The organism is Gammaproteobacteria bacterium, assembly GCA_022450155.1.
Taxonomy (GTDB): Bacteria; Pseudomonadota; Gammaproteobacteria; order Arenicellales; family UBA868; genus REDSEA-S09-B13.
In genome coordinates, this window is sequence record JAKUQR010000024.1 from 1 (window position 1) to 44,669 (window position 44,669).

The window sequence follows — 44,669 nt, forward strand, 5'->3', positions numbered from 1 at the left end:
TCAGGGGGAAGAATAGGATTTAATAGTAGTGAGTATAGAAAACTACTACTCACAAGTAGAAGGCAGATTAAAGAAGCCGAGAAGAATATGGATGAAAATACAACTTCTTTTATACCGGGAAACTGGACTAGGACTTATCTAACTCGATTGTCTTTACATTACTTCATCATATTGATGGCTTCCTGTGGGGCAAGGACAGAGGAGATTGTAGGAAGTAAAGGCATCGCACACGGAAGAATAACGGTAGTTGAAAAAGACCCATCGGGAAAGAAACTACCGACAAATGAAAGATACTTGATGCTTGCCGTTAAAGGGAAAACAGGATTGAGAGATGTGTATTGTCGTAATAGTGGCTATCACGCCTACAAGAAGTTTGTAGAAAGATGTTGTCCTAACCATAAGAAGCACGATTTACTATTTCCACATAGCCCAATAGTCGGGTTGAAAAATCTGTTGAATAAAGCCGATTTAAGATATGACAGATGGAATAGAAAACGGGATAGTAAATCCCTACGTCATTATTTTATCGCCTGCCAACTTGCCCGAGGAGATGATGTATGGAGTGTTTCAGTCCAATGTGGAACAAGCCCAGAAGTAATACAGAAACATTATGTCCCAGAAGCAAAAGTCCAACAATACAAAGAAGTAATACTTAATCCCAAGAAAGTAGAGTTGTTATAGAAGTATCTTGGCTATGGATTTCCGTTAGGCCATATATCGTCATAAAGATTAGAAGGTATTAAGATTTAATATATTCAGTAATGCAGATTTCCGAAGATAAATCTTCTCCAATCTGCTCTCCTTCATACCCTCCTATCGTCGGGTATTCAGTCAATCAGGAGTTACACCTCTTTACCCGACTCGGAGAATAGGAGATACTCCTTGAGGAATATTCCTCGTTTATCTGAGTTTCGATATGAAAAATGAAATACCTGTAAAACTCAAATACTCAAAAGTCATTCGTCCTCAGACAAGAAAGACATTTGATACTTATGTGGGTAAACAGACAGGACAAATAACTAGTGTAGAGACTGGGACAGAAAGTAGGGAGTATCGTGTCTTCAGGGAGACGAGAAGTAACATCAAAGGTGTAATCACACAGAGGAAGATACAGATGTATCGGTGGTGGTTTCGGTATCTACAACTTTCGTTGGAGTTAGACAAACTCGATTACACATTTACTGAAAACAGACGGATAAAAGGAACAGATAAAAAGAAGGGATACGATAAGGAGTATCGACACAAGGTTGTCGTCAATCGAAGTCGATATGAAGGGTGGGATCTGGATGAGGTTCTAACATCAAACTTCGACAAATGGTGGAGGGGTCATAGTCATCTATTTGTCGAGACACCGACCAAAACAACAGAAATACTAAAACCAGAAAATATGGTGTTAGAGGATTACTATCGTTATTTCAGGATAGATAGTCGTATGTCGAACACCGACACTATTCAGTCGATGAGACAACATCTGAAATCTAATCGTCGTAGGTCGAGGTGGTCATCCAAATGGACACCGTTGGGTGAGATAAGACAAGAGAAACTATTCAACATCTACAACACGATGATAATGTGGTTACAGGGAATGTCGACAAAGGAAATACTAACAAGTGGATTGTTTAGGACAAGTCGGGGTAGGGAAGTACGATATGAAGTGGATGTGGGTAGTGGTGGTAGGTCTACATTGTTCCGTCGTGGTAGTAAGGTGAACCGAGAACCAATGGAGAAAAGGTCATCAAAAGTAAACTCAGACAGGATGAGAAAAGATTTACTAGAACCAGGTCGACGATTGGTTCTCATCGTATGTGATGGGTATTTTTCTAAACATCCCCGAGGTAAGAGGTATTTTGGAAAGTGAGTTATGAAGTGTCTTTGTATTCACCTTAGAATGACTTTTAGAAGAGATTAGAGACAGGTTAGACAATGGTTAGTGTGTTTGTATCAGTAGGGGGATAAAATACGATACAGACGAATACAGACGATCCAGTAAATACCCCGAAAATAGAAAAACACCTAAAATCAGGGACTTACAGACCTCATATTAGTAAACAAATTAGTAAACATTAGAAAATAGATACATCCAATAATTTCTAAAAAACTAATAGAAACAATGACTTGGAGAGGTGGCAGAGTGGTCGAATGCGGCGGTCTTGAAAACCGTTGACGGGCAACCGTCCGGGGGTTCGAATCCCTCCCTCTCCGCCATGTCTACTTGAGAAGATTCTAATTTTGGATTTCGTCAAATGTTGATTTCTGCCCAATCACTTATGGAAATATACGGGGAAGAGCAGACCCGTATCCTGGACTGTCGATATGTGCTCAGCGACCCCACAGCCGGTATCGGTTCATATCGACAAGGCCATATTCCAGGGTCTATTTACTTGGATCTCAGTGAAAATCTGTCGAGTCCCATCAGAGCTGGAACAGGTCGTCACCCACTACCCGCCGCGGACTCTTTTGCGGAGGCGATAGGCAAGTGGGGGGTGGCAGACGATTCGACGGTGATCGCCTACGACGATGGGCCAGGTGCGATGGCAGCTCGATGCTGGTGGTTGCTGCGCTGGTTCGGTCATCAATCCGTCTATGTACTTGATGGCGGTCTAGACGCTTGGGTCGAGCAAGGAGGACCACTTTTCGATGAGGTTGGGGCGTATCCACCTGCGCAGTTTACCGGTCGGCCGCAACAGAACCACTGGATTGACGCTGATACACTGATGCGGGCTATCGATGATCCAGACCAGTTGATCATTGATGCAAGGGAAAACAAACGATTCCTCGGTTTGGAGGAGCCAATCGACCGCATTGCAGGCCACATGCCCAGCGCTATTAATCGACCATTCCAGCACAATCTTTGGGGTGGTTGCTTCAAATCGGCCAAATCACTCAGGCAGGAATTTGTTGAACTGATCGGTGACGCTCCCCCTAGTCAGGTTATACACAGTTGCGGATCAGGTGTGACTGCCTGTCATAATCTTTTAGCTATGGAGGTAGCTGGGTTATCTGGATCGCGCTTGTACCCGGGATCGTGGAGTGAGTGGATTACAGATCCTTCCCGTCCCATCATCTCGATGATGTGATGCCGGTGTCTATCTGGCGAGAAGCCCGGCCCAGATTGGCAGCACCATGAAGCAGGCGCTGATGCGGTAGGTAGTCGCAGTTAGTTGTCAGTCTATTTCAAGGCAGAAAGAACCTTTTCCATGCTGTCCTTGGCATCGCCGAATAACATCTTGGTTTTATCCCGGTAGAACAAGGGATTATCGACACCCGCGTACCCGGTCGCCATGCTGCGTTTCAATACGATAGTTGTTTTTGACTTCCACACCTCGAGCACAGGCATTCCTGCTATCGGTCCTTCCAGGTCTTCTTGAGCCGATGGGTTAACGATGTCGTTTGCACCAATCACGAGGACCACATCCGTATCCGGAAGATCATCGTTGATTTCATCCATTTCCAGTACGATATCGTAAGGTACTTTTGCCTCCGCAAGGAGAACGTTCATGTGCCCCGGCATCCTGCCAGCAACTGGATGTATGGCAAATCTCACATCGGTATTGTTGCCGCGCAGCACCTTGGTCAGTTCAGATACGGGATGCTGTGCGTGGGCAACCGCCATACCATATCCAGGAACAATAACCACGCTGTTGGCTTCTCGCAGCAAATGAGCGGATTCATTGTGGTTGATCGAAATGACCTGTTGATCGCTAACCGGCGATGAGCTCGCACTGCTTGATGCGCCAAATCCTCCGAGAATAACAGCAAGAAAACGTCGGTTCATGGCGCGACACATGATGTAGCTCAGTATTGCACCACTGCTTCCCACCAGTGCGCCGGTCACAATCAGCAGGTCATTTTCGAGCATAAAGCCGGTTGCTGCGGCGGCCCAACCCGAATAGCTGTTGAGCATCGATATCACAACCGGCATGTCCGCACCGCCGATTGCCATAACCATATGCGCTCCGAATATAAGTGCCAGTACTGTGGCAATAATGAGTGGACTGAGTCCAGTCTCTAGGCCGCTCGCCGAAATAAACTGCCAGCCGAACCACAGACAGGCGAGTCCTATAGCAAGGTTGATTAGGTGCCGGCCGGGGATGGTAAGGGGGTGGCTGTTAATGAGACCCTGAAGTTTTCCGAAAGCAATAACCGACCCGGTAAAGGTCACCGCTCCTATCAATACCCCCAGATAGATTTCAATTTCGTGAATCGTCTTTTCTACACCCGAATATCCAACAGTAGGATCAAGGTAGGTCCCGATGCCGACTAAAACAGCCGCCAGTCCAACAAAGCTGTGCAGCAGCGCGACCAGTTGCGGCATAGCGGTCATTTGAACGCGGGTAGCGACTAGTGTCCCGATCCCGCCCCCAGCCACCATCAGAACGATGATCAGTGTGTAGTTACCCACCGCTGGGTTGCTGACCGTGGCTACGATGGCAATCGTCATCCCCAGGATTCCGAAGAGATTGCCTCGCCGAGCACTTTCCTGGTGGCTCAGCCCGCCAAGGCTGAGGATAAACAATACGCTGGCGGCAATATAGGCTGAGGTGATAATTCCGGCGGACACGGTTAGATATCCCTCCGGAACATTCGCAGCATTCTGTGGGTGACCAGAAACCCGCCACTGATATTGATACTTGCGATCAGTAGGGAAACTGCTGCTAACAGAACGACCATTGATGATCCAGCGTCAATCTTAAGCAGAGCACCGATCACAATAATTCCGCTGATGGCGTTTGTTACGCTCATCAGAGGAGTGTGTAGTGCAGGAGTAACATTCCAGATCACTTGCCACCCGATAAAGATGGCAAGAATAAACACTGTAAAGTGATTCATGAACGAACTGGGCGCAACAGCACCGACACCCAGGATAATCGCCATAACTACACCGAGACTGATCAGGGTGGTGACGGAGTTTTGTTTCTTGGGCGACTCAGCCGAGCCTGTGGTAACACTAGGAGGCGGAGAGGTGGGTTGTTCTACCGGGATCGCAGGTTCGATCTTCGGTGGTGGCCAGGTGATCTCGCCAGAGCGTGTAACCGTCATGGACCGTATAACATCGTCATCCATGTCAAGTTCGATCTGGCCATTTTTTTCTGGACAGATGTCAGTCAGAAGGTGTCGGATGTTGGTTCCGTAAAGCTGACTTGACTGTGCTGGCATTCTGCTGGGAAGGTCGGTATATCCGATCACGCGTACCCCGTTGGCGCTGGTCACCCGGCCAGGCTGGGTGAGTTCACAGTTGCCACCTTGCTCAGCGGCCAGGTCAACAATAACACTACCGTCCTTCATGGAATCTACCATCTCAGCCGTGATTAAACGTGGTGCGGGTTTACCGGGCACAAGGGCTGTAGTGATTATGATGTCCACTTCTTTGGCCTGTTCTGTAAATAGCGCCATCTCCGCAGCAATGAATTCTTCACTCATTGTTTTGGCATAGCCCCCGACCCCGATGCCGTCCTCAGCAAAATTCAGCATTAGAAACTCGGCACCCATGCTCTCAACCTGTTCTTTCACTTCGGGACGGGTATCAAAAGCACGAACGCTCGCACCCATGCTTCCAGCAGCAGCTATGGCAGCGAGTCCTGCTACACCGGCGCCTATCACCAGTATCCGAGCTGGCGGCACCTTGCCGGCGGCGCTGATCTGACCAGCGAAGAATCTGCCAAACTCACCGGCCGATTCTATGATTGCGCGATATCCCGCCACGTTAGCCATAGAACTCAGGGCGTCGAGTTTCTGCGCTCGTGAGATCCTTGGTACGGCGTCCATAGCCAGAACACTTGCTCCGGTATCCGACAGGCGAGACACAAGCTCTGAATTCTGCCCTGGCCATACAAAACAGATTAGGGTCTGTTCTTGGTTGAGAAGTGACGCCTCGTGAAGTCCGAGATCGGGGTGATCGGATGGGGCCCTTACCTTGAGTAGAATATCACTGGATTCCCAAATCTCCTCTGGACTGGTGAGAATCACGGCCCCGCTTTGGGCATACGCAGCATCTGAGAAACTCGCAGCTCTGCCGGCATTGGTTTCGAGTTTAACGTTGAAGCCCAACTGAATCAGGTGGGTGACGACCTCAGGTGTTACTGCTACACGACATTCTTCGGGATAAATTTCTCTGGGTATTCCTATTTGCATGCAGCTAAGTCGCACCTTCTATGTTGTTGCATCTTCTGTAAGATGCCCGCCCGGACACCGAGCACGAATCCGTTGCATTGTGGTGCCAGTGTATAGCCACAATCGATCGACAGGGACGGATCAATAGACACCCGGATACGCAGACAGCGCTAACCATATCGAATCACCAGAAAATCCGGTATCCTTCCCCTTCCGTAATTATAATTCATTCGAACCAGATTTATGGTGGCAGGGTCAGGAGAAATATTTCAGGATCTGAGTGATTGCGCCCGTCGAATTGAAGGGCTCAGGGGGTATCTTTGACTATGACAGTCGAAAAGAGCGTCTCGAGGAAATTCTGCTTCGGTTAGAGGACCCTACACTGTGGGATGATCCCGAAGAGGCGCAGCGCCTCGGGCAGGAAAGAGCCAGACTCGAAGAAACAGTGGGGCAGCTGGACGATCTGTCTCGCATGGCCGGTGATTTGCTTGATTTGCTAGAGCTAGCACGACTTGAAGATGATGAGGAAACGATAGAGGAGGTAGCAAAAGAATCTGAGGAGGTCAAACAGAAACTGGAGAAGCTTGAGTTTCGGAGAATGTTTTCCGGCGAGGCGGATGAAGCCAGCGCGTTTGTAGATATCCAGGCGGGTTCTGGAGGAACCGAGGCGCAAGACTGGGCAGAAATGCTTCTTCGAATGTATTTGCGCTGGTCAGAATCAGGTCGATACTCGGTAGAATTGGTTGAAAAGTCAGAGGGCGAGGTTGCCGGTATCAAAAGCGCGACCATCCATGTCAGTGGCGAGTATGCTTATGGTTATCTCAGAACCGAAACCGGTGTTCACAGGTTGGTCAGAAAATCCCCTTTTGATTCCGGAAACCGGCGGCATACGTCATTTGCCTCTGTGTTTGTCTATCCAGAGGTGGATGACCGATTTGAGATCGAAATCAATTCTGCAGACCTTCGAATCGATACTTATAGGGCAAGCGGTGCGGGTGGACAACATGTGAATAGGACTGATTCTGCGGTCCGGATTACTCATCTTCCCAGTGGGATTGTTGTGCAATGTCAGAATGATCGCTCTCAGCATCGTAATAGGGCAGAAGCCATGTCAATGCTGAAATCACGGCTTTACGAGGCCGAGATGCGTGCGCGGCAGGTGGAGCAGCAGAAACTGGAGGATTCTAAAGCGGATATAGGGTGGGGCAGTCAGATAAGGTCCTATGTTCTGGATCAATCTAGAATCAAAGACCTGCGTACGGGCGTGGAAACCGGTAATACGCAGGCGGTGTTAGACGGTGAGATTGGGCAATTTATCGAAGCGAGTTTAAAGGCTGGTCTATAAAGGTATTGAAGAGATAGAAACATGGTAAACGACATACATGACCAGACCGTACAGAGGAAGGAGAAGCTGTCCAGGTTGCGCCAGCAGGGAAATCCGTACCCTAATGATTTCCGTCGAGACAGCTGTGCAAAGGATGTACTTGAGCAGTGCGAAAAACTCAGCTCTGAACAACCCGAAACAAGAGGTGGCGAGGTTAAGTTGGCTGGACGGCTTATCTCCAAGCGTATTATGGGCAAGGCCAGTTTCGCTCATATTCAGGATGAGTCGGGCAGAATCCAATTGTATGCGCAGCGTGACCGGTTGCCTGATGGACAATACAACGATTCGTTCAAGAAGCTTGATATTGGAGATATCATTGGCGTCGTCGGTAAACCATTTATAACAAAGACGGGTGAGTTGACGATAGAGTTGTCTCAGTTTCAACTGTTGGTTAAATCGTTACATCCGCTGCCCGAAAAATATCATGGGCTGACGAACGTAGAAATTCGCTATCGTCAGAGGTATGTGGATTTACTGGTCAGCGAAGCTTCACGTGAAGTATTCCGTAAGCGGACAGCGACCGTCAGGTCGCTTCGCAAATTTTTAGATGATCGGGGCTACATCGAAATCGAATCGCCGATCATGCAGGCTATCCCAGGTGGTGCAAATGCGAAACCCTTCGTCACCCATCACAATGCGCTCGATCGGGATCTTTACCTGAGGGTCGCCCAGGAACTCTACATTAAGCGCTGCCTGGTTGGGGGCTTTGAACGAGTTTACGAATTGAACCGGAATTTCCGTAACGAGGGGTTGAGTACTCAGCACAATCCAGAGTTCACGATGCTTGAATACAACGAAGCCTATCTTGATTACATCGACTACATGGATTTGACCGAGGAAATGCTCAGAATGGTTGCCCAGAACGTCAACGGCACCACAAAGCTTGAATATGAAGGGCACAGTATCGACCTCGCTCAGCCTTTTGAAAGGCTGAGCATGTGTGAGGCTATCCTGCGGTATAACCCGAAATTATCCAGCGCTGATCTTACAGATCAAAATTCGTTGGCAAGCATACTGGCAACGCATGATCTTGAGGTCGATTCCGATTTGTCAGTGGGCAAGATGTTGATGCTGCTGTTCGAGGAGACCGTAGAGGATCACCTCATACAGCCTACCTATATAACTGGCTACCCGGAGGTAGTGTCACCGCTGTCCCGCCGCAATGACCATGATTCTTCCCTGACTGACCGGTTTGAGCTGTTTGTAGTGGGGCGGGAACTGGCTAACGGTTTTTCAGAGTTAAATGACGCGGAAGATCAAGCAACACGGTTTGAGCGGCAAGCCGCAGCAAAGTCGTCTGGGGATGAAGAAGCCATGTTTTTTGACCAGGACTACATCACAGCGCTGGAGTATGGTTTGCCACCCAACGCAGGCGGCGGACTCGGTGTTGACCGTTTTGTAATGCTGTTGACGGGGTGTTCATCGATCAGGGATGTGCTGTTGTTCCCTCACTTGCGATCTGACAGCAACAATTAGTGCGCTTTGATCTGTCCTTCTGATGCTGCTCTGATTGCCTGCGAGTCGCCATGATCCGGCCACTAGAACTGTTGATTGGGTTACGCTATACCCGGGCTAAAAGGCGCAATCATTTTATCTCCTTTATCTCGCTGACCTCGATTATCGGAATTGCGATCGGAGTATGGGCATTGATCACTGTTCTATCAATCATGAACGGCTTCGAAAGAGAACTAAGAGAAAGGATACTCTCCGTCGCATCACATGTGACTGTGAGTGGGCAGAACGGATGGCTTAATGAACAGGAAACAGTCAACCGCGAAATCAACAAACAAACGGAGATCCTGGCTTCGGCACCTTTTATTCTCGGTCAGGGCCTTTTGATGGGAGGTCGAATGGTCAAAGGTGCTTTGATTCGGGGCGTGCTGCCTGCACAGGAGGCTGGCGTTTCCAATTTGTCCGAGAACCTAAAACAAGGAAACTGGAATGCCCTCGAGTCTGGAAAATGGCAGATTGTTCTCGGATCCGAACTCGCCCGACAGCTTGGTGTTTCGGTGGGGCAGAAAGTAACTCTGGTTGCTCCGAAGGGTCAGATTACTCCAGCGGGGCTTTTACCCAGGCTTAAACGATTTACCGTTGCGGGAATCTTTGAACTCGGTATGTACGAGCACGATAGCGGTCTGGCGATTCTGCATCTAGATGACGCGAGTCGGCTATTCAAGACGGGGGCCTCAGTTAGCGGTTTGCGGTTGAAACTTCCGGACCTATACGACGCGCCCCGAATAAGAGATCAGCTTTCCAGAGCTCTGGGAGAGACGTACCGCGTAACTGACTGGACAATCCAGCACATCAATCTTTTCCGGGCGATAAAAATAGAGCGGCGGGTGATGTTCATCATTTTGCTGCTGATCGTTGCTGTAGCTGCATTCAATATCGTGTCTACTCTGGTCATGCTGGTGACTGATAAGCGCTCGGATATGGCTATTTTGCGAACCCTGGGATTGGGACCTCCTAGGGTGATGGCTATATTTATGATTCAGGGCACATTGATCGGCCTTGTCGGGACACTTATCGGCGGTGTCTCGGGCGTAATAACAGCTTTAAATGTAGAAACGCTGGTTCCCTGGCTGGAAAGTATGTTTGGTGTCGAGTTCTTTCCGTCAAGCGTATACGTGATCACCGATTTTCCTGCCCAGCTGAAGTGGGAAGATGTCTATCAGATAATTTCTATTTCGTTTGTCTTGAGTGTGGTCGCAACGTTGTACCCTGCGTGGAGGGCTGCGAAAACTGATCCGGCTGAGGTATTGCGATATGAGTAACCTCACTAGCCCGATCCTGGAGTGTGTCGGGTTGTACAAATCGTTTACAGAGGCAGGCGCCCTGGTTCAAGTGCTTAGCGGCGTCAACCTGACTGTAGCGGCAGGTGAAACTGTTGCGATTGTCGGCACGTCGGGCAGCGGGAAGAGTACCTTTATGCACTTACTGGGTGGGCTGGACAAACCAACACAGGGCAGCGTTGAATTATGTGGCCAGTCACTGACTGGTCTGAGTGAAAAGGCTATCGGGTTGCTTCGGAACCGGTCGCTTGGATTTGTCTATCAGTTTCATCATCTCTTACCGGAGTTTTCCGCTCTGGAAAACGTTGCAATGCCGTTATTGATTCGTGGTGAAACTCACACTTCAGCGTTGTCTCATGCGTCACTGTTATTGGGAAAGGTGGGTTTAAAGGCACGAGAACATCATAAACCAAGCGAACTCTCTGGCGGAGAACGGCAGCGAACCGCTGTAGCCCGCGCGCTCGTTGGCCAACCCGACTGCGTCCTGGCCGACGAGCCAACAGGGAATCTTGATTACGAGACAGCAAAGTCAGTTCAAGAGCTTTTTCTCACTCTCAATAATGAGTTTGGTACGAGTCTTGTCATGGCTACCCATGACCTTGGGTTAGCGCAGAAACTCGATCATACCTACAAATTGGCGAACGGAATCCTGCAGAAAATTTCTAGTTAGGCGACAGCTTGATTGCTTACCGATATTCACTAGAATGTAAACAGCAAAGATCAAGGACGATATCAGCAGGCAAGGATGCCTCGAATTTTTACCATTGCATTGGGCTATACAGCCGGCGCGCTGCTTATTCACCTGTGCGCTACAGTGACAGACCTCTTGTGGGCTTGTTGTGTAGTCTGTTTATTCCTAGTTGTAACAAGACGATGGTCTCGTTATCTGATTTGTATTGGTTTCGGTATTTTGTGGGCCACAGCCTATGTGCAATACCAACTCGATAAACGTCCCGATGCTCAATTCTTAAACCAGCCAGTTACAGCTGTCGGAGTAATAGACAGTATCCCGATTGTTAGAGCGAATCACACACAATTCGACTTTAATCTCGACCGCCTGACTGTTGGGACAGTCACAGGAGCCAGTCGGAGTAAGGTTCGCCTGCGATGGTATGGCGATCGACCGTTACTCGAGCCAGGGCAGAGGTGGCAGCTACAGATTAAGCTAAAGCCTGTTCGTGGGTATCGTAACGCAGGTACCCATGATCGGGAGTTGTTCTATTTCAGAAATCACATTCAGGCAACAGGTTATGTGTATAAAACAACCCCACTCCTGTTGGGAAAAGATGACTCATGGGACATTGTCCTGTTTCTCCGTCATCGTCTCCGGCTAAAGATTCAAGAAGCATTGGGAGGACAGCCCAGTCTAGGCATTATCTCGGCACTTGCTATTGGCGAGCGTTCAGGGATTTCCGCGGAACAATGGGAGATATTTCGAATGTCCGGCATAGGGCATTTGATGGCGATTTCTGGTTTGCACGTCGGTCTTGCGAGTCTTTTTGGTTGCCTCTTTATTAGATTACTATGGTGTGTAGGTCTGTTGTCGAGCGTAAAGACTCCACGCTCGCACCTGGTATCAGCGGGAGGCTTTCTGTTCGGGTTGGCTTATGCAGCTTTATCAGGTTTCCCACTCCCCACGGTAAGGGCGTTGACGATGTTATCGACGTATACAATTGTAGGTGCCTTGGCTAACCGGCTCCATCGACCTGAAGTATTCCTTGGGCTTGCTATGCTAGCGGTGGGCATACTGAATCCAATAGACGTGAGTTCCGCTGGGTTCTGGTTGTCCTTTGTGGCGGTATGGATAATCTTCCGTACGCATAAAGTTTATCGCGATAAATATCCGACATTGGGTCGCCCATCAACGGGTAGCGGGTCTATTAGGTGGGCGGTTCGCGATTACGTATTCACCTTATGTGTTATCCAACTTGCTTTGTTTATTGGTTTGCTGCCCCTGCAGGCTCTGTTTTTTGGAAATATCTCTTTCGTCTCACCTTTTGTAAATCTGTTTTATGTCCCACTGTTTGGGCTGTTGGTTGTACCACTGGTTCTGAGTGGCTGCTTTGCCTTGGTCTTTATTGATGAGTCGATTGGTGGAGGACTGTTAGTCGCCAGTGGCTGGCTGGTAACCCGGCTCATGGAGCCGCTGGCCGAACTTGATCAGTTCTATTTTTCGACTCTCGATCTGTCGAATAACCATCAACAACTCATCGTTCTGGGAATGTTGGTAGGCACGGGCATGTATGTAAAAAAGCTTCGTCTAATCCTTGTCATAATTGTAACGGTGATTCTATTGGCCAGCTCAACGCTCGCTTCTGTCCTTGGAGATCGTGAAGTACGGATGCGTGTCTTAGACATTGGTCAGGGGCTGGCGGTGCTGATTCAAACACGTGATCACGCCATGTTGTTTGATACCGGGCCAAGCTTTGGACAGTTCAGTACAGGGGAGCGAGTGTTATTACCCGTACTCAGGCGATACGGGGTCACCCGGTTGGATCGGATAATTATTAGCCACGTAGCGTCAGACCATGCGGGAGGACTGGAGGCTATATCAGTGAACGTGGCTGTGGACGATGTTCTGTCCGGGGAAGCTGAGAGACTCAAGGGTAGCCGACGATGTCGCCCTGGAGAGACCTGGTTCTGGAATGAAGTCGAATTCCGGATTTTGTGGCCTGCTGGTAAAGCTCGTCTGTCCTCCAACAATCGATCCTGCGTTGTCCAGGTCATTGCCGGTAATGGACGCATTCTCCTGACTGGGGACATCGAGGTCAAAGCTGAACAGGCTCTAGTCAGAGCCTACGGAACCGAATTACAGTCCTCGGTGCTGGTAGTCCCGCACCATGGATCGAACACCTCATCTACACTATCTTTTCTGGCTACTGTGCGACCGGAAATTGCGGTTGTGAGTGCAGGCTCGCATAATCGCTATGGACATCCCAGCCCAGAGGTAGTCGACCGATATAAACGACTGGGCATCCGCTGGCTTAATACCACGCGATACGGAGAGATCATTGTCAAAAGTGGTGACAAGGGAAACACGGTCCGTACCTGGAGCCAACATCAACGACGTTTCTGGCACGATTAATAGCAAACTCACCTAGATACTCCGAGTGAGCACGTAATTGTCGGTAGAATCAGAACCAGCACAGTAAATCAGGACGCGAGAGGTCCATTGGATGTTCGAACTAATTCGTAGCGGCGGGTGGTTAATGGTACCGATCATTTTGTGTTCGGTGATCTCTGTTGCCATCATTATCGAACGGTTATGGACTTTGAAGAAAGACAGTGTTGCACCCACTGACCTGGTTAGCGACATTGAGCACCTGCTGGAGCAACATCAACTAACCGATGACAGGCTTGAGGAGCTCGAACAGAGTTCGTATCTTGGTCGGATCCTCGTCGCAGGGTTGTCGTTTTCTAATCAGGTACCTACCGATATTCACAGAGCCATCGAGGAGGCCGGTCGGCACGTGGTCCATGAACTTGAAAAATACCTCAATGCGTTAGGCACAATAGCCGCTATAACGCCCCTGTTAGGGCTGCTTGGAACGGTGATTGGGATGATCAAGGTGTTTGCCGCAATTACTGCGGTCGGTGTCGGTAACCCCCAGGTTTTGGCGGGGGGCATCTCAGAAGCGTTGATCACAACCGCGGCAGGTTTATCGGTTGGTATACCAAGTCTCATGTTCCACCGCTATTTCAAGGGAAAAATTAATGAACTCACTGTCGATATGGAGCAACATGCTTTACGACTGTTGAACCTGATGCAAGGGGGACGGAAGTTGTGAGATTCTCCCAGCACCGTGAAGAAGAAGTCGGCATCAGTCTAACGCCGTTGATTGATGTTGTATTCCTGCTGTTGATCTTTTTCATGGTTTCGACGACCTTTTCCAAGGAATCTCAGTTGAATCTGCGGTTGCCCACCAGCGACCTTCCCTTAGAGACAACGCTGGAGGAAGAGGTGATTGTCATCAGTATCTCAGAACAGGGCCAATATGCATTAAAGCGCGGGAGCGATCCGTCTCCCAGGATGTTTAACGGTAATGGTGCAGGGGAGTTGTCCGAGCAGTTGTTAGCCCTTGTCACAGGCTGGAAGGATCCGGTCGTTATCATTCGTGCAGACCGTATGGCAACCCATCAGTCGGTCATGACTGCATTGGATGCTGCTCAGCGAGCTGGCCTTCTTAGGCTGACCTTTTCACTGCAGAAACAACTTTAAGTATCCCAACTCGGTTAACCCATTGAGCAGTCTGCGTATATTTCAGCGACTGCTTGGTTATGTCTGGCCCTATCGACTGGTATTTGTGCTGAGCATAGTCGGCATGGTTTTGGTTGCTGCTGCGGAGACAGGGTTTGCAGCACTTCTGAAACCGATTATGGACGGCGGATTTGTCGAACGCGATGCAGCCATTATCAAGTGGGCGCCAGGCATGCTGATTGTCGTGTTTCTGGTACGTTCGTTCGGATCTTTTGCGGATCAGTACTGTATATCCAGAGTTGCCCGTTATGTTGTCTATGACTTAAGGGCTTTGATGTTCGATCGCATGATCCGACTGCCAAGTCGATATTTTGATCAGCATCCATCGTCACTTCTGGTATCTAAACTTGTTTATGATGTTGAGCAAGTTGCAGTAGCTAGTTCCATGGCAATACGGATATTTATCAAGGACAGTATTTTGTGTATTGGGTTACTGAGCTGGATGTCATATCTGAGCTGGCAACTCACACTGGTGTTTCTTGTTGTCACACCGATTGCCGCATTCATAATGCAAAAAGCAAGCCGACGATTCAGGAAGACAAGTGAAGCCATCCAGCGGTCAATGGGTTGGATAACTCATTCGGCGAAAGAAGCATTCCAAGGGCACCGCGTTGTCAAAGCCTATGGTAGTTACGACCATGAAAATCAAAGATTTGAACAGGCAAATCGTGACAACAGGACGCAGTCTATGCGCAAAGCTCTGGTAGCATCGGTCAGTGTTCCGCTGTTGATATTTTTCGCCAGTGTAACTGTGGCGGTCATTATTTATCTTTCAATGAGTGGAGTCATCAAGTCGCTTGTCAGTCCGGGTACTTTTGTTTCCTATCTTGGTGCGATCCTGCTGTTAATGGGTCCAATCAAGCGGCTAGCCCGGGTAAACGAACACCTCCAGACCGGTGTAGCGGCAGCCGAAAGTGTCTTTGGGGTACTCGACAAATCGATTGAAGAAACTGGCGGCAGCAAGATTACTGACACAATCGTCGGAGACATCGAATTCAAGAATGTCACGTTTCAGTACGAAATGACTGACGACAGTGCATTGAAGGAGGTCTCGTTTCGAATCAACCGCGGTGAGACCGTAGCGCTTGTCGGCGCTTCGGGCAGTGGCAAGACAAGCATTGCCTCTCTACTGCTCGGATTTTATCGGGCTCAGCAAGGCGAAATACTGATCGATGGGACACCAATAGAAGACTATCAAATTGACTTTTTACGTTCCCAAATCGGTTTTGCATCACAAGAGGCAGTGTTGTTTGACGGCTCGATTGAAAGCAACGTGGCTTACTCGGCGGCTCAGATTGATAAGAAGATGCTTGCCGATGTGGTCGAAGCATCCAGAATATCGACCTTTTCTGAAAAGTTGCCGAATTCACTGAAAACGGCTATTGGGGAACAGGGTATTAGGCTTTCCGGCGGGCAAAGGCAGCGGCTGACCATCGCCCGAGCGCTCTACAGGTGTGCGCCGATTCTTATTATGGATGAAGCAACCTCTGCACTGGATAACGTTTCTGAGAGCAAGGTGAAGGAAGGCATCAAGACACTCTCGGCTGAACGAACAGTGCTGATAATTGCGCACCGCTTAAGTACGGTGGTCGAGGCTGACCGGATACTTGTTTTGCAGGACGGCAGACTCGTGGAACAGGGCACACATCCGCAGTTGCTGGAAATGGATGGTCATTATGCCGAACTGCATTTCCGCCAGGAGAGAGGGGAGCTTCAGAGCACGGATCACAATGCCTGATGGGCGCAGTCGCCAAATTGTTACTTAGGTCCTGGTACACCCCGACGTGGGTTACGCCGCTGTTCATACCTGTGAGTGTTCTTTATCGGGCTTTCATGGCGGTTCGAGGGCTGTTGTACCAATCAGGCGTATTTAAGATCCAAGATTTCGATGTACCCATTATTGTGGTCGGTAACCTGACTGTTGGTGGTACGGGTAAGACACCGCTGCTCATTCACCTCTCAAAGGAGTTGATGGCGCACGGATTCAAACCTGGAGTAGTGAGCCGAGGTTACGGAACTAAAGGACCCTATCCGGTCCAGGTTACCTCAAATACGGACGTATTGCGCAGTGGCGATGAACCACTGCTGATCGCCCGTAGCCTCGACGTACCGGTTGTAGTAGATCCGGATCGCGTGAATGCGGTAAGGGAAATCCTAAAAACAGGATCCGTAGATATTGTTCTGTCAGACGATGGTCTCCAGCACACTCGGCTAGGGCGCCAACTGGAGATAGTGGTCATCGATGGTAAGCGTGGACTCGGTAACGGCCTACTACTGCCTGCCGGTCCGCTGCGAGAGCCCCCAAAGCGGCTAAACACCGTCAATGTTGTGGTACGCCATGGAGGCACCCCCAAGCCCGGTGAATCTTCCCTGGAGACGAGTTTAGGGGCTGTGGTCAATATCAACGACGGGCGAGAATCGACTCTGGCATCTTTTGAAGGAAAACAATGTGTGGTCATAACCGCTATCGCGAACCCCGATAGATTTTTTCAGCAGCTGTCGGATGAAGGTCTCCAGTTCGAGTGCGTTGAATTTTCCGATCATTATTACTTTTCTTTCAAAGATCTGAAAAGATACCAAAACTCAACCGTCCTGATGACAGAAAAGGATGCTGTGAAATGTCAAGTTCTGGCCGGACCAGACTGGTGGCAGGTGGGTCAGAACGTCAGGACTGGCGGTCAGGTTGTTGAAACGGTGCTTCAAGTCGCAAAAGCCGGATCGATCGTATGAGTTTTTCCTATCATATTGTGATTCCAGCCCGCTTCGATTCGCAAAGACTGCCTGGAAAACCGTTGCTCGATATCGCAGGGAAACCCCTTATCCAGCGGGTTTACGAATGCGCGCAACAAAGCGACGCTGACTCGATTACCGTTGCTACTGATAACCAGGAGATCTTTGACAGGGTAGAGGCCTTCAGGGGCGTGGTTTACATGACCCGTAAGGATCACCTGAGTGGTACAGACCGCGTTGCAGAGGCAACACAGCTGTTGGGCTTAGCTGAGGATGCCCTTGTGCTCAATCTTCAGGGAGATGAACCCCTGATATCGCCTGTTTTGATCAATCAGGTAGCACAGGCCCTGGTCAACGCACCTGACGTCATGATCTCCAGCGCCTGTTGCCCGATCGAATCTCTAGCAGAGTACCAGGATCCTAATGTTGTGAAAGTCGTCCGAAATCAACGGCGACTTGCTGCGTATTTTTCAAGGGCACCGATCCCTTGGATACGCGATGAAGGATCTTCAGATCGCTCGGGTATGCGTTGGTCAGATGCCTATCGGCACTTGGGCATTTACGCCTATCGTGTGGGTTACCTCACCCGATTTTGTGAACTGCCACCTGCACCTACAGAACTGACCGAAAAACTAGAACAGCTCAGAGCGCTGTGGTATGGCGACGCCATAATGGTGTGTGACGCAAAAGAGATTCCGGGACCGGGGGTAGACACCGCGCAGGATCTTCGCCGAGTTGTCGAGTATTTCGAGTCACTGCCAGCGCAGATTGATAAAAACGACTGATTGACATGGTGATGGGGCCACTCATGGTGGGTGTGGAAGGGCAATCTTTGTCGGCCCAAGAGAACGACTGGCTGGCACACCCATCAGTAGGGGGAGTAATCCTTTTTAGTCGCAATTATGATTGCCCAGCGCAACTCACTGATCTCGTAAGCAGTATAAAGGCCATCAAATCACCGAAGTTGCTGGTTGCAGTGGATCAAGAGGGGGGGCGGGTTCAAAGGTTTGTGGTTGGGTTTACCCCTTTGCCACCGCAACATCAAATTGGTGTGCGTTTCGACAACGATCCCACCGGCGCCGAGGAACTTGCTTGGATTCTTGGACGGGTGATGGGTTTCGAATTAAGAGCAGCCAACATTGATATCAGCTTTGCACCGGTGGTTGACTTATATAGACGCGACAGCAGTGCTATCGGCGACCGCGCGTTTCATTCGGATCCAGATGTGGTAATCCGCTTAGCGGGTCGCTTATGTCGCGGTATGCGGACCTCCGGGATCACATCGATCGCCAAGCATTATCCGGGCCATGGAGGCGTCACAGCTGATTCTCACGTTACACTACCGCTAGATCCCAGGTCGATCGAGGCAATCAGTACCACTGATTTGAAGCCATACAGTGCTTATCGGGAAGTCGGTTTTAAGGGCTTGCTGACCTGTCATGTGATGTATCCAGCGATTGATAATCAACCGGCTACGTTTTCTACTCGATGGATTCAAGAGATTCTTCGCAATGACCTGAAATTTTCAGCCGCTGTATTCAGTGACGACCTAAATATGGCCGCCGCTCGCTCGATCGAGGATATCCACACACGCGTTTTATGCGCGCTTGCAGCCGGTTGCGACATGGTTCTGTTGTGCAACAACACGGCAGATATGGATGCTGTGCTGGAACGAGCCCCATGCCATGTTTCCTCAAACAGTAGATTAAGGCTTGAAGCCCTCTACGGATCGGAGCCGAAGAGTTCGACTCAGAACGAAATTGCAGACTGGCGTGGTCGCCTTGTCAATCTGGACTGAGCTTCTATGCGTCTCTGTCAGCACGTTCGATGTAGTCACCGGTGTCGGTGCTGATCCGAATCTTGTCTCCAGGTTTGACGAATGCAGGTACGGTGACACGTATGCCAGTGTCCACAGTCGCGGGTTTGCCTGATCCCGCAGCTGTCTGTCCTTTTACGACAGTTTCTGTATCAGTGACTGTCACGGTGACAGCCGATGGAAGCTCAATGCCAATCGGATTATTGTTGTAGAAGTTAATCTGGACTTCAGTGTTCGGTATCAAGTAACCTTTCTGTTCCGCGACCTCATCGCCGGCAATATGGAGCTGGTCGTAAGTTTCAAGGTCCATAAACACCAGATCATCTCCTTCTGGATAGAGATACAGCATTTTCCGTGGTTCCACGCGTGCTTTTTCCAACTTCTCGTCAGAACGAAATCGTTCATTCAGTTTCGTGCCGTCCGCAATGGCCTTCATCTCTACTTGAGCGAAGGCTCCGCCTTTGCCGGGCTTGACATGTTCCTTTTTCAAAATTCGCCAAAGACGACCCTGATGTTCAATGAGGTTGCCAACCCTTGCGTCAGATGCTGAAATCTTCATACTGATGATCCTGGAGAATGAGCGACGAGAGTTTAAGGCCTGAAGCGGTAGGCAACAACAGAATCGTTTAGCGGTTATGCCCGATAAACAACCAAAAGCAAGTCAAGACCAGCGGCTAGTTGCATCTAAGTGGTACGATCCCAACTGCCGAGCCTGTCCGCGACTGGCCAGTTATCTTGATGAAACCAAACAGGCTTTCCCTGACTATTTCTGCCGGCCAGTACCATGTTTTGGAGATCGGCGCGCAAAACTATTGATCGTGGGGTTAGCACCCGGAAAGCATGGCGCCAATGCAACAGGACGCCCTTTTACCGGCGACCACGCGGGTGTGCTCCTGTATCGCGTACTTCACCGCTATGGGCTGAGCAGCAAACCTGAATCCACAAAAAGAGGAGATGCATTGCAACTACATGGGTGTAGGATTACAAATGCAGTCAAATGTTTGCCGCCTGGAAACCGACCGATCGGATCGGAGGTTAGAAACTGCATTGGCTTCATTGGCGCTGAGATACAGGATCTTCCAAAAGGCGCTGTCATTCTGGCACTTGGACAAGTTGCACACGATGTTGTGATGCGAGTATTCGAGTTAAAGCTTTCGACTCACAAGTTTAGACATGGTGGAGAGTTGGCACTGCCAGATGATCGAATTCTGTTGTCGAGTTATCACTGCAGCCGCTATAACACGCAAACACGCCGACTTACAGAACAAATGTTCACAACAATAGTAAGCAGAGCCAAGCAACTGTCTGGACTTGTTTGAAATGGACAGCGAGTTTGACGGGAAGGCATTTTGCAAGACCGTGTCTCGGTTGCCCGGCGTTTATGTGATGCTCGGGCACTCATCTGAATGCCTGTATGTTGGTAAAGCAAAACATTTGCGTAACAGGCTTACCAGTTATTTTTCCTCAACCCCCCAGAGTGGGAAGATACAACGAATGCTTTCCAGGGTAGCCAGTATCCAAGTGCACATTACAAAAACAGAGAGTGAGGCGCTACTGTTGGAGAACACCCTGATCAAGGAGCATCGGCCTCGATATAACATTCTGCTAAAAGATGATAAGAGCTACCCGTATATTCGACTTTCCGAAAGCCATGACTATCCCGGACTTTCTCTTTATCGGGGCAGCCTTGACCCGAGAGACAACTATTACGGACCCTTTTCTAGTGCTGCAGCTGTCCGGGAGACCCTGTCGCAAATTCAGAAAATTATACCCGTTCGCCAGTGCCAGGATAGCTACTTCAGAAATCGGAGCCGACCGTGCCTTCAGTACCAGATAAAACGGTGTTCGGCACCGTGTGTCGGCAAAGTCGATCGCTCTACTTATCTTGCTGACGTGGCGGACAGCGTCTTGCTTCTGGAAGGTAAGAATGAAAAACTGGGCACTTTGCTGGAAAGAAAAATGGAGCAATCGGCGGAGAGTCTGGACTATGAATCCGCAGCGAGATATCGGGATCGAATCGCTGCATTGCGCAAAGTGCTAGAAAAACAGTACGTGTCCGGGGGGGCCGCCAATGCAGATATTGTCGTGGCAGTGGGTCGATCTGATCGAGGCTGCGTGTCGGTCATGAGTATTCGGAATGGTCAGAATTTAGGCATGCGCCATTACTTCCAGAAGACATTGCTGGATGAAACGACCAGCGAGATGCTGGCCGCAATATTGCCGCAGTACTACCTCAGAAACCCGATACCCAAAGAATTGATAGTTCATCCGAAAATAGACGGGGTCATAGAACTCACAAGAATATTTTCAGAAAAAGCAGGAAGAAAGGTAATCATTAAATCCAATGTCCGCGACTATCGAGCGCAGTGGTTAGAGATGGCCCTTCTAAATACGACTGAGAACTTGGACCGCCACCTCGCAAGCAAGGATGCGTACACGACTCGCCTGAAACAGTTGTCGACAGCGTTAGGCCTGGCAGTTGATCCAGTTCGCCTGGAGTGTTTTGATATCAGCCATACTGCCGGTGAAGCCACTGTTGGCGCCTGCGTGGTTTTTGATGCTGAAGGACCGGTCTCATCACAGTACCGTCGATTCAATATGAAGAGCGTTGAGGCGGGCGATGACTATGGCGCCATGCGGGAAGTGCTTCAGAGACGTTACAGGAAAGTTGTAGAGAATCAGGAAGCATTACCGGATCTGGTACTGGTTGACGGGGGTAAGGGTCAGTACCGGATTGCGCATGAGGTTTTGAACGAATTGTTATTGGGGGATATTCCGATCGTGGCAGTCGCAAAAGGGCGGGACCGAAAACCTGGAAACGAAAAACTCTATATATCCCGGCGAAACTCGGTGCTGTCGTTGCCAGGCAGTTCGGCTGGACTTCACCTAATACAACAAATTAGAGACGAAGCGCATCGGTTTGCAATAACCGGTCATCGGCAACGACGTGCTAAGAGGCGGACTTATTCGACCCTCCAGGATGTGCCCGGAATCGGTGCCATTCGCCGCAGAGCATTGCTGAAATATTTTGGTGGCCTCCAGCAGTTAAAGCGGGCGCCCGTTGAAGATCTGATCAAGGTAGCCGGGATCAGTAATTCACTGGCAGAAAAGATTTATCATTTCCTTAGACAGGACTGACCTTACATGTCCTGGACCATTCCAAATCTATTGACCTTGTTGCGGGTCGGATTGATTCCCGTGCTGGTTTTGATGTACTACCTGCCCATCAGCGGAATATACGTGGCTGGTGTTTTCTTGCTGGCCGGATTGACCGACCTGCTAGACGGGTATCTGGCTCGTACGCTGGCGCAAACTTCCCGGTTCGGTGAGTTTCTGGATCCGGTCGCAGACAAACTTATGGTTGCAGTAGTGCTGGTTTTACTTGTGAGTGATGATATTTTGGTATCTGAGTTGTTCAGCTCACAGCTGTTTACGGTAGTCACGGCGATTGTGGTCGGGAGGGAAATTGCTGTTTCGGCACTGCGAGAGTGGATGGCCGAACTGGGCAATCGAGGCGTGGTGGCAGTTGGATTTGTCGGAAAAATTAAAACCGCCTCCCAGATTATTGCGATCGCACTATTGTTGATGGGCCCTGAAGTTGACATCTTCCCAGTGTTGATATGTGGTGAGCTATTATTTTACGTTGCAGGAGGGCTCACGTTATGGTCAATGGTGGTGTACCTGAGGGCAGCATGGCCCGATCTCCGGGGGCGCTGATTGCGCCAGCCTTGGCGCGGGGCGATGCTGGTCACTACCTCATCCAAATTTGCGGCTCACAGACGCTCCAGAACTTGATACTACTGAATAAACGACATTGCGGGGTACAGCGTAAAGCCTGACTGCTGTAAAATGTCTCGCCAAGCAGCGGGAATAGCTCAGTTGGTAGAGCACAACCTTGCCAAGGTTGGGGTCGCGAGTTCGAGTCTCGTTTCCCGCTCCAAATACTTTGTTTCATGGCGCTCCCTTTGGGGGCAATGCCATAAAGCAGGTCACTTACAGATCAAGACCCGAAATCGCTCTGACCAGCTGATCAGGGAATTGTGGATGCACCGCATCGTGGTCTTGGTATTGGCATCTCCAGCCAGCTCTGCGACCACTGGCAACGAGTCACGTTCAGCAGATAACTAATAAAACTGTGCCGGAATCCGAGCGGATTCGGTTTTAAGGGAAAGCCGCATGACCGAGCTGACTGTCTTCAAGGATGAACGCAAACGGGCGTTCCTGAACGCGGAAGGGGCGGACAAGCCCTTGAAAAGTCCTGTGCCTGGCTCGATCCTGGACTGCGCGCGGGCATATCGTTTGCAACGCTTTCGCGATGAGATGGCGCGACAGGATGTGGCCGGATTGTTGCTGTATGACCCGGTGAACATCCGCTACGCGTTTGATTGTTCCAATATGTCGATATGGACTGCGCACAACCCGATCCGCTACGCGCTGGTCCTGAACGGTGGGCCTGGCATCATGTTTGAATTCAAGGGCTGTGAGCACCTGAATGACGGACTGCCGGGAGTGGACGAGGTGCGTACCGCGATCGGCTGGATGTTTATGTGCGCAGGTGACCGAGCCAAGGAGCGGCTGGTACCCTGGGCCGATGAAATCTCTGATTTGATTAGCCTATATGGTCGCGGCAATACCCGGCTGGGGGTCGATCGGCTAGAGCCTGAAGGCGTGCATTCACTTACCGAACGCGGGGTGCAAGTGATCGACGGCGGACAGATCACCGAGCTGGCACGGTCTATCAAATCCGCCGATGAAATCGAACTGATGCGCTGGACGATCCAAGTGTGCGAGGCCGGCATAGCCCGGATCTATGAGCATTCGGTGGCGGGGGTAACGGAGCAGGAGTTGTGGGCGCACTTGCACTTTGAGAATGCTCGGTCAGGCGGGGAATGGCTGGAAACGAAGCTGCTGACCTGCGGGCCGAATACGAACCCGTGGTACAAGGAGTGTTCGATCCGAGAATGTCAGTCGGGCGAGATGATTTCGTTCGACACCGATATGATTGGACCCTATGGATACTGTGCGGATTTATCTAGGAGTTGGACTTGCGGTTACCTGCCGATGGATGATACACAGAAGCAGCTCTATGTGGCGGCACGTGATCAGATCGAACACAATCTGGCATTGCTGGAGCCGGGGTTGAGCTTTTCCGAGTTCAACGCGAAAAGCTGGCCGGTTCCTGATGCTTACGCGCCCTATCGTTACTCGCTGGCAGCACATGGCGTAGGTATGGCCGATGAGTGGCCCGTGGTGCCGTTACATCCTGATTTCGAGGAGGCCCATTCCGGGCAGTTCGAAGAAGGCATGGTGATTTGCGTGGAGAGTCTGATCGGGGAACAAGGCAGTGAGAGCATAAAGTTGGAGACCCAGGTGCTGATCACGGCGGACGGCTATGAACGGCTGGACAGCTTTCCCTGGGAGATGTGAAGGCGCGAGGTGTAGCGAATCATGGCTATTTCACGAAGTGCTTGGAGGACTAGCCTATAATGGCAGGCTCGAAGAGTGGTTGACCTGCCTTGCCAAGGTGACTGTCGCGAGTTCGAGTCTCGTTTCCCGCTCTAAACTTTCTTCAAGCGATCAAGTTGCTATCCGATCTTTATGATTCAGCCGGTTTCGAGTTTATTGAGAACTAGAATCTGATGAGCATGGGGCAGTGTTTGTGTGGGAGTGTCACTTGGGAACTCGAGCCTGAAGCGTACGCGGCATTCAACTGTTACTGTAAGATGTGCCGTAAAGCGCATGGCACACCATTTGGCACCTATTTTTTTGCGAATTCTGACCAGTTGCGCTGGACGAGCACAACCGACTCGATTGTGTATTATCGCTCGTCACCAATGCTCATCCGAAGTTTCTGCGGGCACTGTGGGTCAGTCGTACCTTATAGCGGTAGTGATTCCAGTCGAGTTGTAACCCCGGGCGGTTGTCATGACCACGGTCGGCCAGCGGATTGCAATATTTTTACCGCGTACAACGCCCCATGGCATGAAATCACGAATGATCTACCCTGCTATGATCATTATCCGCCTGCAAGCGATTTGCTCGGGGTCGAGGAAGAACCGCTGGAGCCAGGCCCTGAAGGTGTTGTAAGGGGCAGCTGTTTATGCGGATTGGTTCAGTTCCACGTCACGAAACCATTCAAAGTAGCCCACAATTGTTATTGCACCCGCTGCCGTCGTGCCTGTGCCGCTGCACATGCCAGCAATGGATTTACGGACTTCGATGGGGTGGTGTTCATAAAAGGCAAGGACCAGTTAAAGACCTACAAACTACCGGAAGCACAGTTTTTCACACAGGTGTTCTGCGAGATCTGCGGATCCAAGATGCCGCGCCTTGATCCAGATCGTAACCTAGCGGTTATACCGCTGGGTTCATTAGATGATGACCCAGGCATCAGGCCGATGGATCATATCTATGTAGCCTACAAATGCGAATGGCATAAAATAACCGATGACTTGCCCGCCTACGAAGAGGGGCCATCGCGCTAGAACGATGATGAACAAACCTACCCGGGGGATTCATTCAGATTCTAAACCTGCAGACCTTGACCCGTTAGCCGCGGAGTGGAAACAACTACTTCAATAAGAGGCTGGGTAGTGAACATCAAAAGTATTCTTTAGGACTGCCCTTAAGCAGCACCGAAAGTTGTGAGTTTCAAAGTGAATTGAATTACGAATTATCTATTGACCAGGTAACCAGCCAATTTCAATCGCTGTTTGTGGTCCGACCGTTACCTGCTTCAAACTCCATGGGATTGAAGCTTCTTTGCTATTTATAGGTATACGACCCCCCATCACTTCTGCTTTCGACTGTGGGTAGCGCGGATTTAGTTTTGGTTCGGCATATCCGTCTGGATAGATAGGCTGTCCCGACTTGGGATCATATTTGTCGCTTGCGCCGACCGTGTGCATGATCTCATGCGCGATGATGACATTATTTGATTCAGACATGTGGACTGCAGAAAAGGCATGCACCACACCAATCAATCCTTTTTGGAGTCCCAAAGAATGTGGCAAGTATTTTAATTTCTTCGGGTCGTGGAAGAGGGCGAACACTTTGATATCGGCGCGAGGTTCGATTTGCCGCCGTTCTATGGTCCAGACCCAGTAGCGTAGCTTCAGGCTCCACCAGATCACGCTGAATGTACCGCCTGTCAGTGGTGGGCTGGGAGGCGACACAAAAAGGGGAGCGGCCACCCGGACGGTCACAGGTCGATCGAGCTCAAGGCCATAGGTCTGGCCTTGCCGCCTGAAGAATTGCTCGATGGCACTGAAGTGTTCCCGTTCAAGATTTTCGATATAGGTATCAGCCGCGTTGCTGTGATCGGCATTGATTGGATAAACCAATACCCATAGCGGCTCTTGCCAATCCGTGCTGTCTGTACGTGTGAGCCAGGCACCGCCACCGACCAGAATCAGGATGTAGAGGAGGACTACAATGCGAAAACGCCTAAACATGATCTAAAGTTTATTCAACGCTGGTTGCGAATGTTGGGTATTTATTAAGAGCGATGCATGGCATAATCATCCAGAGGATCTGTATAACTCATTGAAATATAGATCATTTAAGGTTCTCTCTGTTTCTCTTTTCAAGGTGGCGCTTTGCTCTATGGTCAGCATATTTAATCAGGTCGATGTTTTGGGTCATTGCCCATCTGCAGCAAATATATGTATCATCTCGCTATAGAGATACACTGGCTGACACGGCAAGTGTGTGAAGGATTGATATGGATATCAGACCTCTCGATACTAATTTTGGCGCCGAAATTGTCGGTCTCGATCTAAACGATCCAGTAGATAATGATACCCTGCGCAAACTGACCGATGCATTGTACTCAAATCGTGTCATTGTGATACGGGATCAAAATCTCGATAAAGCAACTTATTTTGAGTTCGGCCAGAAATGGGGCCATCCAATTCCGCATGTTTTAGACCACTTGAGAATGGCGGATTATCCGGCAATGATGGCAGTCGGCAACACTGAAGAGAAGGACCAGAACGAAGCGATTAGAAATGGTACTGCTCTATGGCATACGGACCAGTCTTACGAAGAGGCGCCGGCCAGTGCAACCATGCTGTATGCGATCAAGGTCCCTCAAATGGGCGGGGAAACACAGATCTGCAATATGGTCAAAGCCTACGAAGATCTGGACGAGAATACTAAGACACGACTTGAGGCTATGCAGGTCGCCCACCAGTATGGCAGAGGCAAACTCAGGCCAGAGGAATTCGGTGCCAGTCCTATCATGACGTCAGAACAGCAGGAGAAATTGCCGACGTTCTATCACCCCTTGGTGATGTCGCATCACATCACCGGATTAAAAGCGCTTTATGCGGTCGGACAGACCGCCTATGCCGTTAAGGGTATGGAGGATCACGAAGCTCTTGCACTGCTGGAGCAACTGAAGGATCACGTGTTGCAGGAAAAATATATCTATAGACATAAGTATCAGGTCGGAGATGTTGCGATTTGGGATACCTTTCAGACGTTGCATTCGGGGCGAAAGATTGATGTTGCCACCGATAATTCCGATTCGAGGCTTTTGTGGCGAATCAGCGTGCGCGGTAAGCCTATTATCTATCACTAAATTTGGGGTTCGAATTACCAGCTTAACAAGCCCTCGTTGATTGCTTTGATTTGAAGTGCCAGTGTTCTCGAAAATATCCGACACTGTGCGAAACTTCCTGCGAAAAACCAGAGCCCAGGCTGACCGGTGCGCATCCACATATTGCGCAATTCCTGACCCTCCTCATCAAATCCCCAGATAGGACCGCAGCGGTTTGAGACTTCCTGGCCAAACAGGCTGGCGACCAGATGATGTTGTCCTTTATAACCCGTGGCGGTGACCAGGAGATCTGCATCAAGGGTCTCTCCATTGTTTAGTTTGGCGCCAGCAGCAATAAACCGGTCAACATCCTGAAACTGAACCACCCTTATTTGGCCGTTTGCGATCAGATCGGAACATCCCACGTTAAAGTAATAGCCGCCGCCTCGTTCCAGATACTTGAATTGCCAGCCGGTGTTGTTCTTTCCATAATCGAGCAAAAACCCGGCTCCCGAGAGAGCATCGAGTAGCGGCTTATCGAATGTTTTTGCTTTTTCTGTCACCAATTGATGCATTTTGCGCAACACCTTAAGCGGTGTTGCGGCAGCAAGCAGATCGCAGTCTTCCAGCGATGGCCCTTCCTCGTACAGGGCATAGGGGAGCTGTGCACTGGGTTCAATGTTGACGACCATCGTTGGACTGCGCTGGATCATGGTGACATCGACCCCGTTTACGTAAAGATCCTGGGCGATGTCATGGCCACTGTTGCCGGTGCCCAACACCAATGCCTTCCGGCCCTGCCAGGCAATGCCGTCAGTGTATTCCTCCGAGTGGACCGTGGTGCCGGCGAAGTCTGTAAAACTGGGAATATCGTCGGGGAGATTTGGAATACCACTGACCCCTGTGGCCATCACGACATGTTGAGGTGTCAGCGTTTGTCGTCGCCCATCTGACGACCTCAATTCAATGGACCAACGCCGTTTGTCGGGGTCGTATTGCCCCCCGCCAACCTCGGTTGCTGTCCATACGTTCAGTTCCATGGCTTCCGCATACGTTTCAAACCAACCCGCGAGCTTGTCTTTGGGAATATAAGTCGGCCAAGTCGGTGGGAAAGGCATGTAAGGCAGATGATTCACCTGCACCTGGTTGTGCAGCGTCAGGGCATGGTACCGGTTGCGCCAGTTGTCGCCGACCCGGTCGTTTTTTTCTACAATGAGTGTATCCACTTGGAGCTGCCGCAACCGCGCGGCAACTGAAAGCCCAGCCTGTCCCGCCCCGACCACCACAACGCTCGGACTTCTTTCCTCGTAGCGGACGTCGATATTCCGGAGATCGAGCCAGTTGGGGCCTTCGAAATCTCGCGAATAGGTTTCACCACTTGGCCGATGGCGACCTAATTGTTCTTCGAAACCTTTTAATTCTTCCAGTTTGGTCAGCAACGACCACGCTTTGAGTTGACCCGAATTATTCGTATCAGGCGTCAGTCTAATAACCCCATGAGACCTGCCGACATTGGTCTCAAAAGAAAATATGGCTTCTATGACATCGACGCCTGCGCGGACCACTGGTCGGGGCGCTGCGTGATCTTGTGGAATCTGGAAACCATAGGGCCGAGTTTCTGCCGCCAGTGCTTGAATCAGCGCGAGGATATTATGGATTCCCGAGACTGTCTTGACGTGCCAGGTAACGGCGAGGAGGTCACGCCAGTGGCAGTCTTCATGGAATAGATCTTGCAAGGTGTCGGTGCTGGCCCGCGTGATCGTTTGTTCAAACAATTGTAGCCAGCGGCTGACGTGAAGCTCCCAAGAGTCAGTTTGTTCGGTTTTGGACGTCGAATTTATCATTGACGGCATGGCTTTGGTTAGAGGACTAGATTGCAACGAAGCGGGCTAATCGTCTGGGCTGGGTTGGTGGAGGATCTCATCCCGCACATACTGGTTGATTTCGGGTTCTTTGTAGCCCAATTCCAGCATCAGTGCCCGGTTATCGGCACCTTGAAACGGGGCAAGCTTTCTCACGCAAGTCGGTTGACCGGAATGCTGAACCGGTGGGCGAGGCACTCGAACGTCACCCAAAACCTCATCTTTAATTATAGTTAATATATTATTGTCAACTATTTGAGGATTGTTTATAAGTTCAATTCTAGTCAGAATTGGCGCCGAAGCGACACCTCCTAAATCGAATCGCTCAAGAATTTCTTCGCTTACCCACGAGCTGATCTCATCCGATACGATCTGGCGCCTTTGGGCTATATTTTCAGAGCGCGCCTGAGCTGTCTTAAATCGGGGATCACAGATCAGGTCGGGCCGATTCAGCGCGTTGCACATGCCTTCCCATTCTGAATCGCTGTTCGCGCCGGCCGTGATGTAGCCGTCAGCAGTTTTGAAAACAAGATCCGGGCTTTTCTGCGAGTGGGCAGGATCTTGTTCTTTCCCGACAAAGCTCAGACTGCCCATCGTCTCGGGCCACAAAAACCCAACCATGGTATCGAGCATCGCCAGGTCCATAGTTTGCCCTTCACCTGTTTTTTCCCGGTAGAACAATGCAGTCGTTATGGCATGCGCAGCAGTCAACGCTGTTGTTTTGTCACAGATGATCGTGCGCACCATCCTGGGGACACCGGTTTTTTGATCGCGCTGAACGTCAGCGAGGCCTGATAGTGCCTGAATAACGGGATCATAGACACGCTGATGAGCGTGGGGACCGTTTTTGCCGAATCCACTGATAGACAGGTAGATTATGTCGGGCTTCAGTTCCCTAACTCTGTCTTCTCCTAATCCCATACGCTCAATGACACCAGGTCTGAAGTTTTGTACCAATACATCGGCACTCTTGACCAATTCCAGAACCAGAGCGAGTCCTTTAGACTGCTTGACGTCGACACACATCGAACGTTTGCCGCGATTGCAGGTGAGAAAAGAACTGGTCATCCCCTTGTGCTTGGTACCCACCCGACGCATGTGGTCACCCGCTGGTGACTCAATTTTGATCACATCGGCCCCCTGGTCCGCGAGGATCATTGTCGCAATTGGGCCCGAAACCATTGTGGTTAGATCCAAAACCCTGACGCCTTTTAGGGGTTGGCTACAGTCGGAAATGTTATGTTTCAAAGGTCGCCCTTAGTCAGTCAAGTAGCAGAGTCTGTAGGCATCCTGGTAAGCCTTTCGAGCATGAAGTCTCTGCTGGTATCCAAGAGCAAGTGGCGATAGCTCGATTTTATAGCTGAGCGCCCAGTCGATACAGGTTAGCAAGAGAATATCAGCACTGCTGAGAACATCACCCATTAAATAGGGCTGGCTTTCCAGCACACCAGGAATAACGGCGTTAAACTGCTTCAGGAAATATTCCTTGGCAGAGTCCACGGCCATGGGTGCGCGACCGTAAATTTTGTGCAAGTCCCCATGTCGTCTCATGGTGTACAGGGAATGAGCGTCAAGCTCCATGGCTATAAATGCACTCCACTCATCCAATCGTGCTTTTCCGTACCTGTCATATGGCACGAAAAAATCCGGTGGCGTGTCAAAATTTTGAGTGACATAACCGAGGATCGCGACACTCTCTGTAAGGATCAGGTCGCCGTGCTGAAGGGTGGGAACCTTGCCCTTGGGGTTTATAGCCAGATACTCGGCAGTTTGAGTCTCACCTGTACGAGGGCCAATGGGCTTGGTTTCATAAGGCAGACTGAACTCTTGTAGCACCCAGTGTGCTCTCATCGCTCGCCCGGTGGTTGCTCCCCAGAGTATGATATTTTCAGTCACTAATTGTTTTTAGTATTACCGGCAAGATAATCTCGGGCAATAGTCCTACTAGCTTAATGCCAGCCTCGCGTGTATTCACTAATATTACTCGTTTAAGGTCAATAACCATGGACTAAATGGTTAGACCATGTTGGCAGTAAACAAACGAATTAAAGCATAATTGATACCACCGTTGAGTCGTTGTGGTGGAACTGCGTGCGGGCAAGTCGCAAGCCTGAATCCAGTTTGGTCGACGTTATGATCTATAATCGGCCCACCTGACCGTACTGTAAACATAGCCGTACGTCATCGGGCCAGACCCCAATAGGTTTGTTCTGCGGACTATTTCGGCTGGGTGGCAGAGTGGTTATGCAGCGGCCTGCAAAGCCGTGTACGTCGGTTCGATTCCGTCCCCAGCCTCCACTTTCTCTGGTGAACCCGACAAAAACACCCACGACCAGTTCTTTTTCGGCACTTCAGAGAAGAAGTCAAGCAACCGTAAAGGACGCGGTACTCGCAGGCCCAGCAGGGCCAATACAGTCTCAGATCCTGAAGCTGTTAGAGAACTATCCAAATGCGTTGGGGCGGAACTGTCGCCCAGGGCACCTGACTGGTTCGTCGCTTATTATCCGCCCGGAAGATTCCCAAATCCTCGTTTTATTTCACGTCAAACTTCAACGCTGGCTGCAACCCGGCGGACACGCGGACGGTGACGGTGATATGGCCCGGGTTGCACTCAGAGAGGCAATTGAAGAAACAGGAATACCCCAACTCGTGGTCGTAGAGCCAGCGATCGACTTGGACATCCACGTCGTCGAACCGCCCCATGAGGATGCTCATGAGCACCATGATGTTCGTTATCTCGTGCTTGCACCGGAAGACGCTCGCCCAGTAGGCAACTATGAGTCCACTGGATTCAAGTGGCTGGATCAAGATGAGATACACCAGATTAATCCAGATGACGGGTTTTTACGCCTGGTGGAACGTGGTCTAACTATGCTCTCCAGGCTACAGCTTGCTCGCCCTCACTGTAAATACTGATTCCAACACCAGTTGTTGGAGGTTATAACAGTGTCGTACCTCCATCGACCATGATCGTTTGACCAGTGATGAACTTTGAGGCGTCGGAGATCAGAAAAGAGATGGTGCCGACCAAGTCCTTGGGTTCCAGGTTAACTTGCAATGCCTGGTTTGAAGCGATCACTGACAATGCTTTTTCTCTTTTTTCACCCATGTACTCTTCGGTGCCTTCGGTGAGAACCGCAGTCGGGGCCACTGAATTAACCCGGATCCAGTCTCGGCCAAGTTCCCGAGCCAGGCTACGGGTCATGCCGATCACGGCAGCTTTGGACATTGCATAGTCCAAAGCATAGGGCATGCCATAGGTGGCCGCGAGCGATGAAATATTAATAATTGTCCCACCACCCGCCTCTTTAATTGAAGGCACACAGGCTCGGCAACAGTTCCATATACCTTTGATATTTACGTCCATCACGTTGTTCCACTGGGATTCGGTAATTTGATCGAAGCGCCCGCCTGAGATATCACCGTACAGGGCAGCATTGTTTACCAGAGAATCAATCCGGCCATAAGCTTCGATTGCAGCAGTGGCCATATCATTGCAACTGGAAGCATCAGTCACGTCCAGATGTACACCTATCGCGTGGCCACCTGCTGATTTCACTGATTCGATGGTATCGCCAGTGTCACGAATGTCGCCTGCGACAACGTTGGCTCCCTGTTCGGCCAAGGACTCACAATAGGCGCGACCTAGACCCCGTGCGCCTCCGGTGACAACGACAGTCTTTCCAATCAGTTCCATCCTTTATCTCCCTTTTCTCTGTGGGATTTGTGTTTGCCTGCGATTTGGGTGCCAGATGCAGCAAGTGCAGGTTGTTCGGTCATGTGTCCCATGATGGGAGCACCCATCCACTATAGTACCGATAAGTTGTCAGAACTAGAATAGGTGTTTGAGCAGTCGGTGGGATCATCTGGTGGGGAACCCGAGAAATGGCGGACTTTGTTATACGCAATACATTGATTGTCGATGGTACTGGAAACCCTGGTTTTCACGGCAGTGTCGCTGTTGAAGGTGGCCAAATCGTTGAGGTTGGGGCTGTTACCGTGTCAGCTTCTGTCAGCGTAGACGCCGAAGGCCTGGTTCTTGCACCTGGGATTATTGATAGCCATACGCATTTTGACGCTCAAATTACATGGGATCCGATGGTGTCCCCGTCGATTGCACACGGCGTTACGACTGTCCTCATCGGCAATTTCGGTTTTACGATCGCTCCGTGTAAGCCAGAACACCGGGACGTAACCATGCGCAATCTAGTGAGGGTGGAAGGCATGTCCCTCAAAGCAATGGAGTTAGGTATCGACTGGGGGTTTGAATCCTTCTCGGATTATCTCGATCTTCTCGAGACCAAGGGTGTGGGGCCAAAGGTTGGCGCGTTTGTTGGACATTCTTCTGTACGTACCTATGTAATGGGAGATGAGGCGGCGCACCGACCAGCGATGGAAGCGGAAGTTGAAAGCATGCGAGAGATCGTGACCGACGCGCTAAAGGCGGGGGCTGTCGGCTTTGCAACGTCTACATCGCCATCCCACAATGGTGCTGATGGTTCCCCCATGCCGCCTCGTTTAGCGGAAAAACAGGAATTAAGACGGCTGGTGGGTGCTTTGGGTGAGCAGCGAAAAGGAGTATTCATGCTCACAAAAGGTGGGACGACACCGGTACCGTTTCTGAAAAGCTTGGCGGCCGGCTATGCAGTCTGATTCGGAGATTCACTATAAAGAATTGCTTTCAGACGAGTCGTTTCGCTCGAAAATCCGATCCGAACTTAAACAACCCGCAGTGGTCAGGCTGTTCAATGGAGAATGGGGGGAATTAAAGGTTCTCGAGGTGATTCAGGATTCAAATCGTCATTTCGAAGGCAAATCGATTTCAGAGATAACCCATGAGGCCGGCGAAGACCCACTTGATTTCCTATTAAACTTGTCTCTACAGGAGAATCTTGAGACCACGTTCCTTTCGGTGTTGCTGAACTCTGACGAAATCGCTGTTACAAAACTTTGGGCTCATCCCTATTCCACCATCGCCCTGTCGGACGCGGGTGCCCATTTAACATTTTTTTGTGACGCTGGATTCGGACTTCATCTGCTAGGCTATTGGGTTCGTGACCGGCAGATCATGTCACTGGAAGAGGGCGTTCATCGACTGACGGGGCAACCAGCCCAGATCTACGGCATCCCCGGTCGAGGCTGTATCGCTCCAGGCGCGCATGCGGACTTGTTGTTGTTCGATCCCAAAAGAGTCGGCCGTAGTCGGGCTAGACGAACTAATGATCTGCCCGGTGGGCAGCGCCATTTAACCACTGATCCGCAAGGCGTTTATGGTGTTTGGATCAATGGACGTCAAGTTTGGGGGGATACCGAGCCAGTGGCCATAGATCACTATCCTGGCCAAGTACTTAGAAAATTTGATTCATAATGAAGACCATTGGATATTATTTATCAGTTGTCTCACCCTGGAGTTATTTGGGACATAGACGTTTTTACGACATAGCCAGGGCGCATTCAGCTGAAATTCTGTACCTGCCGATCGACTCTTCCATCGTATTTCCCAAGACAGGGGGATTGGCACTGAAGGACCGATCACTGCAACGAAAGCGTTATCGAATGCAGGAACTACGCCGATGGCGTAGTCACCTCAAGCTGGAACTTAACCTGGAACCCAAGTATTTTCCGACTGATCCTAAACTAGCCTCCTGCGTAGTTATTGCGGCCATAGAAGCAGGTCACAACGTTACCGAGCTTGTCTATGAACTGATGCGGGCCGTCTGGGTGCGTGAAGAAGATGTGTCGGATCCTTCGGTCATAAAAAGTGCGATTGAGCGGTCTGAAGGGAACGTAGCTGAATTGCTGTCAGCAGCAAATCAGCTCCATGTTCAGAGTGTTTTTTCTGAAAATAGCGAAAGAGCTGTTACTAAAGGCGTGTTTGGCGTCCCCAGCTATGTTGTCGGCGAGGAGGTATTCTGGGGACAAGACCGGCTCGAGTTCCTGGATACGTTCTTGAACGACGACTTTGCTTAACCGACGATTTATTTGTATCTATGATGATGACTAGTAAAAGTTTTAGAGTGATTACGACAGGCCTTGAATTTCCAGAAGGTCCCATCGCGATGGAAGATGGGTCCATACTTGTGGTCGAGATCAAGCGCGGAACACTGACCCGGGTATTGTCTACCGGGGAACAGGAAATTGTTGCCGAGCTCGGTGGAGGCCCAAACGGGATAGCTATTGGGCCCGGTGGAAAGTGTTTCGTCTGTAACAACGGCGGTTTTGAATGGCATTCGGACAAAGCCGGTAAACGGCCTACGTTGCAGTCTGCTAGCTACAGTGGTGGCCGGATCGAGGTTGTCGATCTGAATACCGGTTCAGTCGAGCTGCTCTATACGGAAGTCGATGGGGTTTCTCTGTCCGGCCCGAACGACATCGTTTTCGATGGACAGGGCGGGTTTTATTTTTCGGATCTGGGTAAAGTTCGAAGACACGATCAGGATCGTGGCCGGGTGCTGTACGCAAAAGCTGACGGTTCGTTCATAAGAACTTTGGCCGCCCCGGTTGAGATGCCCAATGGCGTAGGCTTATCGCCGGATGAATCGACTTTATATGTGGCAGAAACCCCAACCGCTCGCCTTTGGGCATTCGATCTGATAGCGCCTGGTCGTGCCCAGAAACTGCCGTGGCCCTCGCCACATGGTGGCCGATTTATTGCGGGATCGTCGGGCTACCAGCGGTTTGACAGTCTGGCGGTTGAAGCAGATGGTCGAGTGTGTGTTGCAACACTTGTGAACGGAGGTATCAGTGTTGTCTCGCCTGATACAGGTTCGGTAGAGCATATCCCATTCCCCGACCCGTATACCACGAACGTCTGTTTTGGCGGAGATGGCCTAAGAACGGCCTACATTACCCTGTCGCAATCTGGCCAACTGATCGAGGCCCCCTGGCCTCGTGCTGGACTGGCTCTGAACTATCTGAATAAATAGTATTCAGGTTCGGTGGGTCGTCCAGTTTGTGCCGTGGTAGAGAATCTGTCGTCGTATTTCTTCAGACTCTTTATGAAAAGCCACAGCGACTGGGTCAAAGTCGTAACGTGGTTCGGGTTCCAGCTCAAAATGTTGGTGATTATCTACGCCTCTGACTAGGGCTGCACTGTCCTGGTCTGAATATTGTTGCTGGGTATCCGGAGGTATGTACCTTATCGCCAGGCCAACCCTTCGATCGTCAGTTTTATTGGGATAGGAGGCGTGCGCAATACGAAAAGCAAACAGGACTGCTTGGCCTGTATCAACTACCAGATTGACTGCCTTATCCTCATTAATGTCATCTATGGATTGTCCCCGGGTCAGCATATTGTCGTTATGATAGGTTTCTTCATGGGCCAAATCAGGGCCGAGGTGACTGCCAGGCAACACACGCATGCAACCGCTTTCTATCGTTGAGGGAGAAAGAGCCACCCAGACCGTGACCAGCTTGTCAGTATCCAGACCCCAATACTGGCTGTCCTGGTGCCAGGAAACGAACTGAGGAGAGTTGGCCTCTTTGATCCACCAATCGGTCGACCAGACCATGATGTCGGGGCCGATAATGTCCTCCACCACATCAAGTATTCTTGGAGACCGGATCAGGTCAGAGAGCCACTTGAAAAGCAGATGGTTCTTGAACCGAAGTGATCCCGTTAATACCCCGTCGTTTTCTGCTTCAAACGATTCCAAGTTGGCACGAAGGTGTAGGGCATGGTCGGCAGATAGGACCGGAAACGCTGGCAGAAAACCAGTTTCTTGAAACTGACTGACTTGAAGATCAGTAAGATTTTTGCCCATTGATGCAATATCCCAGCGATGCCCTTGAATCCAGAAAGCAGCTTTCAGGCCAATGAGGACTTCCAGTTTTGTTTAGATTCTAATAGATTTACGGTTTTGGTGATCAAAACAAGGTCTGATGATTAGAAGAATTCAACCTAAAGCAGTACCAGGATCCGATGCCCCGTTCAGCCAAATCGTATTGGACGACTGTTACGCCTATCTTGCAGGGCTGGTCGCGGCGGATTTCCCGAAAGGCGCGGTAGTCCTCGGGGATGTGGGTGCGGAAACGCGAGCCATTATGGGGGCCATTTCTGCCATGCTGAATGAAGTCGGGCTAACCCTCGAGGACGTTGTAAAAGCTGAGGTGCATCTCGCCGACTTGAGCGACTTCGATGCTATGGATGCCGCATACCGAGAGTATTTCCCTCCTAAGGTTTACCCAGCCCGCACAACAACTGAGTCGCCTAAACTGTTCGGCGGATCAAAAGTAGAGGTCACTGTACAGGCTCGGCTCCGAAACGCGCCGTAAAGATTCAAAACCTCAAACCAAAAGACATGAACTGGAGAAAGGCATGAATTGGGATTGGCGCATAACCATATTGCTAATTTCTCTACTCTGGATGGCATACGCGCTTATACAGATGTTTCAATGAATACCGCCTACGTTTTATGGCACCTTGCCAACCGCATCAGGTGAACCCGGCCAATGATGGCAAAGAAGAAACTAAATCCTCCATTCGACTGGGAATCCTGGTATCAGGCCTGTGGCGGGCGCGTTGATCACACACCCCAGGCGAGCAAGATTGTTGCCAAAATATATAACGAACAGGCGCTAAAATTTACCGGTTTCGTAGAAAGCACTACTCGCCCATTTGGCTCGCCAGATCAGGCTAGTAAATTTGTCAAAACTGTGGCAAAAGGCGCGGGCGCAGCAGCTGTGGGGATAGCCAAAATCGAACCTAGTGATGTCTATGACGGTAGGTCTGTCAATGAGACTTACGCCATCGCTATTGGACAACGCATGCTGTGGAAGCATTTCCAGACCGTACCCTCACAGGAAAGTGGTGTGGAGTGTTGTCGTGTCTACTATGATTTGGGAGCAATTTGCATTGCGGTTGCTGATGCCCTTCGTGAGCGCGGATATCCTGCTAGGGTAGAGGACCCAGTAGGCGATTCTGATTTAATGCACATACCCATTGCCCTGAGGGCTGGATTTGGCGAACTCGGCCGACATGGTTCTATTATTCATCCGGAGTTGGGGCCGCTTTTCAGATTGGGAACTGTGGTCACCGATCTACCCATGACGTGTGATGAACCGGTCGATCTTGGTATTGCAGAATTTTGTGATCGTTGCAAAGCGTGTCAAAAGTATTGTCCTGCTGACGCGATACCTGAGGAGAGAAACCCAGCAGCTGGAGTTGATCCCATTGGGAAAACACGCTATGTGTTAGATACTGGACGCTGTTTTCCTTACTTTGCTAGACAGCACTACTGTTCAATCTGTTTGGCGGTCTGCGCCTACAAGCACAAACAGTGGGCGCAAGATTTCACGGGCGAGCAGACCAAGTTGAGCCCAACAACGTTACTAAAAGATCCTCCACCTACGGTTGATCTGTCACCATCGACCCGGGTGCACGATTATCCAAAGCTCAAAGTATTGTACAACCGAAGCAACCCAGACCGGTAAGCTGTCTGAAGCACTGCATTAAATTACCCGCAATCTAGGTTAGACAGAAAACATAGATTGCGATGTGGCAACATCATTAGCTAGCGATATTGGTGCCAATTGTCTGGAGCATTTCGGGTGTTGGAGTACGGTTTATGGTGGGTGCAACGGTTTGGCAAATCAATTTCTACCGTTTGCTGGCGCTCAGGATGTTTGTATTTTGTATTTGCTCTTTCGTTACCGTGGTTGCTCGGGTACTCGGTTATGGGTTTGTTGTCTTTTCCGCTCGAGAGTGAGTTCGCTGCTGGTGTGGCCCAGATGATCGGAAAGCTCGTTAACTGATTGCGAATCGCATCTCTCGGGGCAAGTTTTTCTCCAGGGCACGGTGCTAAAATCTAGTCAGTTATAGGGAGCTATTACTCAGTTGGAGTGCACGGGCAGTGCACCATAAATTATATCCAACTGTAAATGGTAGAAAACCCTTTAAAATCAATGCGGCCCGGGTGGCGAAACTGGTAGACGCAAGGGACTTAAAATCCCTCGGCCGAATGGCTGTGCCGGTTCGAATCCGGCCCCGGGCACCACATAAGTCTGTGTATTAAAAGACTAACTCTAATTTTCTGAGCTTAACCCCAGAACATTTGTGGCACCGCTGTGGTGCAAATTCAGTGCATCAGATTAGTTCACGGAACCAGCATATGGTAACCGAGCGACAAATCCATACCAGATATTTACAGCATCCCCGTCGGTCCAATTCCAACGTGGCTCATCTGGACTGGTTATGACTGGTGTTGGTCAGCGAAAGAGGGTCGTTGGCCCTCCGAAAGAGGTCCCATAAGAACGTTTTCTGGATAGGAATTCAGAATCTCACGACGGCCGATGATATTGTTCTTAGTGAATGAGCCTTGAGGTTTAGGTTCTTTCCCCCATAGCTTCTTCGAATACGACCCTCGGACCAACTGACCTGACCCTGTACCAACGGATTGTTGCGCTGCAGCTGGAGTGTAGTCATTGACGAGTGCAAATCGCCGTTTCCAGGAGTTGTTTGAACTCGAGCCATGTATGGTGTTGCAGTCAAATATGCCAACCTGGCCTTGGCGCAGAACCATGTCGATTGCATTAGATTCATCGACGTGACTGACTCGTGCGACCTGCCGTTCGGCGTAGCTGGTTAGGTGAAACGGCTCGATCTGCTCATTCGATCCTGGTATGACCCGAAGACAACCGTTTTCAGTTGTCGCATCGCTGATTGCCACATAAACAATTACGAAAGCAGGATTGACCTGAATACGGGCAGCATCCTGATGCCAGCCGTAATGTGTTGAACTGAGTGGTTCCTTTATGCGGAAGATGGAGTTAGTCAGCAAAAGGTTGGGCCCAATGAGCTCTGAAATGATATCCAGCAGCAGTGGAAAAGTGCTGAGCTCATAAACCCAGTCAAAAAGTAAATTGCACTTGATATCCAGTGCCCAACTGACGTCATCCGGATGGTGATGTTCGAACTCTTCCGTGCGGCTTCGGAATTCCTCGCATTGTCTGACCGAAAAAACATCGAGTCCGGCGAGAAACCCATGTGACTGGAACTGCTGAAGCTGAGTTTCTGACAGAATCTTGGCCATAATGAGGGTGTAGATCACGATGCTCCCAAAGTCAGATGATATCAGGCATACCGACGGTGAGGTTCGGTCACGATCGCAGGTATTCAATCCGGTGTCATAGTTCCGGTTGGTGACGGCAAAACGATTACTATCGCCGCCGACGATACTGCAGAATCTGCTGCAGCCGCACAGCCCAAAATTCAGTCGATTTTGGGTCAGCTGGCAGGCATGTTGACTGCACCTCCTGAGGTTCAGGAGGGTCCGGTCCTTTTTGATTTCTTTTAGTTCGGCGTCGCCGGAATATTCTTTAATGTAAAGCCCCGCCGAGTGCGGGGCTTTTTCATGCCGACCTCCATGCTTAAGAATGCGGTACGGATATATCCCGGATAGCAGTCAGATAATTCATTAAAGCAAACGGGGCATACTGATGTACGCCCCGCTCATACACACGTTCTGTGCGAGGTGGATTCTCGGCGTCGCATCGACGTCTGATGCAGTTGCTCTTTCACCGAAGCGCTACAATGACGCCGTACTCATGGCCGAACTTCGTATGCAGTCCGGCCGGGGTCTGCTATGACTGGGTAAGCTGTTCAGTCAGTGGGCTGTGGATTACTAAGCTATCCCGCCCAGAGGAGTTCACCCCGATGTTACTGATCCACGGCGCCAGCCAAGCCAACCCTCAACGGATTGTGCCCAGGGCGCCTATTCAAATCCTGATGTGGCTGCTGAATCTGATGGGTGTTCTGCCGCAGAAGGGTCCCTTCTATTCACTGCATTAACCCCTTCGAGTCCATCGATGACTCGAGACAGCGTCTCAATCAATTCTGCTAACAACGGATTCGGGTCGGCGACCAGACAATAGATTCCAACCTCTACTGATCCTAATTTGGGCCATCCTGCTGCTTCACTAAGTGGAATCAGGCTGCTTTCTGCCGATTCCTTATAACCAATATTCAATGCACTGAGTGGCAAAACACCGACGCCAAGTCCGCTTGATATTGCAATCTGTAACATTCGGGGAAGCGGCGACTGGTAAGTCTCTCGCCAGGATCGACCCTGGCTATTTAAAGCTTCGAGGGCACGCGTCCGGTACGGGCTACCCTCCGGGTGTAACACTAGGGGAACGCTTTCGTCAGATGCCAGATCGAGTTCCCTGGCCGCCACCCACATCAATTCAATCGACCATGTCTGGCGAGCATGCTCTTCAAGACCCCACGCCGCTGCTGCTATGATTACGTCTAGCTCACCCAGGAGCAGCGCTTCGACCAGCAGATCGCTTTCGTCACAGCGGATGGAAACATCAATCTCGGGATGTTTCTTCCAAAAGTGCAGTGCTGAAGTCTGCAAGCTTTCGATGCAATTAACAGGCTCAGATCCAGGAACTCGCGTCACGACATAAAAGATTGGCAGTCCCAAACGAAACGTCACCGCAGCTGGGCGAACGCTCGTAGACGATGTCAATTTCATCGACTCCTGGTAATGCTTGAAATCGTCGCTCGACAGTGGCTGGCTATAGTGAAATCCCTGTCCGATCTGACAGCCGAGGCCGTGCAAACGCTGCGCGTGTTCAAGCGTCTCCACTCCCTCGGCCACGATCTTGAGACCGAGACTACGGGAAAGTTGCACGACAGCCCGCACAATTGACCAGTTATCTCGTTCGGTGCTGCGAACAAACGCCTGATCAATCTTTAGTTTGTCGATCGGTAACTTTGTGAGATACGAAAGACTCGAATATCCCGTACCAAAATCATCCAGTGCAATCTCGACCCCGAGATTTTTGAATGCATTCAGGATGTCGATGGTCTGCTCGATGTCTTCTGCGAAAACAGACTCGGTAATCTCAATACCCAGTCGTTCGGGCGGTAGATTCACATCTTCGAGAATTTTCCGAATCTGTTCGACTAGATCATGTTGATGAAACTGTATGACCGAAACGTTGACCGCTATGGGGATCGGGGGTTGGCCTTCATCCTGCCAGAGCTTCGCCTGTCGGCAGGCTTCCTCGATTACCCAGCGCCCAATTGGGATGATCAAAGCGGTTTCTTCCGCAAGCGGGATAAACTCAGCCGGTGAGATCATTCCTTTGTCGGGATGGTTCCAGCGCAGTAATGCCTCGGCCCCAACAATCTGCTCGGTTTCAAGATCAATTTGTGGCTGGTAATGAAGTTCAAGCTGTTGCTCTTCCAACGCCACTCGAAGGTCGTTTTCTAGTACCGGCCGGCACGCTCTATTTGGTTGCGGACGAGTCACGAGATGTGTATTTTGAAAAGGTCACAATATGTATGTCTCCCAGTCCTTTGAATCGTACCACGTCTATCCCGAACCTCACGTCAGCGACCGACCGATTCTGACGGGGTACAGTCGATGTTGAACGAGTCAACAATCATTGCTTAATGGCACATCAGTAAGGCTTGACAGCATTGAAAATGTGAAGATCGTGCATGCTATCACTCAAGAAATGAAACAAACCGTCTTTAGAGTAGACGAGAAATTGCATCGACCACTTGAGGCTGTAAACGAGCAACTCAGCCAGAAGTTGAAGGAGCAAGCGGTTTATGCAAAATGGTTGGGTTGGAACTTGGGACGATTAGTTGTTCTCGGTGTGTGGATGTCTCTTCACGGAAAATAGATGCTGGGCTGTTTATGTCACCGTTATTTTCGTTCGGTGCAACGTTGGTGCAATTCTGACTCCAACTCTGCTCATATTCATTCACACTAACACCAACCGAAGAGGGCGGTAGTTCTGTATTCGTAAGGGTTTCTGTGAGTCAGCAGGTGTAGTCCTGTAGAATCAGTGGGACTTAAAATCCCTCGGCCGAATGGCTGTGCCGGTTCGAATCCGGCCCCGGGCACCATTACATTGCAGGGGCGCTGAGTGTAGCGCTCCTGCCTTTATCAATTAACCATAACGGTATGGTCGGCCGGCTTTCTCCATGGTCGCATTGTAGTCTTTAAAAATCTGAACAACTTGTCTGACGTCAGACACAGTCCAGTATGTTGGCTTGCCAAAATGAAAGGGGCAACTACTTGGCTTTTCGCAGTCGCTCTTTTAGCGCTGTCAGGTCGCGTCATCGTCCCAACTTCCTTTGCATATTGTTGAGGGTGAAACTACAGCTTAGCGCTAACAGTAAGGAATATCGATTGCAATGCTTTAGTGGCCCGGCACTCGGCAGTAATAGAGTGAGTTGAGCTGCTGGGCCGAGTCCACCAAAGCCCGGTGGATTTATTGTCTTGTTTCTGGTGACGACGCCTCCAGCGCACGGACTTGTCGTTTCACTCGCCGGACCATCGCATAAACCCCAACATGCTTGGTGGGGCTCAAATGTTCGAAAAGGCCTAGGTCCTCGAAACCGGAATCCGCGTCGAATTGCTCGATTTTCGTTGCAGTTTTACCCGCAAACATCGCGAGTAGTATTGCCACCACGCCTTTTACAGTCGAGGTATCGCAATCGCCTTGAAATGAGTATCGACCGTTGTCCTCTCGAATTGCCCGAATAAATACCGTACTCATGCACTCGTGAACGAGATACTGATCGGTACGGTCTTCTGGAAGGTAGGTCGCTTTCTTTCTTGAGCTGCACATCAGTGGCCGTGGTCGATGTGTCCTAAGGGTGCAACGCCTTCACTCGGGGTGAATACCCTGATCTATCGTGTTGTGATGCACTTGTCCCGACTTTGTCCTTCACCTGATTCCACTTCAAGCCAGTACTTGCTGACGTTCTTCGCTGGCACGCCAGTGATAGGCGGTTGATAGTCGAATCAGCATCCCCAGAAACCGTGCAAGCGTCCTGGGTGCAGACGCGCCTGCAGCCACCTCCGCCGCGCGGTTGTAATTGGTATTGGTGTTCACATCGTAGGTCCACTGGCGGCCATGTAAATCGGTAATGAACTCAATGCCGGCTACCTCAATGTCATTGTCCCTGAGGAAGGAACCGTATTGCTTGAGTAACAGAAGATCGTCGAAATCACCAACGATCTCAAACCGGTTGGGTTCACCGCTACCGGCCGGGCAATACGTGTCGTCGATCTGGCAGGCATCGGCAGGGCATAACTCGAAGCCATCAGCGGTATTGACCCGAACCGCGTAGACGAATTCCCCACCGATAAATTCACACCGAGTAATAAAGGGCACCTCGCTGCGGATGTACTCCTGCAGCAGGAAGAT

Annotated in this window: 41 protein-coding genes and 4 tRNA genes; 32 read left to right on the forward strand and 13 right to left on the reverse strand. The window is 50.3% G+C overall.

What is annotated here, in order from left to right; all coding sequences use genetic code 11:
• From MK323_12015 to MK323_12025, 3 genes are all read left to right on the forward strand, one after another.
• A partial coding sequence (locus MK323_12015; GenBank protein ID MCH2482877.1) for a hypothetical protein occupies nt 1-681 on the forward strand: 681 nt, incomplete at its 5' end.
• Between the two features lie 1,436 nt (nt 682-2,117).
• Nucleotides 2,118-2,205 (forward strand) — tRNA-Ser (locus MK323_12020).
• Between the two features lie 38 nt (nt 2,206-2,243).
• Nucleotides 2,244-3,077: a sulfurtransferase gene (locus MK323_12025; protein ID MCH2482878.1), complete on the forward strand. Its 834-nt coding sequence runs from the start codon at nt 2,244-2,246 to the stop codon at nt 3,075-3,077.
• A gap of 92 nt (nt 3,078-3,169) precedes the next feature.
• On the opposite strand, the gene pntB is transcribed toward MK323_12025, so the two are convergent.
• Nucleotides 3,170-4,561, reverse strand: coding sequence for a Re/Si-specific NAD(P)(+) transhydrogenase subunit beta (pntB, locus tag MK323_12030; GenBank protein ID MCH2482879.1), 1,392 nt, complete (start codon nt 4,559-4,561; stop codon nt 3,170-3,172).
• A 2-nt stretch (nt 4,562-4,563) separates the two neighbouring features.
• Nucleotides 4,564-6,132: a Re/Si-specific NAD(P)(+) transhydrogenase subunit alpha gene (locus tag MK323_12035; protein ID MCH2482880.1), complete on the reverse strand. Its 1,569-nt coding sequence runs from the start codon at nt 6,130-6,132 to the stop codon at nt 4,564-4,566.
• 222 nt (nt 6,133-6,354) lie between these two features.
• Between MK323_12035 and prfB the strand changes: the two genes are divergently transcribed.
• The 11 genes from prfB to nagZ all read left to right on the forward strand — a co-directional run bounded on the left by prfB (nt 6,355) and on the right by nagZ (nt 19,073).
• Nucleotides 6,355-7,456, forward strand: a protein-coding gene (gene prfB / locus MK323_12040; GenBank protein ID MCH2482881.1) for a peptide chain release factor 2 whose coding sequence is annotated in 2 segments (ribosomal slippage) — nt 6,355-6,432 and nt 6,434-7,456 — 1,101 coding nt in all. Because the reading frame shifts where the segments join, the coding sequence is not laid out codon by codon here.
• 21 nt (nt 7,457-7,477) lie between these two features.
• Complete coding sequence (gene lysS / locus MK323_12045; GenBank protein MCH2482882.1) at nt 7,478-8,971, forward strand: lysine--tRNA ligase; 1,494 nt, start codon at nt 7,478-7,480, stop codon at nt 8,969-8,971.
• A gap of 50 nt (nt 8,972-9,021) precedes the next feature.
• A complete protein-coding gene (locus tag MK323_12050) occupies nt 9,022-10,269 on the forward strand; it encodes a lipoprotein-releasing ABC transporter permease subunit (protein MCH2482883.1) in 1,248 nt (415 codons plus the stop codon).
• Nucleotides 10,262-10,957 carry an ATP-binding cassette domain-containing protein gene (locus MK323_12055; GenBank protein ID MCH2482884.1) on the forward strand — a complete coding sequence of 232 codons (696 nt, stop codon included), beginning with the start codon at nt 10,262-10,264 and terminating at the stop codon, nt 10,955-10,957. Before MK323_12050 ends, MK323_12055 begins: the two co-directional genes overlap by 8 nt.
• A 75-nt stretch (nt 10,958-11,032) precedes the next feature.
• Nucleotides 11,033-13,372 (forward strand): DNA internalization-related competence protein ComEC/Rec2, encoded by a 2,340-nt coding sequence (locus MK323_12060; protein ID MCH2482885.1) that lies wholly within the window; start codon nt 11,033-11,035, stop codon nt 13,370-13,372.
• Nucleotides 13,373-13,463: 91 nt separating this feature from the next.
• A complete protein-coding gene (locus tag MK323_12065; GenBank protein ID MCH2482886.1) occupies nt 13,464-14,075 on the forward strand; it encodes a MotA/TolQ/ExbB proton channel family protein in 612 nt (203 codons plus the stop codon).
• On the forward strand, nt 14,072-14,506 hold the full coding sequence (locus MK323_12070; protein ID MCH2482887.1) for a biopolymer transporter ExbD: 435 nt from the start codon (nt 14,072-14,074) through the stop codon (nt 14,504-14,506). Before MK323_12065 ends, MK323_12070 begins: the two co-directional genes overlap by 4 nt.
• Before the next feature lie 22 nt (nt 14,507-14,528).
• Nucleotides 14,529-16,283 (forward strand): lipid A export permease/ATP-binding protein MsbA, encoded by a 1,755-nt coding sequence (msbA, locus tag MK323_12075; protein MCH2482888.1) that lies wholly within the window; start codon nt 14,529-14,531, stop codon nt 16,281-16,283.
• Nucleotides 16,283-17,275, forward strand: coding sequence for a tetraacyldisaccharide 4'-kinase (lpxK, locus tag MK323_12080; protein MCH2482889.1), 993 nt, complete (start codon nt 16,283-16,285; stop codon nt 17,273-17,275). Before msbA ends, lpxK begins: the two co-directional genes overlap by 1 nt.
• The gene (gene kdsB, locus MK323_12085) at nt 17,272-18,060 is read left to right on the forward strand and encodes a 3-deoxy-manno-octulosonate cytidylyltransferase (protein MCH2482890.1); all 789 of its coding nucleotides are present in this window, start codon (nt 17,272-17,274) and stop codon (nt 18,058-18,060) included. Before lpxK ends, kdsB begins: the two co-directional genes overlap by 4 nt.
• Nucleotides 18,061-18,065: 5 nt before the next feature.
• Nucleotides 18,066-19,073, forward strand: a complete 1,008-nt coding sequence (nagZ, locus tag MK323_12090; protein MCH2482891.1) for a beta-N-acetylhexosaminidase — start codon at nt 18,066-18,068, stop codon at nt 19,071-19,073.
• 4 nt (nt 19,074-19,077) lie between these two features.
• On the opposite strand, the gene efp is transcribed toward nagZ, so the two are convergent.
• On the reverse strand, nt 19,078-19,650 hold the full coding sequence (gene efp / locus MK323_12095) for an elongation factor P (GenBank protein MCH2482892.1): 573 nt from the start codon (nt 19,648-19,650) through the stop codon (nt 19,078-19,080).
• Nucleotides 19,651-19,726: 76 nt separating this feature from the next.
• Here efp and MK323_12100 point away from each other — a divergent pair, with 76 nt between their 5' ends.
• The 6 genes from MK323_12100 to MK323_12125 all read left to right on the forward strand — a co-directional run bounded on the left by MK323_12100 (nt 19,727) and on the right by MK323_12125 (nt 25,576).
• Nucleotides 19,727-20,410 (forward strand): uracil-DNA glycosylase, encoded by a 684-nt coding sequence (locus tag MK323_12100; GenBank protein ID MCH2482893.1) that lies wholly within the window; start codon nt 19,727-19,729, stop codon nt 20,408-20,410.
• Nucleotide 20,411: 1 nt separating this feature from the next.
• Complete coding sequence (uvrC, locus tag MK323_12105) at nt 20,412-22,229, forward strand: excinuclease ABC subunit UvrC (GenBank protein MCH2482894.1); 1,818 nt, start codon at nt 20,412-20,414, stop codon at nt 22,227-22,229.
• A gap of 6 nt (nt 22,230-22,235) precedes the next feature.
• Nucleotides 22,236-22,808 carry a CDP-diacylglycerol--glycerol-3-phosphate 3-phosphatidyltransferase gene (gene pgsA, locus MK323_12110; GenBank protein ID MCH2482895.1) on the forward strand — a complete coding sequence of 191 codons (573 nt, stop codon included), beginning with the start codon at nt 22,236-22,238 and terminating at the stop codon, nt 22,806-22,808.
• A 147-nt stretch (nt 22,809-22,955) separates the two neighbouring features.
• A tRNA-Gly gene (locus tag MK323_12115) sits at nt 22,956-23,031 on the forward strand.
• Nucleotides 23,032-23,267: 236 nt separating this feature from the next.
• A complete protein-coding gene (locus MK323_12120) occupies nt 23,268-24,518 on the forward strand; it encodes a Xaa-Pro peptidase family protein (protein MCH2482896.1) in 1,251 nt (416 codons plus the stop codon).
• Between the two features lie 212 nt (nt 24,519-24,730).
• Nucleotides 24,731-25,576: a GFA family protein gene (locus MK323_12125; protein ID MCH2482897.1), complete on the forward strand. Its 846-nt coding sequence runs from the start codon at nt 24,731-24,733 to the stop codon at nt 25,574-25,576.
• Between the two features lie 192 nt (nt 25,577-25,768).
• Here MK323_12125 and MK323_12130 read toward each other — a convergent pair whose 3' ends face one another.
• Nucleotides 25,769-26,545, reverse strand: a complete 777-nt coding sequence (locus tag MK323_12130; protein ID MCH2482898.1) for a hypothetical protein — start codon at nt 26,543-26,545, stop codon at nt 25,769-25,771.
• A gap of 269 nt (nt 26,546-26,814) precedes the next feature.
• Between MK323_12130 and MK323_12135 the strand changes: the two genes are divergently transcribed.
• The gene (locus MK323_12135) at nt 26,815-27,675 is read left to right on the forward strand and encodes a TauD/TfdA family dioxygenase (protein ID MCH2482899.1); all 861 of its coding nucleotides are present in this window, start codon (nt 26,815-26,817) and stop codon (nt 27,673-27,675) included.
• Between the two features lie 14 nt (nt 27,676-27,689).
• Here MK323_12135 and MK323_12140 read toward each other — a convergent pair whose 3' ends face one another.
• The 3 genes from MK323_12140 to MK323_12150 all read right to left on the reverse strand — a co-directional run bounded on the left by MK323_12140 (nt 27,690) and on the right by MK323_12150 (nt 31,391).
• Nucleotides 27,690-29,477, reverse strand: a complete 1,788-nt coding sequence (locus tag MK323_12140; protein MCH2482900.1) for an NAD(P)/FAD-dependent oxidoreductase — start codon at nt 29,475-29,477, stop codon at nt 27,690-27,692.
• A gap of 45 nt (nt 29,478-29,522) precedes the next feature.
• Nucleotides 29,523-30,677, reverse strand: a complete 1,155-nt coding sequence (locus MK323_12145) for a CoA transferase (GenBank protein ID MCH2482901.1) — start codon at nt 30,675-30,677, stop codon at nt 29,523-29,525.
• Between the two features lie 75 nt (nt 30,678-30,752).
• Nucleotides 30,753-31,391, reverse strand: a complete 639-nt coding sequence (locus MK323_12150) for a glutathione S-transferase family protein (protein MCH2482902.1) — start codon at nt 31,389-31,391, stop codon at nt 30,753-30,755.
• 328 nt (nt 31,392-31,719) lie between these two features.
• On the opposite strand from MK323_12150, the gene MK323_12155 reads away from it, so the two are divergent.
• Together MK323_12155 and MK323_12160 are read left to right on the forward strand one after the other, a co-directional pair.
• Nucleotides 31,720-31,793: transfer RNA gene (locus MK323_12155), tRNA-Cys, on the forward strand.
• A 9-nt stretch (nt 31,794-31,802) separates the two neighbouring features.
• The gene (locus MK323_12160; protein ID MCH2482903.1) at nt 31,803-32,411 is read left to right on the forward strand and encodes an NUDIX hydrolase; all 609 of its coding nucleotides are present in this window, start codon (nt 31,803-31,805) and stop codon (nt 32,409-32,411) included.
• A 22-nt stretch (nt 32,412-32,433) separates the two neighbouring features.
• On the opposite strand, the gene MK323_12165 is transcribed toward MK323_12160, so the two are convergent.
• Nucleotides 32,434-33,192, reverse strand: a complete 759-nt coding sequence (locus tag MK323_12165) for an SDR family oxidoreductase (protein MCH2482904.1) — start codon at nt 33,190-33,192, stop codon at nt 32,434-32,436.
• A gap of 188 nt (nt 33,193-33,380) precedes the next feature.
• On the opposite strand from MK323_12165, the gene MK323_12170 reads away from it, so the two are divergent.
• The 4 genes from MK323_12170 to MK323_12185 are packed head-to-tail and all read left to right on the forward strand — an operon-like array spanning nt 33,381 to nt 36,421.
• Nucleotides 33,381-34,148, forward strand: coding sequence for an amidohydrolase family protein (locus tag MK323_12170; protein MCH2482905.1), 768 nt, complete (start codon nt 33,381-33,383; stop codon nt 34,146-34,148).
• Entirely contained in the window at nt 34,138-34,863 is a 726-nt protein-coding gene (locus MK323_12175; protein ID MCH2482906.1) for an amidohydrolase family protein, read from the forward strand. Before MK323_12170 ends, MK323_12175 begins: the two co-directional genes overlap by 11 nt.
• Nucleotides 34,863-35,465 carry a 2-hydroxychromene-2-carboxylate isomerase gene (locus MK323_12180; GenBank protein MCH2482907.1) on the forward strand — a complete coding sequence of 201 codons (603 nt, stop codon included), beginning with the start codon at nt 34,863-34,865 and terminating at the stop codon, nt 35,463-35,465. Before MK323_12175 ends, MK323_12180 begins: the two co-directional genes overlap by 1 nt.
• A 20-nt stretch (nt 35,466-35,485) precedes the next feature.
• Nucleotides 35,486-36,421, forward strand: a complete 936-nt coding sequence (locus tag MK323_12185; GenBank protein ID MCH2482908.1) for an SMP-30/gluconolactonase/LRE family protein — start codon at nt 35,486-35,488, stop codon at nt 36,419-36,421.
• Between the two features lie 3 nt (nt 36,422-36,424).
• Here the strand turns inward: MK323_12185 and MK323_12190 are convergent, their stop codons facing one another.
• Nucleotides 36,425-37,258: a phytanoyl-CoA dioxygenase family protein gene (locus MK323_12190; protein ID MCH2482909.1), complete on the reverse strand. Its 834-nt coding sequence runs from the start codon at nt 37,256-37,258 to the stop codon at nt 36,425-36,427.
• Between the two features lie 118 nt (nt 37,259-37,376).
• Between MK323_12190 and MK323_12195 the strand changes: the two genes are divergently transcribed.
• The 3 genes from MK323_12195 to MK323_12205 all read left to right on the forward strand — a co-directional run bounded on the left by MK323_12195 (nt 37,377) and on the right by MK323_12205 (nt 39,490).
• Nucleotides 37,377-37,769, forward strand: coding sequence for a RidA family protein (locus MK323_12195; protein ID MCH2482910.1), 393 nt, complete (start codon nt 37,377-37,379; stop codon nt 37,767-37,769).
• Between the two features lie 180 nt (nt 37,770-37,949).
• Nucleotides 37,950-38,927 (forward strand): hypothetical protein, encoded by a 978-nt coding sequence (locus MK323_12200; GenBank protein MCH2482911.1) that lies wholly within the window; start codon nt 37,950-37,952, stop codon nt 38,925-38,927.
• 476 nt (nt 38,928-39,403) lie between these two features.
• Nucleotides 39,404-39,490, forward strand: a tRNA-Leu gene (locus tag MK323_12205).
• A gap of 195 nt (nt 39,491-39,685) precedes the next feature.
• On the opposite strand, the gene MK323_12210 is transcribed toward MK323_12205, so the two are convergent.
• Entirely contained in the window at nt 39,686-40,543 is an 858-nt protein-coding gene (locus MK323_12210) for a phytanoyl-CoA dioxygenase family protein (GenBank protein ID MCH2482912.1), read from the reverse strand.
• Between the two features lie 388 nt (nt 40,544-40,931).
• On the opposite strand from MK323_12210, the gene MK323_12215 reads away from it, so the two are divergent.
• Entirely contained in the window at nt 40,932-41,081 is a 150-nt protein-coding gene (locus MK323_12215; protein MCH2482913.1) for a hypothetical protein, read from the forward strand.
• Between the two features lie 125 nt (nt 41,082-41,206).
• Here MK323_12215 and MK323_12220 read toward each other — a convergent pair whose 3' ends face one another.
• On the reverse strand, nt 41,207-42,754 hold the full coding sequence (locus MK323_12220; protein MCH2482914.1) for an EAL domain-containing protein: 1,548 nt from the start codon (nt 42,752-42,754) through the stop codon (nt 41,207-41,209).
• A gap of 136 nt (nt 42,755-42,890) precedes the next feature.
• On the opposite strand from MK323_12220, the gene MK323_12225 reads away from it, so the two are divergent.
• Nucleotides 42,891-43,133 (forward strand): hypothetical protein, encoded by a 243-nt coding sequence (locus MK323_12225; GenBank protein ID MCH2482915.1) that lies wholly within the window; start codon nt 42,891-42,893, stop codon nt 43,131-43,133.
• Between the two features lie 594 nt (nt 43,134-43,727).
• Here the strand turns inward: MK323_12225 and MK323_12230 are convergent.
• Nucleotides 43,728-44,087 carry a SufE family protein gene (locus MK323_12230; GenBank protein ID MCH2482916.1) on the reverse strand — a complete coding sequence of 120 codons (360 nt, stop codon included), beginning with the start codon at nt 44,085-44,087 and terminating at the stop codon, nt 43,728-43,730.
• A 114-nt stretch (nt 44,088-44,201) separates the two neighbouring features.
• Nucleotides 44,202-44,669 (reverse strand): hypothetical protein (locus tag MK323_12235; GenBank protein ID MCH2482917.1); only part of this gene is annotated, 468 nt, incomplete at its 5' end.

Coding starts and splice junctions, on each gene's coding strand:
- MK323_12025 (MCH2482878.1), top strand. CDS start 2,244: ATGTTGATTTCTGCCCAATCACTTATGGAAATATACGGGGAAGAGCAG.
- MK323_12035 (MCH2482880.1), bottom strand. CDS start 6,132: ATGCAAATAGGAATACCCAGAGAAATTTATCCCGAAGAATGTCGTGTA.
- lysS (MCH2482882.1), top strand. CDS start 7,478: ATGGTAAACGACATACATGACCAGACCGTACAGAGGAAGGAGAAGCTG.
- MK323_12050 (MCH2482883.1), top strand. CDS start 9,022: ATGATCCGGCCACTAGAACTGTTGATTGGGTTACGCTATACCCGGGCT.
- MK323_12055 (MCH2482884.1), top strand. CDS start 10,262: ATGAGTAACCTCACTAGCCCGATCCTGGAGTGTGTCGGGTTGTACAAA.
- MK323_12060 (MCH2482885.1), top strand. CDS start 11,033: ATGCCTCGAATTTTTACCATTGCATTGGGCTATACAGCCGGCGCGCTG.
- MK323_12065 (MCH2482886.1), top strand. CDS start 13,464: ATGTTCGAACTAATTCGTAGCGGCGGGTGGTTAATGGTACCGATCATT.
- lpxK (MCH2482889.1), top strand. CDS start 16,283: ATGGGCGCAGTCGCCAAATTGTTACTTAGGTCCTGGTACACCCCGACG.
- kdsB (MCH2482890.1), top strand. CDS start 17,272: ATGAGTTTTTCCTATCATATTGTGATTCCAGCCCGCTTCGATTCGCAA.
- nagZ (MCH2482891.1), top strand. CDS start 18,066: ATGGTGATGGGGCCACTCATGGTGGGTGTGGAAGGGCAATCTTTGTCG.
- efp (MCH2482892.1), bottom strand. CDS start 19,650: ATGAAGATTTCAGCATCTGACGCAAGGGTTGGCAACCTCATTGAACAT.
- MK323_12100 (MCH2482893.1), top strand. CDS start 19,727: ATGCCCGATAAACAACCAAAAGCAAGTCAAGACCAGCGGCTAGTTGCA.
- uvrC (MCH2482894.1), top strand. CDS start 20,412: ATGGACAGCGAGTTTGACGGGAAGGCATTTTGCAAGACCGTGTCTCGG.
- pgsA (MCH2482895.1), top strand. CDS start 22,236: ATGTCCTGGACCATTCCAAATCTATTGACCTTGTTGCGGGTCGGATTG.
- MK323_12120 (MCH2482896.1), top strand. CDS start 23,268: ATGACCGAGCTGACTGTCTTCAAGGATGAACGCAAACGGGCGTTCCTG.
- MK323_12125 (MCH2482897.1), top strand. CDS start 24,731: ATGAGCATGGGGCAGTGTTTGTGTGGGAGTGTCACTTGGGAACTCGAG.
- MK323_12130 (MCH2482898.1), bottom strand. CDS start 26,545: ATGTTTAGGCGTTTTCGCATTGTAGTCCTCCTCTACATCCTGATTCTG.
- MK323_12135 (MCH2482899.1), top strand. CDS start 26,815: ATGGATATCAGACCTCTCGATACTAATTTTGGCGCCGAAATTGTCGGT.
- MK323_12140 (MCH2482900.1), bottom strand. CDS start 29,477: ATGATAAATTCGACGTCCAAAACCGAACAAACTGACTCTTGGGAGCTT.
- MK323_12145 (MCH2482901.1), bottom strand. CDS start 30,677: ATGGTTTCGGGCCCAATTGCGACAATGATCCTCGCGGACCAGGGGGCC.
- MK323_12165 (MCH2482904.1), bottom strand. CDS start 33,192: ATGGAACTGATTGGAAAGACTGTCGTTGTCACCGGAGGCGCACGGGGT.
- MK323_12170 (MCH2482905.1), top strand. CDS start 33,381: ATGGCGGACTTTGTTATACGCAATACATTGATTGTCGATGGTACTGGA.
- MK323_12175 (MCH2482906.1), top strand. CDS start 34,138: ATGCAGTCTGATTCGGAGATTCACTATAAAGAATTGCTTTCAGACGAG.
- MK323_12180 (MCH2482907.1), top strand. CDS start 34,863: ATGAAGACCATTGGATATTATTTATCAGTTGTCTCACCCTGGAGTTAT.
- MK323_12185 (MCH2482908.1), top strand. CDS start 35,486: ATGATGATGACTAGTAAAAGTTTTAGAGTGATTACGACAGGCCTTGAA.
- MK323_12190 (MCH2482909.1), bottom strand. CDS start 37,258: ATGGGCAAAAATCTTACTGATCTTCAAGTCAGTCAGTTTCAAGAAACT.
- MK323_12195 (MCH2482910.1), top strand. CDS start 37,377: ATGATTAGAAGAATTCAACCTAAAGCAGTACCAGGATCCGATGCCCCG.
- MK323_12200 (MCH2482911.1), top strand. CDS start 37,950: ATGGCAAAGAAGAAACTAAATCCTCCATTCGACTGGGAATCCTGGTAT.
- MK323_12215 (MCH2482913.1), top strand. CDS start 40,932: ATGTACGCCCCGCTCATACACACGTTCTGTGCGAGGTGGATTCTCGGC.
- MK323_12230 (MCH2482916.1), bottom strand. CDS start 44,087: ATGTGCAGCTCAAGAAAGAAAGCGACCTACCTTCCAGAAGACCGTACC.